This window comes from Kribbella sp. NPDC051587 (genome assembly GCF_044453945.1).
Taxonomy (GTDB): domain Bacteria; phylum Actinomycetota; class Actinomycetes; order Propionibacteriales; family Kribbellaceae; genus Kribbella.
In genome coordinates this window covers 392,954-441,188 of record NZ_JBITDE010000006.1, presented here as the reverse complement: position 1 = coordinate 441,188, position 48,235 = coordinate 392,954, and the positions used below count along the sequence as shown (strand labels likewise).

The 48,235-nt window shown below is 68.8% G+C and carries 43 protein-coding genes; 26 read left to right on the top strand and 17 right to left on the bottom strand.

The window, feature by feature from the left end; genetic code table 11:
* The 8 genes from ACIA49_RS23985 to tkt all read right to left on the bottom strand — a co-directional run.
* A partial coding sequence (locus tag ACIA49_RS23985; protein WP_396379538.1) for a hypothetical protein occupies positions 1-390 on the bottom strand: 390 nt, incomplete at its 3' end.
* Between the two features lie 84 nt (positions 391-474).
* On the bottom strand, positions 475-1,302 hold the full coding sequence (locus tag ACIA49_RS23980) for an isocitrate lyase/phosphoenolpyruvate mutase family protein (protein WP_396379537.1): 828 nt from the start codon (positions 1,300-1,302) through the stop codon (positions 475-477).
* A gap of 585 nt (positions 1,303-1,887) precedes the next feature.
* Positions 1,888-2,655: a 6-phosphogluconolactonase gene (gene pgl / locus ACIA49_RS23975; RefSeq protein WP_396379536.1), complete on the bottom strand. Its 768-nt coding sequence runs from the start codon at positions 2,653-2,655 to the stop codon at positions 1,888-1,890.
* Positions 2,652-3,950 carry a glucose-6-phosphate dehydrogenase assembly protein OpcA gene (locus tag ACIA49_RS23970; RefSeq protein WP_396379535.1) on the bottom strand — a complete coding sequence of 433 codons (1,299 nt, stop codon included), beginning with the start codon at positions 3,948-3,950 and terminating at the stop codon, positions 2,652-2,654. The genes pgl and ACIA49_RS23970 overlap by 4 nt, the downstream gene beginning before the upstream one ends.
* Positions 3,947-5,497, bottom strand: a complete 1,551-nt coding sequence (zwf, locus tag ACIA49_RS23965) for a glucose-6-phosphate dehydrogenase (RefSeq protein WP_396379534.1) — start codon at positions 5,495-5,497, stop codon at positions 3,947-3,949. The genes ACIA49_RS23970 and zwf overlap by 4 nt, the downstream gene beginning before the upstream one ends.
* Before the next feature lie 22 nt (positions 5,498-5,519).
* On the bottom strand, positions 5,520-7,097 hold the full coding sequence (locus ACIA49_RS23960; protein ID WP_396379533.1) for a glucose-6-phosphate isomerase: 1,578 nt from the start codon (positions 7,095-7,097) through the stop codon (positions 5,520-5,522).
* Positions 7,094-8,203, bottom strand: a complete 1,110-nt coding sequence (gene tal / locus ACIA49_RS23955; RefSeq protein WP_396379532.1) for a transaldolase — start codon at positions 8,201-8,203, stop codon at positions 7,094-7,096. The genes ACIA49_RS23960 and tal overlap by 4 nt, the downstream gene beginning before the upstream one ends.
* A gap of 38 nt (positions 8,204-8,241) precedes the next feature.
* On the bottom strand, positions 8,242-10,335 hold the full coding sequence (gene tkt / locus ACIA49_RS23950; RefSeq protein ID WP_396379592.1) for a transketolase: 2,094 nt from the start codon (positions 10,333-10,335) through the stop codon (positions 8,242-8,244).
* A 331-nt stretch (positions 10,336-10,666) separates the two neighbouring features.
* Here tkt and ACIA49_RS23945 point away from each other — a divergent pair, with 331 nt between their 5' ends.
* Both ACIA49_RS23945 and ACIA49_RS23940 read left to right on the top strand, forming a co-directional pair.
* Positions 10,667-11,638: a heme o synthase gene (locus ACIA49_RS23945; RefSeq protein ID WP_396379531.1), complete on the top strand. Its 972-nt coding sequence runs from the start codon at positions 10,667-10,669 to the stop codon at positions 11,636-11,638.
* 514 nt (positions 11,639-12,152) lie between these two features.
* Positions 12,153-13,187, top strand: a complete 1,035-nt coding sequence (locus tag ACIA49_RS23940; RefSeq protein ID WP_396379530.1) for a ScyD/ScyE family protein — start codon at positions 12,153-12,155, stop codon at positions 13,185-13,187.
* A 170-nt stretch (positions 13,188-13,357) separates the two neighbouring features.
* Here ACIA49_RS23940 and ACIA49_RS23935 read toward each other — a convergent pair whose 3' ends face one another.
* From ACIA49_RS23935 to ACIA49_RS23925, 3 genes are read right to left on the bottom strand one after another with little or no spacing between them, the layout of a single operon-like run.
* Positions 13,358-14,284 carry a heme A synthase gene (locus tag ACIA49_RS23935; RefSeq protein ID WP_396379529.1) on the bottom strand — a complete coding sequence of 309 codons (927 nt, stop codon included), beginning with the start codon at positions 14,282-14,284 and terminating at the stop codon, positions 13,358-13,360.
* Positions 14,285-14,303: 19 nt separating this feature from the next.
* Positions 14,304-15,089: an ABC transporter permease gene (locus ACIA49_RS23930; protein ID WP_396379528.1), complete on the bottom strand. Its 786-nt coding sequence runs from the start codon at positions 15,087-15,089 to the stop codon at positions 14,304-14,306.
* A complete protein-coding gene (locus ACIA49_RS23925; RefSeq protein ID WP_396379527.1) occupies positions 15,086-15,808 on the bottom strand; it encodes an ABC transporter ATP-binding protein in 723 nt (240 codons plus the stop codon). Before ACIA49_RS23925 ends, ACIA49_RS23930 begins: the two co-directional genes overlap by 4 nt.
* A 128-nt stretch (positions 15,809-15,936) precedes the next feature.
* Between ACIA49_RS23925 and ACIA49_RS23920 the strand changes: the two genes are divergently transcribed.
* Genes ACIA49_RS23920 through ACIA49_RS23880 form a run of 9 tightly spaced genes read left to right on the top strand, consistent with a single transcriptional unit; the run spans position 15,937 to position 23,153 of the window.
* On the top strand, positions 15,937-16,671 hold the full coding sequence (locus ACIA49_RS23920) for a helix-turn-helix transcriptional regulator (RefSeq protein ID WP_396379526.1): 735 nt from the start codon (positions 15,937-15,939) through the stop codon (positions 16,669-16,671).
* Complete coding sequence (sufB, locus tag ACIA49_RS23915; RefSeq protein ID WP_355467393.1) at positions 16,668-18,080, top strand: Fe-S cluster assembly protein SufB; 1,413 nt, start codon at positions 16,668-16,670, stop codon at positions 18,078-18,080. Before ACIA49_RS23920 ends, sufB begins: the two co-directional genes overlap by 4 nt.
* Entirely contained in the window at positions 18,077-19,279 is a 1,203-nt protein-coding gene (sufD, locus tag ACIA49_RS23910; RefSeq protein ID WP_396379591.1) for a Fe-S cluster assembly protein SufD, read from the top strand. Before sufB ends, sufD begins: the two co-directional genes overlap by 4 nt.
* Positions 19,276-19,614, top strand: a complete 339-nt coding sequence (locus tag ACIA49_RS23905) for a non-heme iron oxygenase ferredoxin subunit (protein ID WP_396379525.1) — start codon at positions 19,276-19,278, stop codon at positions 19,612-19,614. Before sufD ends, ACIA49_RS23905 begins: the two co-directional genes overlap by 4 nt.
* A gap of 25 nt (positions 19,615-19,639) precedes the next feature.
* On the top strand, positions 19,640-20,401 hold the full coding sequence (gene sufC, locus ACIA49_RS23900) for a Fe-S cluster assembly ATPase SufC (protein WP_391541570.1): 762 nt from the start codon (positions 19,640-19,642) through the stop codon (positions 20,399-20,401).
* On the top strand, positions 20,398-21,654 hold the full coding sequence (locus ACIA49_RS23895; RefSeq protein ID WP_396379524.1) for a cysteine desulfurase: 1,257 nt from the start codon (positions 20,398-20,400) through the stop codon (positions 21,652-21,654). Before sufC ends, ACIA49_RS23895 begins: the two co-directional genes overlap by 4 nt.
* 2 nt (positions 21,655-21,656) lie before the next feature.
* Entirely contained in the window at positions 21,657-22,130 is a 474-nt protein-coding gene (sufU, locus tag ACIA49_RS23890) for a Fe-S cluster assembly sulfur transfer protein SufU (RefSeq protein ID WP_396379523.1), read from the top strand.
* Entirely contained in the window at positions 22,123-22,518 is a 396-nt protein-coding gene (locus tag ACIA49_RS23885) for a metal-sulfur cluster assembly factor (RefSeq protein WP_396379522.1), read from the top strand. Before sufU ends, ACIA49_RS23885 begins: the two co-directional genes overlap by 8 nt.
* Entirely contained in the window at positions 22,452-23,153 is a 702-nt protein-coding gene (locus ACIA49_RS23880) for an acVLRF1 family peptidyl-tRNA hydrolase (protein ID WP_396379521.1), read from the top strand. The genes ACIA49_RS23885 and ACIA49_RS23880 overlap by 67 nt, the downstream gene beginning before the upstream one ends.
* Here the strand turns inward: ACIA49_RS23880 and ACIA49_RS23875 are convergent.
* Both ACIA49_RS23875 and ACIA49_RS23870 read right to left on the bottom strand, forming a co-directional pair.
* Positions 23,141-23,695, bottom strand: coding sequence for a hypothetical protein (locus tag ACIA49_RS23875; RefSeq protein WP_396379520.1), 555 nt, complete (start codon positions 23,693-23,695; stop codon positions 23,141-23,143). The genes ACIA49_RS23880 and ACIA49_RS23875 overlap by 13 nt on opposite strands.
* Entirely contained in the window at positions 23,695-30,525 is a 6,831-nt protein-coding gene (locus ACIA49_RS23870; RefSeq protein ID WP_396379519.1) for a hypothetical protein, read from the bottom strand. The genes ACIA49_RS23875 and ACIA49_RS23870 overlap by 1 nt, the downstream gene beginning before the upstream one ends.
* 120 nt (positions 30,526-30,645) lie before the next feature.
* Between ACIA49_RS23870 and ACIA49_RS23865 the strand changes: the two genes are divergently transcribed.
* The 13 genes from ACIA49_RS23865 (at position 30,646) to ACIA49_RS23805 (ending at position 42,546) form a co-directional block, all read left to right on the top strand.
* On the top strand, positions 30,646-31,089 hold the full coding sequence (locus ACIA49_RS23865; RefSeq protein ID WP_396379518.1) for a hypothetical protein: 444 nt from the start codon (positions 30,646-30,648) through the stop codon (positions 31,087-31,089).
* A 52-nt stretch (positions 31,090-31,141) separates the two neighbouring features.
* Positions 31,142-31,876 carry a hypothetical protein gene (locus tag ACIA49_RS23860; protein WP_396379517.1) on the top strand — a complete coding sequence of 245 codons (735 nt, stop codon included), beginning with the start codon at positions 31,142-31,144 and terminating at the stop codon, positions 31,874-31,876.
* Complete coding sequence (locus ACIA49_RS23855) at positions 31,876-32,676, top strand: hypothetical protein (protein WP_396379516.1); 801 nt, start codon at positions 31,876-31,878, stop codon at positions 32,674-32,676. Before ACIA49_RS23860 ends, ACIA49_RS23855 begins: the two co-directional genes overlap by 1 nt.
* Positions 32,666-33,976 carry a CpaF family protein gene (locus tag ACIA49_RS23850; protein WP_396379515.1) on the top strand — a complete coding sequence of 437 codons (1,311 nt, stop codon included), beginning with the start codon at positions 32,666-32,668 and terminating at the stop codon, positions 33,974-33,976. The genes ACIA49_RS23855 and ACIA49_RS23850 overlap by 11 nt, the downstream gene beginning before the upstream one ends.
* 4 nt (positions 33,977-33,980) lie before the next feature.
* Complete coding sequence (locus tag ACIA49_RS23845) at positions 33,981-34,874, top strand: type II secretion system F family protein (RefSeq protein WP_396379514.1); 894 nt, start codon at positions 33,981-33,983, stop codon at positions 34,872-34,874.
* Positions 34,871-35,785, top strand: coding sequence for a type II secretion system F family protein (locus ACIA49_RS23840; RefSeq protein ID WP_396379513.1), 915 nt, complete (start codon positions 34,871-34,873; stop codon positions 35,783-35,785). Before ACIA49_RS23845 ends, ACIA49_RS23840 begins: the two co-directional genes overlap by 4 nt.
* Positions 35,786-35,883: 98 nt before the next feature.
* On the top strand, positions 35,884-36,108 hold the full coding sequence (locus ACIA49_RS23835) for a hypothetical protein (RefSeq protein ID WP_391541557.1): 225 nt from the start codon (positions 35,884-35,886) through the stop codon (positions 36,106-36,108).
* Between the two features lie 6 nt (positions 36,109-36,114).
* The gene (locus ACIA49_RS23830) at positions 36,115-36,582 is read left to right on the top strand and encodes a TadE family protein (protein ID WP_391541556.1); all 468 of its coding nucleotides are present in this window, start codon (positions 36,115-36,117) and stop codon (positions 36,580-36,582) included.
* Positions 36,579-37,022, top strand: coding sequence for a TadE/TadG family type IV pilus assembly protein (locus ACIA49_RS23825; RefSeq protein ID WP_396379512.1), 444 nt, complete (start codon positions 36,579-36,581; stop codon positions 37,020-37,022). The genes ACIA49_RS23830 and ACIA49_RS23825 overlap by 4 nt, the downstream gene beginning before the upstream one ends.
* Positions 37,012-37,824 (top strand): TadE/TadG family type IV pilus assembly protein, encoded by an 813-nt coding sequence (locus tag ACIA49_RS23820; protein WP_396379511.1) that lies wholly within the window; start codon positions 37,012-37,014, stop codon positions 37,822-37,824. Before ACIA49_RS23825 ends, ACIA49_RS23820 begins: the two co-directional genes overlap by 11 nt.
* 11 nt (positions 37,825-37,835) lie before the next feature.
* A complete protein-coding gene (locus ACIA49_RS23815) occupies positions 37,836-38,480 on the top strand; it encodes a hypothetical protein (RefSeq protein ID WP_396379510.1) in 645 nt (214 codons plus the stop codon).
* Between the two features lie 103 nt (positions 38,481-38,583).
* Complete coding sequence (locus ACIA49_RS23810) at positions 38,584-39,528, top strand: hypothetical protein (protein WP_396379509.1); 945 nt, start codon at positions 38,584-38,586, stop codon at positions 39,526-39,528.
* Positions 39,529-39,558: 30 nt separating this feature from the next.
* Positions 39,559-42,546: a BTAD domain-containing putative transcriptional regulator gene (locus tag ACIA49_RS23805; protein WP_396379508.1), complete on the top strand. Its 2,988-nt coding sequence runs from the start codon at positions 39,559-39,561 to the stop codon at positions 42,544-42,546.
* Between the two features lie 1,013 nt (positions 42,547-43,559).
* Here the strand turns inward: ACIA49_RS23805 and ACIA49_RS23800 are convergent.
* Positions 43,560-44,459 carry a neutral zinc metallopeptidase gene (locus tag ACIA49_RS23800; RefSeq protein WP_396379507.1) on the bottom strand — a complete coding sequence of 300 codons (900 nt, stop codon included), beginning with the start codon at positions 44,457-44,459 and terminating at the stop codon, positions 43,560-43,562.
* A 107-nt stretch (positions 44,460-44,566) separates the two neighbouring features.
* On the opposite strand from ACIA49_RS23800, the gene ACIA49_RS23795 reads away from it, so the two are divergent.
* Positions 44,567-46,165 carry an ABC-F family ATP-binding cassette domain-containing protein gene (locus ACIA49_RS23795; RefSeq protein ID WP_396379506.1) on the top strand — a complete coding sequence of 533 codons (1,599 nt, stop codon included), beginning with the start codon at positions 44,567-44,569 and terminating at the stop codon, positions 46,163-46,165.
* Between the two features lie 52 nt (positions 46,166-46,217).
* Positions 46,218-46,988, top strand: a complete 771-nt coding sequence (locus ACIA49_RS23790) for an enoyl-CoA hydratase/isomerase family protein (RefSeq protein WP_396379505.1) — start codon at positions 46,218-46,220, stop codon at positions 46,986-46,988.
* Here the strand turns inward: ACIA49_RS23790 and ACIA49_RS23785 are convergent, their stop codons facing one another.
* Genes ACIA49_RS23785 through ACIA49_RS23775 form a run of 3 tightly spaced genes read right to left on the bottom strand, consistent with a single transcriptional unit; the run spans position 46,989 to position 48,192 of the window.
* Positions 46,989-47,423: an SRPBCC domain-containing protein gene (locus tag ACIA49_RS23785; protein ID WP_396379504.1), complete on the bottom strand. Its 435-nt coding sequence runs from the start codon at positions 47,421-47,423 to the stop codon at positions 46,989-46,991.
* A gap of 5 nt (positions 47,424-47,428) precedes the next feature.
* A complete protein-coding gene (locus ACIA49_RS23780; RefSeq protein WP_396379503.1) occupies positions 47,429-47,761 on the bottom strand; it encodes an ArsR/SmtB family transcription factor in 333 nt (110 codons plus the stop codon).
* The gene (locus ACIA49_RS23775) at positions 47,758-48,192 is read right to left on the bottom strand and encodes an SRPBCC domain-containing protein (RefSeq protein ID WP_396379502.1); all 435 of its coding nucleotides are present in this window, start codon (positions 48,190-48,192) and stop codon (positions 47,758-47,760) included. The genes ACIA49_RS23780 and ACIA49_RS23775 overlap by 4 nt, the downstream gene beginning before the upstream one ends.
* Positions 48,193-48,235 lie beyond the last annotated feature (43 nt).

The following is a 48,235-nucleotide window of genomic DNA, read 5'->3' as shown; positions in this document are numbered from 1 at the left end:
TCCGACGGTCGAGGTGCCGTGTCCGACGGTCGAGGTGCCGTGTCCGACGGTCGAGGTGCCGTGTCCGACGGTCGAGGTGCCGTGTCCGACGGTCGAGGTGCCGTGTCCGACGGTCGACGTCCCGTGTATGACGGTCGACGTTGCGTGCGCGCTGATCGACGTTCCATGCGCGGCGACCGACGTACCGTCTCCGGCTACCGACGTTCCGTGCGCGGTGATCGACGTTCCGCGGACGGCGGCTGCCTGCGCCCCGTGCTCAGCGTCGAACGCGCCGTACGAACCTCGGAACGCACCGGTCGGAGCCGGCGCACCGGTGACCACGATCGGAGCAGCGCTGGTGGTCACGGCGGTGGCGACCAGCGCCAGCGCGACTAAGAACTTTCCTGGCATCGTTGAACCTCCTGTGGGGCGGAAATTTCCCGCCACCGTAGGAAGTACCGTCGTCCCGCGGCGAGACCTGTTCAATCGCGCGTTTCAGTTACCCCGCAATTCTGTTGAACGGGCGAAGAGTTCGTTCAGCTCGCTCTGGGGGATCTGGTCCTGGGCGAAGGTGATGGTCCCGTGGGCGGCGAGTTCTTCGGCGCTGCGGCGGATGAAGCCCAGCGCCGCCCGCGCGATGCTGCCGCCGAGGCTGATCCGCTGGACGCCCGCTTTGAGGAGGTCTGGGACGTTCAGCGTCGAGGAGCCGAGGCCGATCACCACGTTCACCGGGCCGTCGACCTCACGGACGATCGTGGTGATGGTGTCGAGGTCGTTGACGCCAGGAATGTAGAGGCAATCGGCGCCGGCCGCGCGGAACCGGTTGGCCCGGTCGATGGAGTCGGCAAGAGACGTGGGTGTCTTGATGAGTTGGCCGTCCGTGCGGGCGGTGAGGACGAAGTCAGGCCCGGCTGCCTCCCGCGCGGCGACGATGCGGTCGACGGCGAGAGCGACGTCGTACAGGTTGCGGCCGTCATAGTCCTCGATGTTGCCGCCGACCAGACCCGCCTCACGCGCCAGCACGATGGTCTCGGCCACCCGCTCAGGCGAAGCGCCGTACCCATCCTCAAGATCACCACTCACCGGTACGGCGACCGCCGCCGCTATCTGCTGCATGCGCTCGAACATGTCCTCCCGCGACACGCTCGGTGCCCCGTCGGGCAGCGTGTGATCGCCCTTGGCAAGCGAGAACGCGATCCCGGCACTCGTCGTCGCGATCGCCGGAAACCCCGCCGCCGCAAGGAGAACGGCGCTCCCCGCATCCCACGCGTTCGGCATCACGAACCCGGTCGGCGCCTCATGCAGTTCCCGAAATCCAGTCATACCGGCATCCTGTCACCGCCCCCGGACAGTTCTCGAGACGTCCCCGAACGCCCGGCCGTAACGATCGTTCCGCCACGCGCCGGTCACCCGTTGACCCGACCTTGAGCACGGTTAAACCGCCTTCGCGGCGCACGGATGGTCGAGGGGTGCTCAAGGTGCGCGTCGCCTCCCACCTTGAGCACAGTTCAACCGATCCGAACGACGGGAAGTGGTTGAGGGGGCTCAAAGTGCGGGGCCTTGCGCCTGCTACCCACCGGTGGCGATTTGAGCGGATCTCCCTTCACCTTGACGGTTCTCCCCTCAAAATACGGGCAGAGAAGCGTCAACTTGAGGGGATCTCCGGTGAAATGGTCGGGGGCCGGGCGACGGCGGGCGGGCAGGGTCCGCCTCGGCAGCGACTTCCACCAGACGAAGCGATGCCCGTCGGGTGGGGTGCCCGCGCCACCAGTGGGGCCCGGAGACAGGAATGGGGTGCCCGGGCCACCAGTGGGGCCCGGAGACAGGAAGTGGTGGCCGGAGACCTGTGGCACCAGGTCTCCGGCCATAGCCAGGTGTCTCACGCCGCTCGTGGCGGCGTGAGCGGCGTTACTGGATTTGGGAGGCGGCTTCTTCGTCTAGGAGCCAGAGGGTGCGGTTGCGGCCCTTGGGGGCGGAGGCCGGGAGGGTGCTGGTCTCCTTGAGGGCCTCGGCGACCGCCTCGGCCTTGTCCGCGCCGGAGACGACGAACCAGACCTCGCGGGACCGGTTGAGCGCCGGGACCGTGAGGGAGATGCGGGTCGGCGGCGGCTTGGGGGAGTCGTGGACGGCGACTGCCGAGACGTCCACGACGTCGAGCTGCGGGTAGCCCGGGAAGAGCGAGGCCACGTGGCCGTCGGGCCCGACGCCGAGCATCAGTACATCGAATGCCGGTACGGCGCGGCCCTTGACGTCACTGAGCGCGGAGATCGTGGCGGCCAGTTCGGTCGCGTAGGCCTCGGCGGCGTCCTCGGGGGACTGGCCGGTGTCCGCGGGCATCGGGTGCACGCGGGCCGGGTCGAAGTCCACGTGGTTCAGCAGTGCGTCGCGTGCCTGGGTCTCGTTGCGCTCGGGGTCGCCGGGCGGCAGGAACCGCTCGTCGCCCCACCAGAACTCGACCCGCTGCCAGTCGATCGTGGCGCTGGCGGGGGACTCGGCCACGGCCTTGTAGACCGCCGCCGCGACCCGGCCGCCGGTCAGCACGACCTCCGCGACCCGGCCGTTGCTCTGGGCATCGACCAACGCGGTGACGAAGCGTGCCGCCACCGCGTTGGCCAGCGCCGACGCGTCGCGGTGGATCAACAGCTCGGACTCGACCTCGCGCTCCGGGCCGCTCATGACCGGCCCGCCACGCGCTTGGACGCGGTCTTCTTCGCGGCCGTCTTCTTCACCGCGGTCTTCTTGGCGGCCGTCTTCTTCGCCGTCGACCGGGTCGCGGTCGAGCCAGTGGCCGAGCGCGCCACCGTCGACCGGGCCCCGGTCGAACGGGACGAGGTCGAGCGGGAAGCCTTCGACGCTGTGGGCTTCTTGGCCGTACTCTTCTTCGCCGCGGCGTTCCTCGACACCGCCGCCTTCTTGGTCGCGCTCGCCTTCTTCCCACCCGCGTGCGCCTCGAGCTCGGCCGACGCCGCCTTCCCGGCGACTCCGGCCGTCTTCGCGGCAGCCCGGCTCACCGCGGCCTGGGTCGAACGGCGGTCGGCGTCGCTGACCGTCTTGGCCGAGGCGGGCATCTTCTCCCGCTCAACCATGCAGGCCAGCGTCTTCGCGTACACGTCGTCCGGGTCGAGGCGCCGCAACTCCTCGCTCAACAGCTCAGACGGCGTGCGACGCTTGAGCGCGACCGGTCGATCCGGAGCACCGGGGATGGTGAACGTCGCCACCGATCCATCCGGACGGGTCAATGCGATCGGACCGGACGCAGTGAACATCCGTACGGCGGTGATGCCCGGGCCGCGCGAGTTCTTGTGCTCGACCGGAACCCCCAACCGGCACTGCAGCCACGCCGCCATCAGGTCCGCCGACGGGTTGCCCTTCGCCGAGACGACCTCAGCCGCCAGCACCTTGGTCGGGTACTGGTCGAGAGCTGCCGCCATCAGCGCACGCCACGGCGTGAGCCGCGTCCACGCGAAGTCGGTGTCGCCCGGCGCATAGCCCTCGGCACGCGCGGTGAAGTCCACCGTCGCGCGACGGCCGGACGCCGCGTCGGTCACCCGGCGACGGGCGAGACGACCCAGCGGGTCCTCAGCCGGAACCTTCGGTCCGCCACCCGGCCACCAGACGATGACGGGGGAGTCCGGCAGCAGCAACGGTGTGATGACGGACTCGGGAACCCGAGCGAGCTCACCGTGCAGCCGCAGCAGCACAGCCTCACCCGGAATGCCCTCGCCCACGCGGACCTCGGCATCGAGGCCCGCGGCTCCACGCCCCGGCCGCAGAATCGCGACCAGCACACGGGACGGGTGCTCACGGCCGGCCTCGTTGGCCGCCTTCATCGCGTCGTGGTGCGACGCCTCGTCGACGACGACCACGATCGTGCCGACCATGCCCATGGCCGGCGAACCCGCGCTCCGGCGGGCCTTCAGCAGCGCCGACGCGATCTCGCTCGACGTCGTGTTGGTGAGGTCGATGATCATGGCCGCCTCCAGCTGCGTCCGTCGCGGGCGAGCATCTCGTGCGCCGAGTCCGGGCCCCAGTCACCGGAGGCGTACTGCTCCGGCTTGCCGTGCTCGGCCCAGTAGTTGATGACCGGGTCGAGGATCTTCCAGCCCAGCTCGACCTCGGTGTGCTGCGGGAACAGCGGCGGGTCGCCGAGCAGGACGTCCAGGATCAGCCGCTCATAGGCTTCCGGCGACGATTCGGTGAAGGAACCGCCGTACTGGAAGTCCATGTTCACGTCGCGGATCTCCATCGACGTACCGGGCACCTTGGCGCCGAAGCGCATCGTGATGCCTTCGTCCGGCTGGATGCGCAGGACCAGGGCGTTCTGCCCCAGCTCCTCGGTCTCGGTCTTGGTGAACGGCAGGTGCGGTGCGCGCTTGAACATCACCGCGACCTCGGTCACGCGGCGCCCGAGCCGCTTGCCGGTGCGCAGGTAGAACGGGACGCCGGCCCAGCGCCGGGTGTCCACGTCGACCCGCATCGCGGCGAAGGTCTCGGTCGCGGAATGCGCCGGGATGCCGTCCTCCTGCAGGTAGCCCTTGACCTTGCTGCCACCGGCCCAGCCGGCGGCGTACTGACCGCGGGCGGTGTGCAGGTCGAGGCGCTCGGGCAGCTTGACCGCCGCGAGCACCTTCTTCTTCTCCTGCCGCAACGACCACGCGTCGAAGCTGACCGGCTCCTCCATCGCGACCAGTGCGAGCAGTTGGAGGAGGTGGTTCTGGATCACGTCGCGGGCTGCACCGATGCCGTCGTAGTACCCGGCCCGGCCGCCGATGCCGATGTCCTCGGCCATCGTGATCTGGACGTGGTCGACGTAGTGGCTGTTCCAGACCGGCTCGAACATCGCGTTGGCGAACCGCAGCGCCAGCATGTTCTGGACGGTTTCCTTGCCCAGGTAGTGGTCGATCCGGAAGACCGCCTCGGGCGGGAAGACCGACTCGACCACGCGGTTCAGCTCACGAGCACTCTGCAGGTCGTGGCCGAACGGCTTCTCGATGACGACGCGCCGCCACGAGCCTGGCTTCTCCTCGGTGAGGCCGTGCTCGGACAACTGCTGCACGACCTGCGGGAACAGGCCTGGCGGGATGGACAGGTAGAACGCGTGGTTGCCACCCGTCCCACGGCTGACGTCCAGCTCGTCCACGGTCTCGCGCAGCCGTTTGAACGCCTCGTCGTCGGTGAGATCACCGGGCACGAACCGGAAGCCCTCGGCAAGCTGCTGCCAGACCTCCTCGCGGAACGGCGTCCGCGCGTGCTCCTTCACCGAGTCGTGCACGATCTGCGCGAAGTCCTGGTTCGTGAAGTCGCGGCGGGCGAACCCGACCAGCGCGAAACCCGGGGGCAGCAGCCCCCGGTTCGCCAGGTCGTAGACCGCCGGCATCAGCTTCTTGCGGGCCAGGTCACCCGTGACACCGAAGATCACCAGGCTGCACGGCCCGGCGATCCGCGGGAGCCGCCGGTCCTGGGGATCCCGCAGCGGGTTCACCGGGCCGACCGGCCCTTCGTCGAGCTCAGCGGTCATCAGCCGCAATCCTCCTGGTTACTTACTTCGCGAACAGAGAAAGCAGTTGCTGTACGCCGCTCGCCGGGTCGGTGAGGTGGAGCCGCAGCACCGGCCGGCCACGATCGGCCAGCACGGTCGCGTCACCGGCAGCCTGCGCCGTGATCAACGTACCGAAAGTGAACGGGCGATCCGGGATCTCCACATCGGCCGGGTGTGCCGCGGTGATCTGGAGGAAGACGCCCTCCGGGTGACCACCCTTGTGGTACTGACCGGTCGAGTGCAGGAACCGCGGTCCCCACCCGAAGGTGACCGGGCGACCGGTCTGCGCGGCGATCGCCGGGCGGACCCCGATCAGGTCGGCGTCGCGCTCGGAGTCCAGGTAGGCCATCACTGCGACGTACCCGACCTCGTCGAGCTTGCCCAGCAGCGCGTCAACCGCGCCCTGGAGCGAGTCGACACCGTCCAGCAGACCCTCGGAACCACGCACCTCGACGACGCCGTCGGTGAAGGCGGCCTCCTCGGGCTCCGGCTGCGCGTCGAGCAGACCGCGGGCGGCCTTCTTCGCGCTCTCCACGTCCGGCTGGTCGAACGGGTCGATGCCCAGCAGGTAGCCGGCCACCGCCGTCGCGACCTCCCAGAGCAGGAACTGCCCGCCGAGCGAACCCGACGTGAGTGCCGTCGGTACGCCGCTGGTCGGCTTGCCGGCCAGCAACGCGTTCGTCAGGTCGGTCGCCTCGCTGGTCAGCTCCGGCGCACCGAGCTCGACGGCGACCGGCAGTACGCCGGTGCCCTGCTTTCCGGTGCTCTCGGCAATCAACTGCTCGGCCCAGTCCGGGAAGCCGACGATGTCGGATCCGTCGGCCGTGATGATCGCCTTGTCGCGGCCCTCGGAAGCAGCCAGTACGGCGCCCAGCCACAGTGCCGGGTTGTCCGTCGAGTCGGCCTGCAACGCAGGAGCCGCCTCGGCAGCCTGGTCGAGCAGGTCGGCGATGTCCGCACCGGCGAGGCCGGACGGCACCAGACCGAACGCGGTCAGCGCGCTGTAGCGGCCGCCCACGTTCGGGTCGGCGAGGAACGTCTTGCGGTAGCCCTCGTCGGCCGACAGCTTCTCGAACGGCGAACCCGGGTCGGTGACGACCACGATCCGCGACGCCGCGTCGATCCCGGCGTCGGTGAACGCCTTCGCGAACGTCCGGCGGTGGCTGTCGGTCTCGACCGTGCCACCGGACTTGCTGGAGACGACGAGAACCGTCTTGGAAAGGTCACCGGCCAGCGCCCGGCCGACCACGCTCGGGTCGGTCGAGTCCAGGACGACGAGGTCGACCCCTGCCGTACGGGTGATGACCTCAGGTGCCAGCGACGAACCGCCCATGCCGGACAGGACGACGCGGTCGATGCCCTCGGCCCGCAAGTCGGCCTGCAGGGCCTCGATCTCGACCAGCAGCGGTCGCGAGGTCTCGTGCAGGTCCACCCAGCCGAGCCGGATGGAGGCCTCGGACTCGGCGTCCGGCCCCCAGATCGTCGCATCCTTCGCGGCGATCCGGGAGGCGATCTTCTCCTCGACGAGCTTGTCGACGACGGCCGACCAGTCGCCGTTGTGGGTCGTTACTCCAGTCACTTGGCCGCACCCTTCAGGGCCGACGCGACGGTCTCCTGCAGCTCGGCCCAGGAGGCGTCGAACTTCGCGAGGCCCTCGTCCTCGAGGATCTGCACGACCTCGTCGTACGAGATGCCCAGCTTCTCGAGGTCCGCGATCACCTTGCGGTCGGCGTCGTAGTTACCGCGCACGGTGTCCCCGGAGAACTCGCTGTGCTCCTCGGTCGCCTTGATGGTTGCCTCGGGCATCGTGTTGACCACGCCCTTGGTGACCAGGCTGTCGACGTACAGGGTGGGGGAGTAGGCCGGGTCCTTGACGCCGGTCGAGGCCCACAGCGGACGCTGCGGCTTGGCGCCGACGGTCTCGATCTCGCGCCAGCGGTCGGTGTCGAAGATCTCCTCGTACGCCTCGAAGGCGAGCCGCGCGTTCGCGACGGCGGCCTTGCCCTTGAGCGCCTTCGCCTCGTCCGTGCCGATGGCGTCCAGGCGCTTGTCGACCTCGGTGTCCACCCGGCTGACGAAGAACGACGCCACGCTGGCCAGCTTGGTCACGTCGTGACCGTTCTCGATCGCCTGCTCCAGGCCGGACAGGAACGCGTCCGCGACGGCCTTGTAGCGCTCGAGGGAGAAGATCAGCGTCACGTTCACGCTGATGCCGGCGGCCAGCGTCGCGGTGATCGCGGCCAGGCCCTCCTTGGTGGCGGGGATCTTCACGAAGACGTTCTCGCGGCCGACGATGTCCCACAGCTGCTTGGCCTGCTCGATCGTCTTGGCGGTGTCGTGCGCCAGCGTCGGCTCGACCTCGATCGAGACCCGGCCGTCCTGGCCGTCGGTGTCGTCGTAGATCGGCTTGAACAGGTCGGCGGCGTCACGGACGTCGCTGGTCGTGATGAACCGGATCGCCTCGTCGACCGAGATGCCCTGCGCGGCCAGCTTGCCGACGGTCTCGGCGTACGCGTCGGCGTCCGAGATGGCCTTGGCGAAGATGGTCGGGTTCGTCGTCACCCCGACGACGTGCTTGTCCTCGATCAGGGCCTGCAGGCTGCCGTTGGTCAGCCGCAGCCTGGACAGGTCGTCGAGCCAGATGGAGACACCCGCGTCGGCGAGTGCTTTCAAGCGATCAGTCATGTCCGATGCCTTCTTCCGGAATCTTCTGTTGTGAGGTGTCAGTTGGAGACGTCGGCCGGTCCGACCGGACCGCTGGCGGCACGCTTGGGCGCGATCCCCGGGCCGGAGATCTGCGCGGCGGTGGCGATGCTGTCCTTCGCGGCCTGGACGACGGCGGCGGTGGTGATGCCGAACTCGTCGTACAAGGTCTCGTAGGCAGCGGACGCGCCGTAGTGCTCGATGCTCACGCTGCGGCCGGCGTCGCCGACGACGGCGTGCCAGCTCTGCGCGATGCCGGCCTCGACCGAGACCCGGGCCCGGACATCGGCCGGGATGACGGTCTCGCGGTAGGCGTCGTCCTGCTCGTCGAACCACTCGCGCGACGGCATCGACACGACCCGGGCCTTGATGCCCTCGTCGGCCAGCTTGGCGCGGGCCTCGACGGCGATCTGCAGCTCGGATCCGGTGCCGATCAGTACGACGTCCGGCGTGCCGTCGGTGTCGAGGAGCGTGTAGGCGCCCTTCTTCACGTTCTCCGTGGTGGCGTAGCCGTCGGTGCCGCGCGGGAAGGTCGGCACGTTCTGCCGGGTCAGCGCGAGCGCCGCCGGGCGGTCGGTGTGCTCGAGGATGGTCTCCCAGGCAGCGGCCGTCTCGTTGGCATCACCCGGACGGACGACGTCCAGACCCGGGATCGCGCGCAGCGCCGACAGGTGCTCGATCGGCTGGTGGGTCGGGCCGTCCTCGCCGAGGCCGATCGAGTCGTGCGTCCAGACGTAGGTGACCGGCAGCTTCATGAGTGCCGCCAGCCGCACGGACGGGCGCATGTAGTCGGAGAAGACCAGGAACGTGCCGCCGTACGGACGGGTGCCGCCGTGCAGCGCGATGCCGTTCAGGACCGAGCCCATGCCGTGCTCACGGATACCGAAGTGCAGGACGCGGCCGTACTCGTCGCCCTGGAACTCCTTGGTGGCGTGCTCGGCCGGGATGAAGGACGGCTGGCCCTTCGGGGTGGTGTTGTTCGAGCCGGCCAGGTCAGCCGAACCGCCCCACAGCTCCGGCAGCTCCGGAGCGAGCTTCGTCAGTACGTCGCCCGAGGCGGCGCGGGTGGCGACACCCTTCTCGCTGGCCTCCCAGCTCGGGAGCGCATCCTTCCAGCCGGCCGGCAGCTCACGCTTGGCCAGGCGGGCGAACAACTCTGCGCGCTCCGGGGCAGCGGCCTTCCAGGTCTCGAAGCCGGCGTTCCACTCGTCCTCGAGCGCCTGACCGCGCTCGACGGCCTCGCGGGTGTGGGCGATCACGTCGGCGGCGACGTCGAAGGTCTTGGCCGGGTCCCAGCCCATGACCTCCTTGGTCGCGGCGACCTCATCGGCGCCGAGCGCCGAACCGTGGATCTTGCCGGTGTTCTGCTTGTTCGGGGCCGGCCAGCCGATGATCGTGTGCAGCCGGATGAAGCTCGGCTGGTCCGTGACCGCCTTGGCCGCCTGGATCGCGTCGTACAGGGCCTGGACGTTCTCCTCGTAGCCCGCGCCGCCGTTGGTCCAGTCGACGTCCTGGACGTGCCACCCGTACGCCGCGTAGCGCGCGTTGACGTCCTCGGAGAAGGCGATGTTGGTGTCGTCCTCGATGGAGATCTTGTTCGCGTCGTAGATCACCGTCAGGTTGCCGAGCTTCTGGTGACCGGCCAGCGACGACGCCTCGGCCGAGACGCCCTCCTCGAGGTCACCGTCGGAGGCGATCACGTAGACGTCGTGGTCGAACAGGCTCTCGCCCTTGGCGGTCTCCGGGTCGAACAGACCGCGCTCGCGGCGGGCGGCCATCGCCATCCCGACCGCGTTGCCGACACCCTGGCCGAGCGGACCGGTCGTCGTCTCGACACCGGGGGTGTGCTCGTACTCGGGGTGGCCCGGGGTCTTGGAGCCCCAGGTGCGCAGCGACTTCAGGTCGTCGAGCTCCAGGCCGAAGCCGGCCAGGTAGAGCTGGATGTAGAGCGTCAGGCTCGAGTGTCCCGCCGACAGGACGAAGCGGTCGCGACCGGCCCAGTGCGGGTCGGCCGGGTTGTGCCGCATCACCTTCTGGAACAGCAGGTACGCCGCCGGCGCCAGGCTCATCGCCGTACCGGGGTGGCCGTTGCCGACCTTCTCCACGGCGTCCATCGCCAGGACCCGCACGGTGTCGACCGCACGCTGGTCGAGGTCGGTCCATTCAAGCTTGGGGCTGGTCTTCTCCGTCACGCCGGCGGCGCTCCTCTCGATGGCTGTCAACACCCGTGCTGGTGTTCGGTCAGGAGCCTACTCGCCAGCACGTTTCAGGCGTCTCACAGATGAGCAACTCGGACGTGAACACCGTTGTTCCCGGTCCGGGCCAGGGTCTGTCAGATCACATTCGCCGACTCACCCCCGGGGGGTGGTCGAGCCCTCCTACGAGGCGTCGTAGACTGTCGAACCGTCAGCGCCGGTACCCCGGCGTCAACCTTCTGAGTTCGAGGTGTTCGTGACGGCCGTCGACCCGCGTCCAGCCGCGACGACGTCGTACCCGACGCCGCTGCCGGATCCTTCCAGCCTGGTGGGCCCGTCAGTGCGCGACGTGGTGAAGGCGTACGTCGGTCTGACCAAGCCACGCATCATCGAGCTGCTGCTCATCACCACCGTTCCGGTGATGTTCCTGGCCGCCGGGGGAGTCCCCGGGCTCGCGGTCGTCGCGTGGACCCTGATCGGCGGCATCCTCGCCTCCGGCAGCGCCAACACGATCAACTGCGTGCTGGACCGCGACATCGACGAGCAGATGCGCCGCACCCGCCGCCGACCGCTCCCGCGGCACGCGGTCAGCCCGCGCTCGGCGACCTTCTTCGGTGTCGTCCTGGGCGTGCTCGCCACGCTCGAGCTCGGCTTCCTGGTGAACTGGCTGTCGTCCGGCCTCGCGCTGGCCGCGAACCTGTTCTACGTCTTCGGCTACACGATGATCCTGAAGCGCCGGACGGTGCAGAACATCGTCTGGGGCGGGATCGCCGGCTGCTTCCCGACCCTGATCGGCTGGACCGCGGTCACCAACGAGCTGGCCTGGACCCCGATCGTCCTGTTCGGCGTCGTCTTCTTCTGGACGCCCCCGCACACCTGGTCGCTCGCCATGCGCTACCGCGAGGACTACGCCTCGGTCGACGTCCCCATGCTCCCCGTCGTCGCGACCCCGGTCGCCACCGCGCGGCAGATCATGGCCTACTCGGTCATCATGGTCCTCACCTCGATCGCCCTCTGGCCCGTCGCTGACACCGGCTTCGTCTACCCGGTCGCCGCGATCGTCCTCGGCATCGTCTTCCTCCGCGAAGCCCGAGCCCTCCTCCTCCGCGCCCACACCGGCGCCGACGGAGCAGCCCTGCGCCCCATGCGGCTCTTCCACTTCTCCAACATCTACCTCGCCCTCCTCTTCATCGCCGCAGCCATCGACCCCCTCCTCCGCTAAAAGACACCGCCTCCGGCGGGAGCGGTGATGGTGGAAGGTCGTCCCTCGGCCGGGATGTGGTTCGGGGGATGAGCGCTTGAAGGACACCGCCTTCGGCGCGATGTGGTGATGGCGGAGGGGTAGTCCCTCGAACTACACGTGGTCCGAGGGATGAGTGGTTCGGGCAAGCAAGAGCCTCCTCCGAGTAGGCGGCACGCTGGTGTGTCGCCGCCGCACCCCACTACCCATCCGGGTGAGCACCGGCCCCGGTCGCGGTCAGGCACACGGTCGGCCGGGGGATCACCTTCGACCATCACCACGTGCGCCGAAGGCGCCTGGAAGAACGAGTCGCCGCCGGAGGCGGTGTCCTGTGAACATGGGTGTGGCGGGGTGGGTACGGAGAGTTCTGCCCTTGGGGACCTTGACCACAAGGGGTTGTGGTGTTGCGATGTTGAGGTCTGTGGAGGGGCTCCGCGTCTGGGGAGGCACAGATCCAGGGGGTAGGCACGTGGGCGCACGAATACGCATTGCTGCGATGGCAGCACTGGCACTGACAGGGTCGATGCTGGTCGCCGGGCAAGCCGAGGCGACCGGCGTACTGAGGCCTGTGGCAACCAATCTGGACGGTCCACGGGGTGTGGCGACGTATGGGCACAAGGTGATCTACGCCGTCACGGATGGCTCGGTCTACGCCACCGATGGTCACAAGCGCTGGAAGCTCGGGCAGGTACCGGGTGGGTTCCCGCCGGCGATCGACACGAACGCCTGGGGTACGACGTACGCCCTGACCGGCGCGGGTGGTGAGCCCGGGGCCCCGCCGACTCCGGGTAGCTCAACCCTGTACCGGCTACGGCCCGGCAAGTCGCCGGTCGTGGTTGCCGACATCGCCAAGTACCAGGCGCATGACCCGGACCCGTACAACCAGGCCGACTCACCGACTGAGACGAACCCGTTCGGTGTGGCGGCGCTGCGCGACGGGACGGTCCTGGTGTCCGATGCCGCGAACAACGATCTGCTCCGCGTCTGGCCGAACGGCAAGATCAAGACCGTTGCCCGGCTGAAGCCGCGGCTGGTCAAAACCCCAGCGGGCCTGGGATCCGAAGCACCGCCGGCCGGTACGCCGTTCCTCGCCGAAGCCGTCGCGACCTCGGTCACGGTCGGATCGGACGGCTACTGGTACGTCGGTGAGCTCCGCGGCTTCCCGGCCACGCCAGGCACGTCCGAGATCTGGCGGATCAAACCCGGCTCGGTGAACGCGGTCTGCGATCCCGCCAAGCCGCACAAGGGCAACTGCAAGCGGTACGCCGACGGCTACACCTCGATCGTCGACCTCGCCGGCGGCCCGCACGGCAAGCTCGCCGTGGCCCAGCTGGCGCGGGACAGCTGGCTGAAGTTCGAGATGGGCGGTTCACCGATCGGCTCGCTGATCGTGCAGGACAAGTGGGGTCACCGCAAGGAGCTTGCCCGAGGCAAGCTCAACCTGCCCGGTGGCGTCGCCTACAACCGCTGGGGCGACCTCTACGTCTCGTCCCCGGTCTTCGGCCCCGGCGCCGTCTACAAGGTGAGGTAGTCAACCTCTCGCTCTGTGCCTGAGGCCCGTGACGTGCGTTGCCCGGTAACGTCCGAAGATCCGGAGACGGGCACTTCGGTTTTTCGGACGTTGAGGGGGTGGCGGAGTTAACGTCCGAAGGATCGGAGGCGGGCTCTTCGGTTTTTCGGACGTTGGCAATGTGCGTGGGGTTAGGTGGCGGGGGTGCCGCGTTCGCCGTAGACGGCGGTTACCAGGGCGATGAGGAGGGCGGCGAAGGCCATGTGGATCAGGACGAGGACCCAGGGGAGGTGGGTGAAGTACTGGGTGAACCCGACCGCACCCTGCAGGAGCTCAGCGGCGAATAGCCAGGCGGCCAGCTTCCGGAGGGTGCGGGACGTGGCGGTTACGCGAGTCGCGATGACCAGGGCGATCGTGATGCCGACCAGGCCGAACACCACGTCGGCGTGCAGCTGGCTGATGAGTTCTTCGTCGAACCCGTTCCGCCCGGTGTCCGGGTCACCCGAGTGGGGACCCGCACCGGTCACCAAGGTGCCGAGGGCAACCGTCAGCCAGACCGCCACCACGGACGCCGTCGCGAGTGCACGGACGACCGGGGGAGTGTGCGGGTAAGGGCTCGTCCGCGACCGGCGCATCATCGACACGGTGAGCGTGATGATGATCGGCGACACCAAGAAGTGCGCCGACACGATCCACGGGTTGAGCCCGGTGAGCACGCTGATCCCACCGATGACCGCCTGCAGCGGGACACCGAGAGCGGCCGCGGTCGCCAGCCGACGCAGGTCCCGGCGGATCGGCCGGTACCGCATCACGGCCAGCCAGGTACCGATCGCCACCAGCGCGACCACGAACCCGAGCATCCGGTTGCCGAACTCGATCGCGCCGTGGATGCCGAGCGCGGCATGCGGCACGTACGACGAGTCCGTGCAGGACGGCCAGGTCGGGCAGCCGAGCCCGGAGCCGGTCAGCCGGACGAGTCCACCGGTGATGACGATGCCGATGTTGACGATCACCGAAGCCCAGCCCCAGCGCCGGACCGCGTCCAGGCTCGGCTCGGGCACCAGGCGCCAGAACCGGCCGACTGGTTCAGTCTCTTGGGGCGGGGTCTCGGTCGTCATCACCGGCACACTCTAAAGGTCAGTCCCATCGGAAGGTTCGGGAGACCAGGTAGCCCAGGACTCCGGCCCACAGAGCGAGTGATAGTGCTGCGGCCCAGGGCACGATGCCGTGGACGGTGGAGTTCGACAGTCCGTTGGCCAGGGCCGCGCTGGGCAGCAGCCGGACGACGCTCTGCATTCCCTCGGGGTACTCGTCCACTGGCGTCATCACCGCACCACCCACGAGTAGCAGCAGATAGAGCAGGTTCGCCGCCGCGAGTGTCGCCTCGGCCCGCAGTACGCCGGCCATCAACAGACCGAGTGACGCGAAGGCCGCCGTACCGCAGAGAACAGTCAGTACGACGCCGACCACCGCGTTCGCGCCGCCGGCCGGCTTCCAGCCGAGTGCGAACCCAGCGCCGATCAGTACGGCGAACTGGATCACCTGCACGATCAGAACCGCGCCGATCTTCCCCGCCAGCAGCCCACCACGTGACAGGGGAGAGGCGCCGAGCCGCTTGATCACGCCGTACCGGCGTTCGAAGCCGGTGGCGATCGCCAGCGAGGTGAACGACGACGACAACACAGCCAACGCCAACACCCGCGGTACGGCGTCGTCGATCGGCCGGGCGTCACCTAGCGGCAGCCGGTTGCCCAGGCCGGTGGCGCCGAGCAGCAGGAGCAGTCCGAGCGGGATGACCAGCGCCAGGAGCAGTTGCTCGCCGTTGCGGATCAGCAGCTTGAACTCCATCCGCGTATGCGCGAGCACCTTCCGCGACCAGGGAGCACTACCCGGCTGCGGAGCGTACGTCACGGGCACAGTCATGAGTTCTCTCGCTTCGGTGCCGTCAGTTCGAGGTAGACGTCCTCGAGCGACTTCGTGTGATGCTCGGTCAACGCGTCCGGCGTACCGGAGGCGATGAGCTTCCCGGCCGCCATCACGTGCACCTGGTCGGACAGCTGCTCGGCCTCGTCCATCGCGTGCGTCGTCAGTACGACGGTCACTCCGTCATCCCGCAGGTCCCGGATCAGCTGCCAGATCTCGCGCCGTCCATGCGGGTCGAGCCCGGTCGTCGGCTCGTCCAGGAACGCGATCTCCGGCCGCCCGACGATCGCCAGCGCGAGCGACAGCCGCTGCTTCTGGCCACCTGACAACCGCCGGTACGGCGTTTTGCCGCACGTACCGAGGTCGAGCCGTTCCACCAGCGCGTTGATGTCGAGCGGGTGCGAGTGCAGCGAGGCGACGTACCGGAGCATCTCCAGTGCGCGGACCCCGGACCAGGCGCCGCCGTCCTGCAGCATCACGCCGATCCGTGGCATCAGCTCGTCGTGGTCGGCGATCGGGTCCAGCCCGAGCACCCGGACGCTGCCGGAGTCCGGTCGCCGGAACCCCTCGCAGGTCTCCACGGTCGTCGTCTTGCCGGCCCCGTTGGGGCCGAGCACGGACGTGACGGCGCCGACGGTTACGGTGAGAGTGAGCCCGTCGACCGCAGCCTTCTCGCCGTACCGCACGACGAGGTTGTCGATCTCCACCGCGACTGGCACAAACCGCAGCATAGAGAACCCCCGGACGTGACCTCGCTCACGCCCACCTCTTTTCTTCCGTGGCGTGACGTGAATCGGTTAGGGGAGCCTTATTTGAAGGGCTCCGCTATTTACGCGACACTGATGTTGTGAAAACTTCCGCAGCCACCGGAAAGGGCGCCGCAGCGGCGCCTGCTACCGGCAGTGCGCGGGACGAGTCCACCCGTGACCGGGTGGCCCGGTCGATCCTGACCAACGGCCCGTCCAGCGCCGCGGTGCTCGCCGAGCGCCTCGAGCTGACGCCTGCCGCCGTCCGGCGGCACCTCGACCACCTGCTCGACGAGGGCCTGGTCGAGTCCCGCGAGGAGCGTGTCTACGGCCCCCGTGGCCGCGGCCGCCCCGCGAAGGTCTTCGTGCTGACCGACTCCGGCCGGCACGCGTTCCACCAGGCGTACGACGACCTGGCCGCCACCGCGCTGCAGTTCATCGCGGAGGCCGGCGGGGACGAGGCGGTCGCGGAGTTCGCGCGCCGTCGCGCCGTCGAGGTGGGACAGCGGTACCGGGAGCTGATCGACGCCGCTCCCGACAGTGACAAGGCGGACGCGCTGGCCCAGGCGCTCACCGGCGACGGCTATGCCGCCTCCACCGCGGTCCAGGGTCAGGGCACACAGCTCTGCCAGCACCACTGCCCGGTCGCGCACGTGGCCGAGCAGTTCCCCCAGCTGTGTGAGGCCGAGACCGAGGTGTTCGCCACCTTGCTCGGCCGGCACGTCCAGCGGCTGGCCACCATCGCCCACGGCGACGGTGTCTGCACCACACATATCCCGGGGCCTGCCCCGGTTTCCTCTGTATCCGACGGCGAATCTGCGAGGACTGCACGATGACGCAAACAGCTCACCCCGAACTGGAAGGCCTCGGCAACTACCAGTACGGCTGGGCCGACTCCGACGCCGCCGGCGCGGTCGCCCAGCGCGGCATCAGCGCCGACGTCGTGCGCGGGATCTCCGCGCTCAAGAGCGAGCCGGAGTGGATGCTCGACCTGCGGCTGAAGGGCCTGAAGCTCTTCGACCGCAAGCCGATGCCGTCGTGGGGCGCCGACCTGTCCGGGATCGACTTCGACAACATCAAGTACTTCGTCCGGTCGACCGAGAAGCAGGCGACCAGCTGGGAAGAGCTGCCCGAGGACATCAAGAACACCTACGACAAGCTCGGGATCCCGGAGGCGGAGAAGCAGCGCCTGGTCGCCGGTGTCGCCGCGCAGTACGAGTCGGAGGTCGTCTACCACCAGATCCGTGAGGACCTGGAGGAGCAGGGTGTCATCTTCGTCGACACCGACACCGGCCTGAAGGAGTACCCGGAGCTGTTCCAGGAGTACTTCGGCTCCGTGATCCCGGTCGGCGACAACAAGTTCGCCGCGCTGAACACGGCCGTGTGGTCCGGCGGCTCGTTCATCTACGTGCCCAAGGGCGTCAAGGTGGACATCCCGCTGCAGGCCTACTTCCGGATCAACACCGAGAACATGGGCCAGTTCGAGCGGACGCTGATCATCGTCGACGAGGACGCCTACGTCCACTACGTCGAGGGCTGCACCGCGCCGATCTACAAGTCGGACTCGCTGCACTCCGCGGTCGTCGAGATCATCGTGAAGAAGGGCGCCCGCTGCCGCTACACGACGATCCAGAACTGGTCGAACAACGTCTACAACCTGGTCACCAAGCGCGCCACCTGTGAGGCCGGCGCGACGATGGAGTGGATCGACGGCAACATCGGTTCCAAGGTGACGATGAAGTACCCGGCCGTCTACCTGATGGGTGAGCACGCCAAGGGCGAGACCCTGTCGGTCGCGTTCGCGGGCGAGGGTCAGCACCAGGACGCCGGCTCGAAGATGGTGCACAACGCGCCGTACACGTCGAGCTCGATCGTGTCGAAGTCCGTGGCCCGCGGTGGCGGCCGGACGTCGTACCGCGGTCTGGTCGAGGTCGCGCCGGGTTCGCACCACAGCAAGTCCACGGTGCGCTGTGACGCGCTGCTGGTCGACACGATCAGCCGCTCCGACACCTACCCGTACGTCGACGTCCGCGAGGACGACGTGGCGATGGGGCACGAGGCGACCGTCTCCAAGGTCAGCGACGACCAGCTCTTCTACCTGATGAGCCGGGGGATGGCCGAGGACGAGGCGATGGCGATGATCGTCCGCGGCTTCATCGAGCCGATCGCCCGCGAGCTCCCGATGGAGTACGCGCTGGAACTCAACCGGCTCATCGAGCTGCAGATGGAAGGGGCCGTCGGCTGATGTCGACCGAAACTCTGGTTGCCACCGGCAACAAGGCGCACTCGCACGGGCCGGGCTCCCCGGTCCCGTTGCAGGCCCGGAGCGAGCGGCCGACGTCGTACGACGTCGATGTCTTCCCCGTGCCCAACGGTCGCGAGGAGGAGTGGCGCTTCACCCCGGTGAAGGCCCTGAAGGCGCTGTTCGAGGACTCCGAGCCGACCGAGACGCCGAAGATCGACGCCTCCGGCCCGGAGCAGGTCACCATCGAGACCGTCGTCGCCGACGCGCTCAAGGTGCTGACCCCGCAGGACCGCCCGGCCGCGATCGCGTGGAAGCACTCCCCGTCGGCCCTGGCCGTGCGGATCCCGAACGAGGCCGAGCTGACCGAGCCGGTGCACGTGAACGTGGCCAGCCTCGGCGGCCGCGGCTACACGCACCTGATCGTCGAGGCCGGCCGGCACAGCCGCGGTCTCGTGATCATCGATCACACCGGTGCGGGCGAGCTGGCCGGCAATGTCGAGATCAAGGTCGGCGACGGCGCCGAGCTGCGGGTCGTGAGCATCCAGCAGGGTGACCACGAGTCGCTGCACCTGGCCCAGCACGACTCGCTGGTCGGTCGCGACGCCAAGCTCAAGCACGTCGTCGTCACCCTCGGCGGCAAGGTCGTCCGGATCAACGCCAATGTCCGGTACGCCGGTCCTGGCGGCGACGCCGAGTTCCTCGGGGTGTACTTCGCCGAGGGCGGCCAGCACCACGAGCACCGGCTGTTCGTCGACCACGAGGCCACCAACTGCAAGAGCAACGTGCTCTACAAGGGTGCGCTGGCCGGTGACAACGCCCGCTCGGTCTGGATCGGCGACGTGCTGATCCGCGCCGCGGCCGAGGGCACCGACACCTTCGAGCTGAACCGCAACCTGGTCCTGACCGAGGGCGCCCGCGCCGACTCGGTGCCGAACCTGGAGATCGAGACCGGCGAGATCGAGGGCGCGGGACACGCGTCCGCGACCGGCCGGTTCGACGACGAGCAGCTGTTCTACCTGCAGGCCCGGGGCATCCCCGAGGACGCCGCCCGCCGGCTGGTCGTGTCCGGCTTCTTCAACGACATCATCGGCAAGATCGGTGTCCCCGAGGTCGTCGACCACCTGCACGAGGTGATCGAAACCAAGCTGGCCCGCACCGCTGAGCTGAGCGCCACGGCCAAGGCGGCTCTCGGCCAGTGAGCGACAGTTTTGAGCGCGCCTGCGCCGCCACCGACGTACCGGACGAGGGAGTCGTCTCGGTGGAGATCGGTGGCGTCGAGGTCGCGGTCGTGAAGAGCGAAGGACAGTTCTTCGCGGTGCGGGACGAGTGTTCGCACGCGCAGATCCAGCTGTCCGAGGGTGACGTCGGCCAGTGCGAGATCGAGTGCTGGCTGCACGGGTCGCGCTTCGACCTGCGCACCGGCGAGCCGACCAGCCTGCCGGCCTACGACCCGGTCCCGGTCTACCCGGTCCGCCTCGACGGCACCGACGTACTCGTTGACGTCAAGAACCCCTTGAACCAGAAATCCTTGTAGAGCAGACGGAGATAGAAGAAACCTCATGGCGACACTCGAGATCCGCGACCTGCACGTGTCGGTCGACACCGAGAACGGCCCGAAGGAGATCCTGCGCGGGGTCGACCTGACCATCGCCGGTGGTCAGACGCACGCGATCATGGGCCCGAACGGTTCCGGCAAGTCCACGCTGGCGTACTCGATCGCCGGCCACCCGAAGTACAACGTCACCAGCGGCACCGTGACGCTGGACGGCGAGGACGTGCTGGACATGGCCGTCGACGAGCGCGCCCGGGCCGGCCTGTTCCTGGCCATGCAGTACCCGGTCGAGGTCCCCGGCGTGTCGGTGTCGAACTTCCTGCGGACCGCCAAGACCGCCATCGACGGCGAGGCCCCGAAGCTGCGCACCTGGGTCAAGGACGTCAACAAGGCGCTGGCCGACCTGGACATGGACGCCGACTTCGGCAACCGCAACGTCAACGAGGGCTTCTCCGGTGGTGAGAAGAAGCGCCACGAGATCGTCCAGCTGGAGCTGCTCGACCCGAAGATCGCGATCCTCGACGAGACCGACTCCGGCCTCGACATCGACGCGCTGAAGATCGTCTCCACCGGGGTCAACCGGTTCGCCGAGAAGGGCGACAAGGGCGTTCTGCTGATCACCCACTACACCCGGATCCTGCGCTACATCAAGCCGGACTTCGTGCACGTGTTCGTCGACGGCAAGGTCGCCGAAGAGGGCGGCGCCGAGCTGGCCGACGAGCTCGAGGCGAACGGCTACGAGCGCTTCCTGAAGGTGACCACCAAGTGACCGACGCCCGGACCTTCAGCAGCCCGTTGGACCTGCAATCGGTCCGGGCTGACTTCCCGATCCTGTCGCGCGAGTTGGCGGGCGGGTTCCCGCTGGTCTACCTGGACTCGGCGAACTCTTCGCAGAAGCCGGTCCAGGTCGTCCAGGCGATCTCCGATCACTACCTCAAGCACAACGCCAATGTCGCGCGCGCCATGCACCAGCTCGGTGCGGAGGCGACGGCGGCGTACGAGGGTGGTCGCGACAAGGTGGCGGCCTTCCTCGGCGCCACCAACCGCGACGAGATCGTCTTCACCAAGAACGCCTCCGAGGCGCTCAACCTGGCCGCGCACACGCTCGGCGCGTCGCTGAAGCCGGGCGATGTCGTGGTGATCTCCGAGATGGAGCACCACAGCAACATCGTCCCGTGGCAGCTGCTGTGTGAGCGCACCGGCGCGACGCTGAAGTGGTTCGGGGTGACCGACGACGGCCGGCTCGACCTGTCGAACATCGACGAGCTCCTGACCGAGCAGACCAAGATCGTCTCGCTCACCTGGGTCTCGAACGCGCTCGGCACGATCAACCCGATCGCCGACCTCGCGGTCAAGGCGAAGGCGGTCGGCGCGACCGTCGTCGTCGACGCCTCGCAGGCCGTGCCGCAGTTTCCGGTCGACGTGTCCACGCTCGGGGTGGACATGCTCGTTTTCACCGGGCACAAGGCGGTCGGCCCGACCGGTATCGGCGTGCTCTGGGGCCGGTACGACCTGCTCGCCGAGCTGCCGCCGTTCCTCGGTGGTGGCGAGATGATCGAGATCGTCCGGATGACGGGGTCGACGTTCGCGCCGCCGCCGGCCCGGTTCGAGGCCGGTACGCCGCCGATCGCGCAGGCCGTTGGTCTGGGTGCCGCCCTGGATTACTTGTCCGGGATCGGCATGGACAAGATCGCGGCGCATGAGCACGCGCTGGTCGAGTACGCACTCGAAGGGCTGAAGACCGTGAAGGGTCTGAAGCTGCTCGGCCCGACCGACGCCAAGGATCACGGCGGCGCGATCAGCTTCGAGCTGGACGGTGTGCACCCGCACGACGTCTCGACGGTGCTGGACACGCGCGGCATCGCCGTACGGGCCGGTCACCACTGTGCGCGTCCGGTCCACGAGCGGTTCGGAATGCAATCGTCGACCAGAGCGTCTTTCTACCTGTACACGACTCCCGAGGAGATCGACGCGCTCGTCGACGGCCTGGAGTTCGTCCGTAGCTTCTTCAAGGTGGACTGATAATGCAGCTCGACAGTCTCTACCAGGAGATCATCCTGGATCACTACCGCACCCCGCACCATGCGGGTCTCGCGGACCCGTACGACGTGGAGGTGCACCACGTGAACCCGTCCTGCGGGGACGAGGTCACGCTCCGGGTCGAGCTCGACGGTGACACCGTGAAGGCGGTCACCCACCACAGCGTCGGCTGCTCGATCAGCCAGGCGGCGACGTCGGTGATGTCGGACCTGGTGATCGGCAAGCCGGTCACCGAGGGGATGGCGACGTACGAGAAGTTCCTCGAGCTGATGCAGAGCCGCGGGAACATCGAGCCGGACGAAGAGGTTCTGGAGGACGGTGTCGCCTTCGCCGGCGTCGCGCAGTTCCCGGCCCGCGTGAAGTGTGCACTGCTGGGCTGGTCGGCCTGGCGGGACGCGACCGCCCAAGCACTGGCTGCTCACAACCTGGCCGCCAACGAAGGAGTGAAGAATGCCTGACCAGACCGACGAGAAGATCGAGCTGCCCGAGGTCGACCTCGAGGCGGCCGCCGCGGCCCAGTCCGGTGTCGGCACGACTCCGCCCCCGGTCGAGGACGTGACCGAAGCCCTGAAGGACGTCGTCGACCCCGAGCTCGGGATCAACGTCGTCGACCTCGGCCTGATCTACGGCGTCACCGTCGACGACAGCTCGACCGCGATCATCGACATGACGCTGACGTCCGCGGCCTGCCCGCTGACCGACGTGATCGAGGACCAGACCCGGATGGCGCTCGAGGGCCTGGTCAACGACTTCCGGATCAACTGGGTCTGGATGCCGCCGTGGGGCCCGGAGAAGATCACCGACGACGGCCGCGACCAGCTGCGCGCCCTCGGGTTCAATGTGTGACACAGCAACGTGTGAGTCGAGTCGTCACAGTTTCACCGGAGCGCTTGGACAGGTGGCTGAGCAACTTCGGTGAGCGCCACGGTGACGTCTCGTTCGCTGTAGCACCGCATCAGGTGACGGTGTCTGCGGTGGACGGGACGATCGCCGTGGTGGAGGTCCCCTTTCAGCCTCTCGCGGATCTGACCCGCGAGGGGCTGATCGCGCATGTCCTGGCTGATCACCGCTTGGGTGTTCTCCTGGTACGGCGGGGTGGGTACGGCGCGGGTGTGTTCGTCGGCGCCGAGCTGGTGGACTCGAAGGTCGGCTCACGCCATGTGCAGGGCACGACCAAGGCCGGTGGCTGGTCGCAGCAGCGGTTCGCCCGGCGGCGCGACAACCAGGCGCGCGAGGCGTTCGCGGCGGCCACCGAGGTCGCCGTACGGATTCTGGCGCCGGCGCGGTTGCAGGCGCTGGTGTGTGGGGGAGACCGGCGGGCGATCGAGACCGTGCTCGAGGATCCACGGTTGAAGGAGCTGCCCGGTCTCATCCGGCCGCCGTTCCTCGGCGTACCGGATCCGAAGCAGAAGGTGCTGGAGCAGGCCGGTGTGGACGCGCGAGCGATCCGGATCGAGCTGACCGACCCTCAGGAGTTGTAGAGCGCGCGGAAGTCGTCGAGCGTGCCCTCGTAGTACTGCAGGTCGTCGACGAGCTTGGCGCGGTGCACCAGCTGCGGGCTCTCGACCAGGGCTTGCCGGCCGAAGTCGGACCAGATCGCCGAGTCCGGTACCTGGTCCGCGTCCTCAGGCAGGAACTTGAGCGCCTCGCGGACGGCGTACGCGGCGTACTCCCAGTTGAGCTCGACGATCGAGCGGTCCTGGTCGGGCTGCCCGGTGTAGGACATGTCCGCGGTGAGTGCGCGGCGGCCGAACGTCGACGCGAGGATCGCCCACTGCGCGGCGTCGAGCAGCGTCGACACCCCGAGGCCGAACGGCAGCCCGAGCTTGCGGGCCGCGCTCTCGCTCTCGTACGCGACCTCGATCGCCCCGGCGGTCGAGTGGTAGGTCCACGACGTCTCGCCCTCGACCAGGTTGACCCCGGGCTGCAGATCCGGGGCGGGCACGGCCGGCGCGGATTCGTCCGCGGCGGTGAGCACGCTCTCGTAGACCTGTGCTTCGGTCAACGTCCTGGCGGTCAGCATCAGTGGTGTCGCTCCTGTTCCCGGGCCGGCTTCGACCCTACCGTGACCGGCTTGGCGGTCGCCTGCCCCGTGCCGGGACGCAGTTGCTGGGCCGTCGTGCGGAAGTCGAGCCCCTTCAGCATGCTGGCCGGTACGCCGTTCTCTACCAGCTTCTCGGCGACTTTCGCGTTGAAGTCCTCCTCGGGGCCCAGCGAGTTGTAGACGTCGCGGAGGTCGACCCGGTCCTGGGCCATCAGCGCGACCTGCTTGTCCAGCCCCGCGAACGCCGACCCGAAGCCGCGGTCACCGCCGATCATCCCGCCGCCCGGCAACGCGACGTACGTCTCCTCCCGCCCGCTGCGCTCGTGGATCGCGACCACGACCGGCTCCGAGGTTTCCTGGGCCCGGTCCAGCGCTTCGACCAGCGGGCGGTACGGCTCGTAGGTTTCGTTGCCTGCAGCATCTTTCTGGACCTCGTCGGCGCGGATGTCCGGGCGACCGAACTCCTCCGGCGCGATCCGCAGCTGCGCCGCGGCCAGCGCCGCGTCGGCGGCGGCGCCGGTCTCCATCGCCCGCAGGGCATCGAGGTACTCGTGCTTCAGCATCTTGACGTAGAACTGGCCCTTCGCGGCGTTCGGAAGGTGCTTGCTGCGTTTGTCCGCCGGCGTCCCGCGACCGTTGTCGCTCGCCTTGGTCAGCGTGACGTCGTAGCTGACCGGGATCCGGACCGTGACGAGCTCGCCCTCCTCGAACTTGCTGGTCTCGAGCCGGTTCCCGTACGCGACGTTGTTCTGCTCCTTCACCTGTTCGCCGACCGAACCGCCGACCGAGACCGGTCCGCCGTTGGCTCCGGCGCTCACCGTGCCGGGGCCGACGTGACTGACGCTGTTCGCGGTCTTCGTCGAGGTCTCGCGCCGGCTGACCGCGCCGGTCTGGGCGGCGCCGATCGGATCCTCGGCGAGTTCGAAGCCGGTCATCCGGGCCTTGACCAGTACGTCGATCGTGGTCCGGCCGTTCCCGCGAGCAGCCATCGGCGGCAGCCGCAGTCCGGCGGTGCTGGTCAGCTCGGCGAAGTTGCCCTTCATCGCGGTGGCCTGGAGATAGCCGTCGAGAGTGCCCGAGTGCTCCGCGAGTCCGGCGGCACCGAGCGCCCCGGGATCCCCGAGTTCGGCGGCGACGACGTCGTACAGCTGGTTGGTGCGGGTCTCGCCGCGGGCGTACGGGTAGGTGCTCTCGACGACCGCGCTCTCGGTGACCTGGATCGGCCGATGCTCGACCTGTTCGGCGGTCTGCGTCCGGGTGCCGGGCTGGCGGATGAGTTCACGCGGCGCGTGCAGTGTCACCTCGGCCGACAGTTGGCGCGGGGTGGCGGCAGTCGTCCGCTCGTCGGGAGTCGTGCGGCCGAGCTTCCAGCTGGTGCTGGTCATCGCGGCGGCTCCGGCGTTCTGGATCCGGATGACCTCGGACGTGAAGACGACGGTTCGCTGCACCTCGGCCTGATCGAAATGGCCTGTTCTGGCGACCGTCGCGTTCTGCAGGGCAGCGTTCGCAGAGTCAGTCCGGTTGCGCTCACCAGAGGCCCCGACGTTGCCGTCGCCCGCACTACCACCGACAGTCGCCCCGTACGTCGTACTGTGGCTGACCGAGCGTTCCTCGCCCTTGTGCGTGTAGGCCTGGTCGAGCCCGATCGCCTCCACCGACGGGATCTCCGGAGTGCCGTCGACGGTGTAGGAGCCGACGTACTGGGCGGTGATCCGGACCTGGTAGAGGTCGGGCAGCCGACCTTCGACCGGGACCTCCACGGTAGCGACGAAACCGCGCGGGCCGAGCATGTTCTCGAAGCTGCCCTGGTACGCATCCGGGTTCAGGTTCACCCGCAGCGCCGGTTCGAGCAGTTTGCTGTCGGCAAGCACTCCGGGAGCGAGCTCCTCGAACTGCGGCCGGACCAGCTCGTACAGATCGACCTGCTCATCCGGCCGCCCGGTCGGCGCGATCGACTCGAGCTGCGCCGAGGCAAGACTCTCTTCGTACGCCGGTCCGAGGTCGACCGGGGTGCGCTGGGCGGCCAGGTTCTCGGTCGCTTGCAGGCGCTCCTCGACCTTGCCCACCTGGCTCGGCGGCTGGCCGCTCGCCTCGAACACCTTGGCGACGAGCTTCTCGGTGTCGTGCTCAGCCGCGAGCCCGGTCGTGGCACCGGCGCGTTCGAGGTTGTAGCGGCGGACGAAACCGGCCGCGACCTGCGGATCCATCGTCACGCGGTCGTTCAGGTACCGCTCGGCGACATCGGCCACGACCGGCAGCGGCAGGTCCAGCTTGCCGCCGGCGTACAGAGCAAGAGCCCGACGCTCGGCCATCGCCTTCTGGGCAAGGGCATCGTCCAGGCGAATCGTCTGTACGACGGTCCCGTGGCTGTCGACGATGTCGGCCTCGAGCTCGTAGCGCTCCAGGAGTTCGTAATGCGTGCCGGTGTTGACGAGCAGCCACTCCTGGCCGGTGGCGCGGCTGGTGCTGGTCGACTGCGACGTACCGCCCGTCCGGCCGAGCGACCCCGTTCCCCATTGCGCCGAGCTGTCGGCGTCGACCTGACCGCCGCCGCCTTCGACGCCGACCCCGCCCGAGGCCGACGTACCGGAGGTGAAGCCGGCGTCGGTCAGGGTGAGGTTGATGTTGGCGGTGTTCTGCTGGCTGACGGTCAGGAAGGTCTGGTCGACGGCGCGGCCGCGAACGACGACTTTGTACTCCTGGGCACGGATGGTCCGGTCGTGGAGCGCCTCGGCGGGATTGGCCGGTGGCGGCGTGACGATCATCGGCACTTCGAAGCTGCCGTTCATCCAGTCCGGATGCGCGACCAGGCTCTCCGACGACAACGCGGCGTGGAGCTGCAGTACGGCGCTGGAGTCGGCCCGGAAGACGTCGGCCTCGGTGAAGATCCGGTCGGCCGGATTCCCGGCGTCGACCGCGACGATGATCGCTTGCCGAACGGCGACATCGTTCGGTGCCTTCGGCTGCTTGGTGAGATCAGGCGCCTCGGCCCGGGTCATCGAGCTCTCGTAGGCGAGATCGACCTTGCCGGCGACATCGGCGATCGGCTCCGCGAGGCCCTGGTCGGTCAGCTCGCGGAAGGTGAGCTGGACGCCCTGGCGGAACACGTCGAGCGGCTCGGTGCTCTCCGTCAGCGTCACCCGGTTGACCCGGCGACCACTCGACCACGAGAAGCTGCGGCCGACGGCGTTCCGGTTGAACTTCAGCCCGAACTTGCCCGCCAGCCCACGCAGGCCCTTGTCCGGACCGTCGGCCGCGTTCACGCCGCCGGACAGCGGGACGGATCGCGAGCGGCTCGACGAACGGCTGGTCGCCCCGGAGGCGATTCCGAGGCGAACGACGTTGCGCCTAGGCGTCGTACCGCGTGGGGTGACGTCGTTGAAGTCCTGCTCGACGCCCAGCCGGAAATGCCGGTACTGCGAAGTGCGTCCGGTGTGCTGGTCGACCAGCGTGACCGGGATGCCGCCCTGACAGGCCTGATTGATACCGGCCTGGATCCGGTGCGCGGTGATGTTCTGGACGATCCGGTCGTAGTTCGCGCGCTGGCCGGCGTACTGCACGTCGTCGGCGAAGCGCGGCTTGGGCAGCGGTTGGTGATCGTCGTCGAGCGGCGGCACCAGACCCATCTGGCTCAGGTTGGTGAGGGCCTGCAGCTGTGCTTCGTCAGCGCCTTGAAGGTTGGAGGCGAGGGCCTTGCCCGGCCCGCGCATCTGATGCGCGCCGTCGCCGAGCCACGGCGGCAGCGTCTGGACGCCGGTCGGCGGCTCGGGGTCGCCACGCAGCAGCGCCCGGCCGTCCTGGTCCAACAGCACCGCGCCCGCATCATCCCGCCGTACGGCGTCCTTGCCGGCCGGGCTACCGGCGCGGAGCAGGTCGCTCTCGGTGACCCGGAGCCGGGCCTCGCAGACGTCGTCGACGACGATCGGCTCGGCCTTGCGGTCGGTGATCTTGCGCAGTGTCGCCTTGACCTTGAAGTCGACCAGCACGCCCTGCGTCGGTCCCTGATCGCGATGGACGGCCGGGGTGATCGCCGTCGTACTGACGTTCTGGCCGCCGGAGTGGCTGATGTTGCGGCCGGCGCTGACGCCCGGTGTCACATCCAAGCTTGTCGAGCCGACGTTCTGCATCGGGCTCGTGCCGACCCCGGCTGTCGCCGTCACCGAGGTGCTGTAGGTCTCGCTCGCGTTGATCCCGGCGAAGTCGACCTCGACGGCTTCCTTCCAGACCTCGTCGGACGACTCGCCGCTGAGCTCGGCCGTGCTCCAGACCGGTTCGAGCTCGAGTCTCAGCTCGTACGCCGGGCGGCCGTCGACCGAGATCTCCCGGCTCAGCCCGCCCGGTTTGGTGAACTCGTGCAGCAACCGGGTCGTGTCGCCGGTGACCATCCCGTTGATCTGGTCGTAGCCCGCTCGGTCGAGGCCGTCGACCTGGCTGACCAGGCGGTCGCTGACGTCCTGCAGCCCGTTGATCCGGGTCACCGTGTGGGGCGGGAAGTCGGCCTCGACCTCGTTACCTCGGCCGATACCCTCCAGCGTCAAGGTCTCGGCCGGTGCCTTGACCGTGTAGGCGCTCGGCACCCAGGTGAGTTGCTGCCCGGCATCGACGGTCTCGACCGGCGACCAGGGCTCGGTAGGGGAGTTGCGAACCTCGATCTCCCACTCGCCGGTCCATTGGTAGAGCAGCGATTCGCCCCGGTCGTCGTCGACATGGCCGAACTGCGCCTGCGTCGTCAGACCCGAGGCCTGGGTGATCGACTTCCCGTGCGTCACGTCACCGCGCGGCGCGATCATTTGGCCGACGGCGTGGATCGCGCTGCCAGGCGGTGCGGCGGCCAGGAACGGCTGCAGGTTCACGCCGTACGACGTACTGGACGAATGGGTGCCGGAGATTCCGATGCCCTGGCCGCCGGCGCCGATCGTGCCGTTCATCTGCTCGGCGAGGTCGTAGTCGCGGTCGACGATCTCGGTGAAGTCGCGCCGCTTCATCCGCAGCCGGACCTGTGCGAGTTCGCCGCCGGCCGGGACGACCATGCCGTCCTTGGACATCAACCGGCGGTACTCCGCGGTCGGGATCGGGCGGGGTGCCTTGCCGTCGAGCTGGTGCCGGATGCCTTGGTCGGCGAGGACGCGGTTGATGTCGTCGGTCGGCACGAGCAGCGGCGGACCGGTCGGTACGCCGGTCTCCAGCACGTCGTCGACCGGCATCGCCTGCGCGGTGCTCGCCTCGTAGACCTCGGTCCGGTCGGCCGCTTCGGCGGCCAACGCGGTGAGCTCGGCGTCCGTCGTACCGGGGGTGTCGATCGCGGCCTGCAGATCGCGGTAGCCGGTCAGCGCATGGTGCGCGTCATCGGCGGCCTGCCGGTAGGCACCGGCGAGCTCTTTGTGCCGGCGCTCCTTGTTGCTTTCGGCAACGGCTTGGACGCGGATGACGCGAGCTCGCTCGGGGGCGCCGAGATCGCGCATCTGCTCTTCGGTCTTGGCGTCGCTCTCGAGGTCGTCCGCCTTCTTCTTGGCGGCGGCCGCGGTGTCCAGCTTGGCGTCGGCCTTGCTGTTCAGGTCGGCGACCGACGACTCGAGTTCACCGATCTGGTGCGTGACCTGCTGTCGGAGCTTGCTGGGCTCGGCGTTGAGCCGGTCCACCGCACGTCCGATCGCGGTCGCCTCGGGAGCGATCCGGGCATCCGGGGCCCAGGGGAGTTCGGGCAGCGCGCCACCGCGACGCTGGATCGTGCGGGCGAGACCTTCGACATCACGCTGGATGTCGGCGACCGTGCGGCTGCCGCTCGGAGCACCGTTGGCGAGCGTCTCTGCCTGCGCCTGCCGCCACTCCTTCGAGAGCAGCTGGTACGTCGCGAAGTCCGCGCGCAGGCGGATGTCGCGGCGCTCAGGGCCGAAGGCGTACCGCAGCCGGCCGAGCATGCTCTGCGGTTTCGTGCGCTCCGCCGCGAGCTCTTGGGTCATCAGGCTGACCTGGTGGGTCCAGATCTGTCCGAGCTGCGCGTCGGCTACGTCAGGCGAGATTCGCAGTACGTGCGGGTCTTCCGCCGTACCGGCGTTGAGGCGGCCTTGGGCGAGCAGACTGCCGACGGTCGGCTGGATCTCGACCCGGATGTGTTGCGGGGGCTCTCCTGGGAGAACAGCGAGGTCGGAATCGATGGTGGGGCGCTTGGAGAGGCCGAGGTCGTCCTCAGAGAGCTGGGCAAGGTGCTGGAGAGCGGTGTCCTTGGTTAGCTCGGCGGTGCGGGTCGTGGGGACCAGACTGGTGGCGTCGACTGCGCGGGTGAGCGTGCGGCGCCGGGACAGCCGACGCTGCGGCGCGACCGATGGGGGAGTCGTTATCGCGCGGCTGATGTCCTTCGACGCAGCGACGACAGCGGTGACCGAGACCGGCCGTGCGTCGCCGGGGAAGGCGGCGAGCCGTGCCGCGGCTTCAGGAGACTCTTCGGCCGCACTACGGAGGGCGACGCGCAACATCGCCCGGGCCTCGTCCTGGTGCGATTGGTCCAGTCCGGGCGCAGCGATCAGGCGGTCCAGCGCGGCTGCCGCACCAAGACCGGGTTGCTCGTCACGCGACCTGGCGGACTCCGCGCCTACCAGGGCGACCGCCTCGGCCAGGATGCGCTCGTCGCGGACCTGGTCGGTCGCCCGGCGCGTGAGGTACGTCTGCAACGCCTCCGCGAGATGCGCGGGCAGAACGTCGTACCGGCTGGACAGCCAGACGCGGCCGTCGCGCAGTGGGACCGAATCCGGCCAGGCGATCCCCAGCGCGGTCGCGATCGCCGTCCGGGCACGGGTCTGCGGGTCGGGCACCACACCTCCAGGGACATCGGGCAGGGGGACGTCTTGGCGGGGACGCTAGCAAACTTTCGGTTACTCGCCAGCTACTCGAAGCACCCGTTCTGTTAACGATTTACGCTTTAGCATCGACGCATGACGGGCCGGTTGGGATCCTCGCAGTGGACAGTCGCCGAAGCGCGGGGCGTGATCGCGCAACTGCGGCACGTCGCCACCGAAGGCCCCGAGTACGACGGCGTGGAGCTGTTCCTCGCCCTGTGCGAGTACCTGGACCAGCTGCACGGCGGCCACGGCTTCGACTCCCTGCAGCCCGATCCGGCCCTGGCCCAGGCAGTTCGTGAGCAGCGCAAGCGACGCGCCGGAGCCGGTGAGCGACTGGAACAACCAGTGAACTCTGCTGTCACGTTGGAAGAGGGCCGCGCGCTCGCAGCCGCGCTAGTGAGCGTGGAGGACTGGCAACACGAGCTAGGACTCGCGCTGCAGGGGCTCTACACCTACCTAGACCAGTTGTACGGCGCACCGGGTGCGTTCACCGAGCTTTTGAGCTCAGATGAGCGCCTCCGGGTCGCGAGCCGGTAACAGCCCGCACCGGGTGGCGAGGATGGCACCTCACTGCCATTACGGTAGCCCCGTGAGTCTCTCGTCCTCCACTCGTCCTCCTGCCCCCAACGCCCGCAACCAGGGCCGACCGGCGGGCGGTGGTACGAACCGCCTCCCGAGCGGCCGAGAGCGCCGCCCGGCGCTGGCCGCGCTCGCGGTCATCCTGATCCTGCTCGGCGCCGCCGGCTCCGCCCTGATCGCTCTCAACAGCGGCAACCGCGTGGACTACGTCGCGGTGGGGGATGACCCGCTTCCGCCGGGCCACCTGATCCAGGAGAAGGAACTGGCCCGGGGCTCGCTGGCCGGGACCACTGGCCCGCTGATCAAGTGGGCCGACCGGGGCAAGGTCGTGAACCACTACACGACGGGCTGGGTGTACCCGGCCCAGTACTTCACCGGCGGCAACGTGACCGACGTTTCGCCGATCCCGAGCAGCGGCGCACAGATCGGCGTGGTGCTCGAAGCCGGCCGCGCGCCCTCCAGCGGCCTCACCGGGGGCGACGTCGTACAGGTCGTCCGCGTGCCCACCGGGAGTCAGGACAGCGTCGGCCCGGCCACACTGGTCGCGGCCGCCACTGTGATGGCAGCCGAGGGTGGGGTTGTGGCCGACAAGGGGTCGACGGTCAACACGCTCAACGTCACCATCCTCGTTCCGGTCGGCAAGGCGCCTGCCGTGGCTGCGGCGGCAGCCTCGAAGACGCTGGTGCTCGTGAAACTCAACCCTGGCACGAAGACCGACGTACCGCGCACCAACGGGGGTGGCTGATGGCACTCGTGGCACTTGCGAGCGCCAAGGGGTCTCCTGGCGTGACGACTGCCGGTCTGGTGCTGGGTGCGTTGTGGCCGCGACAGGTGCTGCTGGCCGAGTGTGACCCGTCCGGTAGTGACGTGGCGATCCGGATGACTGCACCTGGCGGTACGCCGCTCAACTCGGACCGCGGTCTGGTCAGTCTGGCGGCTGCGAGCCGTAAGGGGCTGGGGGACGAGGTCATCCTCGCTCACAGCCAGCAGCTCGACGGTGGACTCGACGTACTGCTCGGTGTGCGTTCGCCGGAACAGGTCGGCGGTATGGGCGGTCTGTGGCATCCCCTGGGCATAACGTTCAACCAGATGCAGCATGGCGACGTACTGGCTGATTGTGGTCGCATCAGCGCTACGTCTCCGCAGCTGCCGGTCATCCAGTCCGCCCGGCTCATCGTGATGGTGTGCTCGGCGACTGGTTCGTCGGTGGCGCATCTGCGTGAGCGGATGGCGTCTCTGGTGCACCACGTGGACGCACAGCTCGGTGTGATCGTGGTGGCCGATCCGAAGCAGCGTGACGCCGTCAAGCAGGTGTGGACCGTGCTGGACGCCATGGAGGCGCCGGTGCGGCACCGCTGGCATCTGGCGTTCGACCCGGTCGGTGCGGCGTTCTTCGAGGGACGTGGACACGGCCGGCTCGAGAAGACCCAGCTGATCCGGTCCGCGACCGACATCACTGCAGAGATGGCTTCGCTGGTCGCAGCGCAGCATGACCTCGACATGGCTCAGGCTGCCTTCCCGCAGGGGGAATGGAATGAGCGCTGACCAGGAGCTGGTCCGCCGGCTGCGTTCGCAGGTGGCCGATCGGCTGAACGAGCAGCGCCGTCGCGACCAGGTGAACGGCGTACCGCCGATGAGCGCCGAGGACGAGCGTGAGTACGCCCGGTCGCTGATCGTGCAGGTGCTGGAGGACCACGCCCGCTACGAGCTGGCCGAGGGCCGCACCCCGCCGACCCCGGACGACGACGCGCAGATCGCCGGCGCGATTCACTCGGCCCTGTTCGGTGTCGGCCGGCTGCAGCCGCTGATCGACGACCCTGAGGTCGAGAACATCGACATCAACGGGTGCGACCAGGTCTTCGTCCAGTACGGCGACGGTCGCGAGGAACGCCCGGGTCCGGTCGCCGAGAGCGATGAAGAGCTCGTCGAGCTGATCCAGGTGCTGGCTGCGCACGCGGGTCTGACCAGTCGTCCGTTCGACTCGGCCAACCCGCAGCTGGACCTGCGCCTGCCGGACGGCTCGCGTCTGTCCGCGGTGATGGGCGTGACGTCGCGGCCCGCGGTCTCGATCCGGCGCGCGCGACTCGGCCGGGTCTACATCCGCGATCTGGTTGCCAATGGCACCTTTACCGACGATGTCGGTCAGTTTCTCAAGGCGGCCGTCGCGGCGCGCAAGAACATCATGATCGCCGGCGCGACCAACTCCGGGAAGACCACCCTGCTGCGTGCGCTGGCCAACGAGATCCCGCCGCACGAGCGCCTGATCACCGTAGAGCGCTCTCTGGAGCTCGGCCTCGGTGAGTTCAAGGACCTGCACCCGAACGTCGTCGCGTTCGAGGAGCGGCTGCCGAACTCCGAAGGCGTCGGCGCGGTCGAGATGGCCGACCTGGTCCGGCGGTCGCTGCGGATGAACCCGTCGCGCGTCATCGTCGGTGAGGTGCTGGGCGACGAGATCGTCACCATGCTGAACGCGATGAGCCAGGGTAACGACGGCTCGCTGTCGACGATCCACTCGAACAGCTCGATGGAGGTGTTCAACCGGATCAGCACCTACGCCATCCAGGCGACGGAGCGGCTGCCGATGGAAGCCACCCAGATGCTGATCGCGGGCGCGCTCGACTTCGTGGTCTTCGTCCGCAAGCAGAACGACTACCAGCACGGCGGCGGTCTGAGCCGGTACGTCGAGAGCATCCGCGAGGTCACCGGATGGGACGGCCGGGTGCTGTCCGGCGAGGTGTTCGCACCCGGACCGGATGGTCGCGCCGCGGCCCATGCGCCGATCGCCTGCATGGACGAACTCGAGTACTACGGGTACCAACCCGTCGTACACGGAACGTGGGCGTGACGAGATGAGTGCTGAGACTCTGCTCGCGCTGCTCTGCGGAGCGGTTGTCGGCGGCGCGATCCTGCTGTTGATCGTGGCGATCCGCGGTACCGAGCCACGTGACGAGACGCCGTCGATGTTCCGGCGGGGCGGAAACGCGGACAACCGCAAGAACCTGATTCGGCTCGGAGTCGGTGTCGGCGTCGGCCTCGTCGTACTGGTCGTGACGCAGTGGCTTGTTCTGGCTGCGGCACTTGGTCTGCTGGCTGCACTGGCCGACCGCTTCTTCGGTGGTACCGGTGAGGAGCGGCGAGCCATCGAGCGGCTGGAGGCCTTGGCCACCTGGACCGAGGCGTTGCGCGACACGATCGCCGGTGCGGTCGGTCTGGAACAGGCGATCCCCGCGACCGCGGTGAACGCGGCTCCGGCGATCAAGCCAGGCCTCAACCTGCTGGTCGACCGGCTGCGGATCCGCGAACCGTTGCCTTCGGCACTCATGCGGTTCGCCGACGACCTGAACGACCCCTCCGCCGACCTGATCGTGGCCGCCCTGGTTCTGAACGCTCGGCTGCGTGGACCCGGTCTGCGTGAGGTCCTGAGTGCGCTGGCCGACTCGGCCCGCGAGGAGCTCGACGTACGGCGGAAGGTCGCTGCCGAACGGCGGTCGACCCGGCGATCGGTGCAGGTAGTCGTTGCGATCACGCTGCTCGTCGCGGCCGCGCTGGTGCTGTTCAACCCGGCGTACGTCGCGCCGTACACGAGTTTCATCGGGCAGTTCGTGCTCTTCATCGTGATCGCGCTCTACGCGGTCGGCCTGGTCTGGCTGCGCCGGTTGGCGAAGATCGAAGTACCCGAACGATTCCTGATCGGTGGCAGTCAGAAGCCGACCGACCAGCGGATGGAGGTGGTGGGCGGATGATGTGGGCCTTCGTGACCGGTGCCCTGGTAGGGCTCGGTGCGTACCTGCTGGTGCGGATGCTGATCCGGCCGCGGGCCAACGTGCTCTCGACCATCGCCCGGATCGACGCCGGTCGCGGCGGTGGCGGTGCCACCACGAGCGCCGCGGGAGAGCGCGTTCTCGGCGGGATCGACAAGGCCCGTGAGACGCTCGGCCACCGGCTCGAGGCCGAGGCGAACGCGCGCGGCTGGGCCTTCGGCAAGCTGCGTCGCGACCTCGCGGTGATGAACCAGCCGTTCGCGGCGATGCTGGCGACCAAGGTGTTCTTCGCGCTCGGCGCGATGATCTTCATCCCGGTCGTGCTGTTCCTGTTCAGCGCGATCGGCTTCACCGCGCCAGGCGCGACACCGGCTATCGTCACGCTGGCCGCGATGGCCTTCGCGTTCTTCCTGCCGGACCTGGCCTTGCGCCAGGAGGCCGAGGCGCGGCGGCGGGACTTCCGGCACGTGGTCGGTAGCTTCCTCGACCTCGTCGCGATGAACCTGGCCGGCGGCCGTGGTCTGCCCGAGGCGCTGATGACGGCGTCGACGATCGGTGATCACTGGGCGATGGCACGGATCCGGCAGGCGCTCGCGAACGCGCGCCTGATCGGCATCACGCCGTGGGACGCGATGGCCCGGCTCGGCGACGACCTCGGCGTGGAGGAACTGCGTGACCTGGCGTCGGCGCTCGCCTTGGCCGGTGACGAGGGCGCGAAGATCCGCGCCTCGCTGCTGGCCCGGGCCGCGTCGCTGCGCCGAAAAGAGCTTGCCGATGTGGAAGGTAAGGCGGGTGAGCGGTCGCAGTCGATGCTGGTCGCCCAGTTGGTGATGTGCGCGGCGTTCATGCTGTTCCTCGGATTCCCGGCCGGAATCGCGATCCTCGGCAGCTGACAGTGGGTACGGATCCATAGCACGGTTCTGTCCGTCGTACAGGGCATACTGAGGCCAGCCCCGGCCTCACACGGCGTTGGATACAAAGAGTGGAAGGCATGCGAATGAACACCGAACTGCAGTTCTGGCGCGCGATGGCCGGCTACGCGGTCACCCGGGCCCACGCGCAGCGTGCGCGGGCCAAGCAGGGCCGCACCGAGCTCGGCGCCTCGGCGCTGGAGTGGGCCATCATCTCGGCGATCCTGGTCGCGGCCGCGCTGGCCATCGGCCTCGTGGTGCGGCGCGTCATCGACAAGCGCACCGGCGAGATCGAGAACGGCTGATCCATCGTGCCGGTCCGCCCCCCGACCGTCTCGCGCGCCCGCCGGCGCCGGATCCTGCGCAGCCTCACGCGCCGGTCCGAGCGTGGTGCGAGCGCGCTCGAGCTGGCGATCCTCGCGCCCACGATCATGGCGCTGATCTTCGTCTCGATCCAGACGGCACTCTTCCTGTACGGCCGTTCGGTCGCGCTGAACGCCGCCCAGGAAGGCGTTTCCCGGCTGCGGCTGGTGCAACCGCCGGTGTACAGCCCGGCGGTGGGGGAGAAGGTGCGGACCGACATCGAGTCGTACGCCAACCAGTTGGGCGGCACGACCTTGCAGCACGCGGTGGTGGCGCCGCCGTCGTACAACAGTCCTGAGGGCATGGTCTCGTTCACCGTCAGCGGTGACACGGTCTCGCTCGTGCCAGGGCTCAAGCTGCACGTGGAGCGGACGGCGACCGGGCCGATCGAGCAGTTCGATGCGGACAACAAATGAGACGCGTTCAGTTGTTGCTGCGGGCCCGCGGTGAACGGGGCACGATGGCGCTGGAGATGGCGGTGCTGGCGCCGATCCTGCTGATCCTGTTCATGTTCCTGCTCGCCTGCGGCCGCTTCTTCCAGACCTCGTCGCTGCTGGAGAGCGCGGCCCGCGACGGCGCGCGCGCCGCCAGCATGTCCCGCTCGCAGACCGACGCGCAGAGCCGCGTCAACGACGCCGTCACCCGCACCATGGGCCAGGCGGTCAAGTCCTGCAAGGACACCGCCTCCGGCGTCATCACCACCACCCTCGCCGCCGGCGCCCCGATGACCGTCGAGGTCACCTGCACCATCGACTACCGCGACCTGAGCTTCCTCGGCCTCAGCGGTGACACCACCATCACCAAGCGCTTCACCTCGTCGGTGGACCCGTACCGGGGAGTCCGCGATGGCTCCTGAGACCCACCGCTCCCGGATCGTCGACTTCTTCCGCATCGATGCCCCCGGCAACCACCGCGGCCGCCTCCCGCACGGCGCCCTGAGCCCCGCCGTCGCCATCCTGGCCGTGATGATCTTCGCCCTGGCCGGCCTCGTCATCGACGGCGGTCGCCAGTTGGGCGCCCGCTCCCGAGCCGTCGGCTACGCCCAGGAAGCGGCCCGCGTAGGCGCCGCCACCATCCAGCTCAACACCGCCGAAGCCAAGATCGACACGGTCAAGGCGGCCACCGCCATCGCCGACTTCTGCGCCCAGGTCTCCTCCAACGACCCCTCGGTCACCTCCTGCGCCCCCACCAAACTCACCACCGACCAGGTGGACATGTCGGTAGGAATCGCCAACAAAACAACCTTCCTGGGCCTCATCGGCAAAACCACCCTCAAATCCACCGGCACCGGCACAGCCCACGCCGAACAGGGTGTCGAGAAGAACAACGACAGCCCGACGATCCCGCCGATCTTCGTGAGCACCGGTCCGCAGGGGCCAGGGGCAACCATCTCGAGTACGGCGGTTCCGCCGACCCTCGACGTACCGTGCCCGGAGTGGACGATCGGATCGCCGACACCGCGGTGGACGCTGGAACCGATCCCGTTCCCGGCTTCCTGTACGCCGAGCATTACGCCGTCCCCGACCCCGACCCCGACCGACGGTGAGGAAAGCTCGAAGCCACCGAGTGGCCCGGTCACCAGCAAGCCCCCTGGTGGCGGGGCGCCCGCCGGCATCGCGCCGCCGCAGAACTCCCTCCCACCGAGTCTCGGACGTTAAGGACAATGACCGTGCGTAGTGTTTCTTTGGCAGCCGCCGCGCTGGCCGGCGTGGTGCTGCTGGCCGGTTGCGGCGGCAACTCCGATGATGGCGGCCGTCCGGTCCCAGTAGGCGGCGACTCGGACACTTCGAGTACGCCGACGCCGTCGGCGAGCAGCACGCCACCGCCGAGCACCAAGCCGAGCGAGGTGGCCGACCCGACCACGACGCCGCCGAAGAAGGCCCAGGTCATCGTGGTTCCGGGGAACTACTCGAGCAATCCCGCCGTCCAAGGCCTCGTGGCGACCTACCCGATGTACTTCGACGCGCTCATCGCGCGCAACGAGAAGCTCATCAGCAAGACGTTCCCGGCGTACTTCTACGCGGACGTCTCGCAGGTCATGGTCGACGCGCGGAACAACGGCTGGGTGATGAAGCCGCCGGGCAGTGTCGTGGTGCGCGGAATCTCCAACCAGGCGCTGGGTGTCGTCCGGGTGAAGACCTGCCGGTCGCAGCACACGCAGTACTGGAACCCGAAGACCAAGGGATGGACGCTGGTCGCACCGGGTGGCCAGCCCCAGGCGATCGACATGATCAAGACCGGTCTGGGCTGGCGTCCCTACCGCCTCGGTCCGTCGGCCGGGATCAGCTGTGCCGGAGTGAAGTATCCGGCCTAGACCTGAATGGCGTTATTCCGAAAAGGTGACGGGACAACGGATAACGGGCACCATGCCCTCGGACGACGATAATCTGCCGCTAGGACTACTCTCTGGAGTGAGGATGCGCAATCGCGTGGGACGCGGGCTGATCGCCCTGGGTACCGTGCTCACGCTGCTGATTTTTCCTGGTGCCCATGCGGTCGCGGACGGCGACACGACGGTGCAAAAGGGGACTCGCAGCTGCAGCATGTACGTCAACGCTCTTGGTTTCGGTGCCTGGTGCAGCAACGGTCAGGTGACCTACGGCAGTGGGCAGCCCATTCCGACCTGGAAAGAGCGGCTGGGCAACAACGTGTTCATTCCGTGCCGCGACATGGAGGTCCCGAAGGGGATTGCGCTGCCGCCGTCGCCCAAGGGCAAGGACTGGGTGCTGCGGCTGACGATCGTCGACTACAACCTGGACTCCACCGACGGTGGCGGCAAGGTACACATCGAGCGCGCGATCGTGCCGGTCGGTCCGGAGGAGAAGGACCAGTGCCCGGCCACCGGATACATGTCGGCGTTCTGGGACGAGTTGCACAACTCGTATCCGGACCCCGTGCTGCAGATCAAGCCGACGTACACGCCGCGGGTCAACGTGCCGGCCTACTTCTCGCTCACGCCGGACAGTTCGTACATCTTGCACAACCAGGCAGGCACCGATCCGGCCCAGGACATGTACTGGGGCGGCGATCACGACCTCGCCATGCGCGGTCTGGTCGGGAAGATGGTCGTCGACCCCGGCGACGGGACGCCGCCGTTCACCTGCCCGATGGGCGTGGTGCCGGTGGGCGACACCGACGGGTACGACGAGACCAGCGACCCGTTCACCCAGATGAGCACCTGCCGGCACATCTATCAGAAGTCGAGTGCGAGTCAGCCGGACGGGATGTACACCGTCAAGCTGACGATCACCTGGGACGTGTCCTACTGGACCGGCCAGCCGGACTGGAACCCACTCGGGTCGGCAGAGGTTCACGCTGTGCAGCGGTTGCCTGTGCAGGAAGTGCAGGCTATCGGTGGGTGACGTGGTGGGGACGGGGATGGAGGAGCGAACATGGTGAAAACCAGTGAGCCGGTGCGGACGGCGCGGTTGCCGCAGCAGCGGTCGGCCAGTCCGGGTGCGGATCGGCTGAAGGGGTTCGTGGCGCTGCTGGCGATCGTGGCGATCGTCGGTGGGGTGCCGTATGTGCTCCTGCGCTTCTTCGGTACGCCGTGGCCGGACCAGATGCCGAACTGGAATGTGCTGGTCGACGAGTTGGACGTTCGCGCGGTCCTCGGGATCTTCGCGTTCTTCATCTGGCTTGCCTGGCTGCACTTTGTGATCTGCCTGATCGCGGAGGCGGTCGCCGAGATCCGCGGACATGGTCTGTCACCACGAGTCCCACTCGGTGGCGGTTCGCAGCATCTGGCGCGCCGGTTGATCTCGGCCGTCGTACTGATCGCTGGTGCCGCAGGCGTCGGTATGCCGGTCGCGAGCGCGGTGACTGCCAGCCCTGGCACGGTTCCGACGTCGGTGTCGGTGGTGCAGGGTGGTGAGCACGAGTCCGGCGCCGCGTTCCGTCAGACCGAGCACCGGAGCACGGTGCTGTCCGGTGCGGTTCAGCACGGCGCGAAGACGACTACCGGCGTACGGACGAACAATGACCAGAAGGGCCAGGTCGTCAAGTACACGGAGGTCCGGCCGCCGCACGGGCGGAACTACGACTGCCTGTGGGACATCGCCGAGCGGTACCTGGGCGAGGGGCGCCGGTACAAGGAGATCTACGACCTCAACCACAACAAGCTTCAGCCTGACGGCCGCCGGCTTACCAACCCGGATCTGATCCTGCCGGGCTGGCAGGTGCGCCTGCCCGCCGACGCCAAGGGCGCGGGCGTGCACACGGTCCGGGTCAACATCGACTCGCCTGGCAAGAGCCACGAGGTCAACCCGGTCAAGCCGCGCGTCGTGGCCAAGACCGCGACGCCCAAGCCGGCCAAGGTCGCCGCTCACGAGCAGGGCGGCCGCTGGGCCGACCAGGGGCTGGAGTCCGGCTCGTCGGTCACCATCGGTAGCGCGGCCAGCGACCCGGGCGCCAAGAACATCAAGCCGGGGGACCCGACTGTCGGGACGCCCGCACACGACCCGAAGACTGGGGAGTCCCAGCCGGGCGATCCGGCCGCGGGCGGTACCACGGTGCCGGACGTCGTTCCGGTCGCCGCCGACCAAGGCATCGACCTGACCCAGGCCGGGATCTACGGCTTCGGCGGCACGCTCCTCGCTGCCGGCCTCGCGCTGGCGCTGAAGCGCCGCCGTGGCTGGGCGCAGGGCCCGGGCCCGAAGGCTGCCGGCCACCGCCAGACCGAGGTCGGTCTGCGGCTCGCGTCCGACATCCCGACCGCTCAGTTCGTCGACACCGCGCTGCGCCAGCTCGGTGCGGACATGGCCAAGTCCGGCCGTCCGATGCCGAAGGTCGTCGCAGCTCTGGTGACCGACCGCGCGCTCACGCTGGTCCTCGACCCGTACGAGGCGCAGTCCGCTCCTCCTGGCCCGTGGCAGGCCATTGCCGAGGGCACCCGATGGACGCTGCGCCGTGGGTACGCTCCGACCGCCGAGGTCACTGCACCGGCGCCGTACCCGACGCTGGTCACCATTGGTCAGAACGCCGACGGTGCGACCGTGCTGGTCGACCTCGACACCGCGAACGGCATCGTCAGCTTCGGTGGCGTCAACAACGCCTCCCGCGACGTGGTCGGTTCGCTGGCCGTGGAGCTCGCGACCAACCTGTGGTCCGAGGGCGCGCACGTGAGCATGGTCGGATTCGGTGACGACCTGTCGTTGCTGGCTCCCGGCCGCCTGAGCTACTGGGTCCGGCTCGACGCCGCGCTGGCCGAGGTCACCCGCCGTACCGACGCTCAGGTCCAGGCCTGCGACCGGCGGAACGTCGCCTCGGTCGCCGAGGCCCGGACGACGCACCCGGACCCGATGCTGTGGGGTGCGGAGATCATCTTCGTGTCCGCGCCGCCGTCGCCGGAGGAGCAGGACCAGCTCAACCGGCTCGCCGAGGACCAGAAGCGTGGCATCGCGGTCGTCGTGGTCGGCGACGTGATCAGCTCGCCGTGGCGGTTCGTCGTGGACGAGAAGAACCAGGCCGTCTGCCGCCTGCTCGGCCTCGAGGTCGAGGCGCACAGCGTCACGCCGGAGCAGGTCTCCGAACTGGTCGCCCTCTTCGACGCCGCCGATTCGGATGCGCTGGACAAACGCCGTACCGAGCAGAACATGCCGGCGTACGAGTTCGCGGCGACCGACCTGAGCGTCGCCGCCCCGGTCGAGGTCGACCTGCTCGGCCCGGTCGAGGTGGACGCCCGCGGCGCCATCGACGACGGCCGGATCGCGCTCTCGACCGAGATCATCGCCTTCCTCGCCGGTCAGGACTACGGCGTCCACCCGAACGTCCTCGCGGGCGCCATCTGGCCGCGCGGCATCAGCGACGAACTGCGTGACTCCGCCCTGGAGCACACCCGCCGCTGGGTCGGCAAGGACGCCATGTACGCCGATGAGTCCGGACGCTGGATGCTGAACCGCAGCATCGTCCGCGTCGACTGGGACGTCTTCCGCACCCTGGCCAAGCAGGCCACGATGCAAGAGGACCCGCGCGCCGCCCTCTCAACGGCCCTGGGCCTCGTCCACGGCCCCGCCTGGGCCGACATCCCAGCCGGCCGCTACTCCTGGCTGGCCGCCTCCGGCATCGAACGCCGCATGGCCGAGGCAGTAGTCGACGCAGCCCTCAAGCTCGCCGAAGCCTCCCTCACCCACAACGACGGCCAAACAGCCCGCACAGCCCTCCAGACCGGCCTGTCGTTCTCCCCGGCCTCCGAGGACCTCTGGCGAGCAACCCTCCGCCTGGCCGCCCACTTCGGCACCCCCCAAGACGTCACCAACGTAGCCACCCAGCTCTACGCAGCCCTAGCCAAACACGGCGCCCCCCGAGGCCCCGAACCCGAGACGGACGCCTTGGTAGACGAACTCCTCCCCGGCTACCACCGCCCCGCCCAGGTCGCCTGACCCCGTCAACCTCCAGAAGCCCCCTCTCCGACCAACCGGGGAGGGGGCTTCTGCGTGCTCAGGTGCGGAGAGGCTAGGGCGGGATGGGGCGCAGGTGTGCGGAAAGGCCAGGGCGGGATGGGGGCGTATCTGCGGGTGGCCGAGCGGGTCAGAACATCGCATAGAGCTGTTCGCGCGGGTGATTGGCGATCTGGAGCCGAGCCAGCCCGTGGAGGACAACCCAGACGGCAGTGGCGAGCTCGGGGCTGGAGCGACGCGCAGCTGACGCGGACCGCCCCCACTCACCAACCTCCGCGCCGCCGGCTCCGCCACGCTCAGCCACCCACCGACAACCGCCTCCCAAGGCACTTGCTGAGTGCCGCACGTCCGCCCAAACGAGCGCCCCACCCCGAGCGCGCGCCACCCACCCCGAGTGGGCGCCATGCACCCCCGAGGGACGCTCACCCGACCCGAACGGGCGCCCCACCCCGAGCGGGCGCCATGCACCCCCGAGGGACGCTCACCCGACCCGAGCGGGCGCCACGCATCCCCGAGGGGGGCTCACCTGACCCGAGCGGGCGCCACGCACCCCGAGCGAGCGCGGCCCACCCCGAGTGAGCGCCACGTACACGAGCGAGCGGGCCCCACGCATCCCGAGCGAGCGCCACCCACTCCGAGCGTGCCTCACCCGCCCCGAACACGAACTGCTCCCACCCTGAACACGACCGCCTCTCGACTCGAGGTCCGCGCCGCGACTCCCGACGTACCGGGGCAATTTCAGTGGATATCCCCTGAGCTTGCCGGTTCTCCGCTCGAAATTTGAATGGAGAACCGGCAACTTGAGGGGATATCCGGTCAAATGCTCGGCAGGCGGGCAGGCGGGCAGGCGGGCAGGCGGGCAGGCGGCGACGCGGGGCGGGCCGGGAGGCCAGGAAGCGGGTAGGCCGGGAGGCGGGGACGCGAGGAGGCGGGACGCGGGCGGGCCGGGCCGGGGCTCGGGGCCCGGGTAGGTGCAGGTGGGTGGGGAGGTGGGGCTAGAGGGGGTTGGCGGACCAGGTGTCGCAGGCGTTGAGGTCGCCGGAGTCTAGGCCGGTTTTGAACCACTTCATGCGTTGTTCGGAGGTGCCGTGGGAGAAGGACTCGGGGGTGACCTGGCCCTGGGTCTTGGACTGGATACGGTCGTCGCCGACGGAGGCGGCGGCGTCGAGGCCGCGGGCGATGTCGTCGTCGGTGAGGTCGAGGATGAACGGCTTGCCGTCCTTGGCGGGGACCGTGGTGGCGTGGTTGGTCCAGATGCCGGCGAAGCAGTCGGCCTGGAGCTCGGAGCGGACGGAGTCCGAGGTGGGGCCGGAGCGGGTCTTGATGCGGTCCAGGATGCCGTAGAGGTTCTGGATGTGGTGGCCGTACTCGTGGGCGATCACGTAGGCCTCGGCGAAGTCGCCGCCCTCGGCGCCGAGGTCGGTCTGGAGGGTCTCGAAGAAGCCGAGCTCCAGGTAGACGCGGCGGTCCGGTGGGCAGTAGAAGGGGCCGACGGCGGCGGTCGCCGGGCCGCAGCCGGTGCTGACCTGGCCCTCGAAGACCCGCATCGGGGCGGCGGTGTACTTCTTGCCGCGGCGGGGGAGCTCGGCGGACCAGAAGCCCTGGATCGAGTTCTGGTCGGCCACGAAGCGGCAGTCCTTGCTCGTGGTGACGTTCTTGCAGCTGTTGAGGCTGCCGGGGCCGGTGTTCTGCGCTGCGGGCTGGTCGGTACCGTCGCTGCCGAGGCCGGGGATGCCGCCGTTCAGCAGGACGATCACGACGAGCAGGATGATGCCGCCGATCCCGCCGCCGACCGGAATCATGCCGCCGGGCAGGCCGCCACTGCGTCCGCCACCGCTACCGCGAGTGTCCTCGATGCCGCTGGTGTCGAGATCCGCGTCGGGATTGAATTTCACACCGCATACACTAGTCCTCAGAGCGAGGGATGTAAGGCGTGTCGTGACACCGCACCGCCGGCCCGCCACCCGAACGCCCCCGAAGCCTTGAGGACACCTGCGCCGCGATGATCACTGTCTCCAACCTCGAGGTGCGCGTTGGTGCCCGGCAACTGCTGGCGCCCGCTTCGTTCCGGGTCGGTCCGGGTGACAAGGTCGGCCTGGTCGGCCGGAACGGGGCCGGCAAGACGACGTTGACCAAGATCCTGGCCGGTGAGGGGTTGCCGGCGAGTGGGTCGGTGACGAAGTCGGGGGAGATCGGGTATCTGCCGCAGGACCCGCGGACGGGTGACCTCGACGTACTGGCGAGGGACCGGATCCTGGCGGCTCGGGGTCTGGACGAGGTCGTGCACCGGATGCGCAGCGCGGAGAAGTCGATGGCCAGCGCCGACGAGAAGACGCGCGCCAAGGGCATGCGCCGCTACGAGCGGGCCGAGGCCGAGCTGCATGCCGCCGGCGGGTACGCCGCTGAGTCGGAGGCCGCTCGGATCGCGGCGAACCTGGGGCTGCCGGACCGGGTGCTCGGTCAGCCGCTGGGCACGTTGTCGGGTGGTCAGCGGCGGCGGGTGGAGCTGGCGCGGATCCTGTTCGCGCAGGCCGAGACGCTGCTGCTCGACGAGCCGACCAACCACTTGGACGCGGACTCGATCGTCTGGCTGCGCGACTTCCTCAAGACGTACCCCGGTGGCGTGATTATGATCAGCCACGACGTGAACCTGCTCGAGGAGACGGTCACCCGGGTGTTCCACCTGGATGCGAACCGGGCCGAGATCGACGTCTACAACGTCGGCTGGAAGGTGTACCTGACGCAGCGCGAGCAGGACGAGCGCCGCCGCAAGCGGGAGCGCTCGAACGCCGAGAAGAAGGCGACCCAGCTGGTCGACCAGGCGAACAAGATGCGCGCCAAGGCGACCAAGGCCACGGCGGCCCAGCAGATGCTGAAGCGCGCCGAGCAGCTGATGTCGGGGCTCGAGGACGAGCGTCGTTCCGACCGCGTCGCGAAGATCTCGTTCCCGTCGCCGGCTCCGTGCGGCAAGACGCCGTTGATGGCCAAGGAGCTGTCGAAGTCGTACGGCTCGCTGGAGATCTTCACCGATGTCGACCTGGCGATCGACCGCGGCTCGCGCGTCGTCGTACTGGGGCTGAACGGTGCCGGGAAGACCACGCTGCTGCGGGTGCTGTCGGGGATCGAGAAGTCCGACACCGGCGAGGTGATCGACGGTCACGGCCTCAAGCTCGGGTACTACGCCCAGGAGCACGAGACCCTGGACGTGAACCGGACCGTCCTGGAGAACATGAAGACCGCGGCTCCGGACCTGAACGAGACCCAGGCGCGCAGCGTGCTCGGTGCGTTCCTGTTCTCCGGGGATGACGCCGAGAAGCCGGCGAGTGTCCTGTCCGGTGGTGAGAAGACCCGGCTGGCCCTGGCGACGCTGGTCGTCTCGGCGGCCAACGTCCTGCTGCTCGACGAGCCGACCAACAACCTGGACCCGGCGTCGCGCGAAGAGGTGCTGAACGCGATCCGCTCGTACAAGGGCGCGATCGTGCTCGTCACCCACGACGAGGGCGCGGTCCAGGCCCTGGAGCCCGAGCGCGTCCTCCTGCTCCCCGATGGCGTCGAGGACCTCTGGACGAACGACTACGCCGACCTGGTCTCGCTCGCCTAGCCTGATACCTTCCCCACCGCCCCGGACGCTACTCCGGGGTAATGTACGGCGCATGACTGATCTCGGACTGCGGTTCTCGGTGGATGGCCCGGTGGCGCGCGTCGTACTGGACCGGCCGGAGGTGCGCAACGCGCAGACCCCGGCCATGTGGCGGGCGCTGGCCGAGTTCGGCCGGTCGCTGCCGGACGAGGTCCGGGTGGTCGTGCTGTCGGGGGAGGGGCAGTCCTTCTCGGCAGGCCTCGATCGGCGGCTCATCATGGGCGAGAACGACCAGGGTGAGGAGCCGCTGCTCTCCCTCGGATCGAAGCCGACCGAGGAGGTCTACGAGATCGTCGCCGAGTTCCAAGCCGGCTTCTCCTGGCTGCGGAACCCGAACATCGTCAGCATCGCCGCGGTCCAGGGCCACGCGGTCGGAGCCGGTTTCCAGCTCGCGCTGGCCTGTGACCTGCGGGTTCTCACGCCGGACGCCAAGTTCAGCATGCGTGAACCCGCGCTCGGCCTGGTGCCGGACCTCGGCGGTACGCAACCGCTGGTCCAGCTCGTGGGGTACTCGAGGGCCCTCGAGATTTGCGCGACGACCCGCTGGGTCGAGGCGGCCGAGGCCAAGGAGCTCGGCCTGGCGAACATCGTCGTACCGGCTGAGGAACTGGCCGCGACGGTGAGGGATCTGACCGACGCGATCCTCACCCCGCTCGCCGGCGCGATCCGCGAGACGAAGGCGCTGCTGCTCGGTGCGGCGGATCGCCCGTACGCCGACCAGCTGAAGGCCGAAGGTGCTGCCCAGGAGCGCCGCCTGAAGGAGCTCCTCAAAGCCTTCGGGTGATCAGTGCCAGTTGCTGACCTGTACGTCGTTCGGGGCGGGCTCACCGGATCCCGTCTCGACGAGCTTCTTCAGGCTCATCAGGAACGTCGCCCACTTCGTGCTGCAGTGATACATGAACGGCACCTGCTCCGCCCAGCCCTCGTGGCGGAACATGATGATCGCGTACTCCTCCTCCTGGCTGAGGTCGAAGCGGATGCGGGTGCCGATCCATTCCGGCGGCCCGTCGACGACCTCCCAGTGCACGAGCTTGCCCGGTGCGGTCTCGAGCACCTTCATGTCGAAGCCGCCGACGTCGCCGAAGCGGAACGCGATGACGTCGTCGCGCGCCTGGGTGTCCTCGGTCCACCAGCCGGCCAGGCCGTCGATGGTTGTGAGGGCCTTGGAGACGTCGTCGACCGAAGCCTGGACGCCGACCCGGTGCAGGATGTCCACCATGATGCTTACCTCTTTCTGGTTTTCTGGATGGCTTCCGCCATCCGCTTGATGCGTTGCAGGCGGCCGTCCCAGGCATCGCGGACGGTCGAGAGTTGCGCGACTGCGCGGGCGAGCTGTTCCTCGTCGACCGTGTAGACGCGTTCGCGTCCGGCGGTCGTGGCGTGCACGAGGCTGATCCGTTCCAGCACCGCGAGGTGCTTCGCGACGGCCTGCCGGGTGACCGGGAGACGCTCGCTCAGCGAGGTCGCCGTACCGCCGCCGGCTGCCAGCAGGAGGTCGAGCATCTCCCGCCGGGTCGGGTCGCCGATCGCCGACCAGAGCTCGTCGTCGATGCTCACGATCCCGAAGCGACCTTCTCCGCGTACGGCGCGAGCCGGGGGAGGAAGTAGTCCCAGCCGGTGCTGTGCGAGCTGAACAGCTCCTCCGGCGAGGCGGTCTCGTCGAACCCGGTCTCGCTGAACCGCAGCAGCGTGCCGTCGCCGTCCGGGACCAGCTCGAAGGTCGCCAGGACCGAGTTCGTGGTGGTCGGCACGTTGCCCACGCCGTACGACCAGCGGAACGAGAACCTCCGCGGCGGGTCGGCCTCGACCACGGTGAGCGGCTCGACGTTCTCGGGCCCGAAGTGCACCGCGCCCGTCCCACCCGGTACGGCGTCCAGCTCGGCCTCGTCGGGCCACCACTCGCGGAGGTGTTCCGGCGTACTGATGACCTCGTAGACGACCTCGGGGGAGGCGTCGATCGTGAGCTCTCGTGCAATGCTTCGACTCATCGGTCCCACTGTCCTTTCGCAACCTTTTGTTGCACATGACTGT

Bases quoted from the DNA above. Each gene is read 5' to 3' on its own strand.
- ACIA49_RS23850 (WP_396379515.1), top strand. From the start codon at position 32,666: ATGAGCGCTGACCAGGAGCTGGTCCGCCGGCTGCGTTCGCAGGTGGCC.
- ACIA49_RS23855 (WP_396379516.1), top strand. From the start codon at position 31,876: ATGGCACTCGTGGCACTTGCGAGCGCCAAGGGGTCTCCTGGCGTGACG.
- pgl (WP_396379536.1), bottom strand. From the start codon at position 2,655: ATGAGCGGCCCGGAGCGCGAGGTCGAGTCCGAGCTGTTGATCCACCGC.
- ACIA49_RS23825 (WP_396379512.1), top strand. From the start codon at position 36,579: ATGAGACGCGTTCAGTTGTTGCTGCGGGCCCGCGGTGAACGGGGCACG.
- ACIA49_RS23875 (WP_396379520.1), bottom strand. From the start codon at position 23,695: ATGCTGACCGCCAGGACGTTGACCGAAGCACAGGTCTACGAGAGCGTG.
- ACIA49_RS23795 (WP_396379506.1), top strand. From the start codon at position 44,567: ATGATCACTGTCTCCAACCTCGAGGTGCGCGTTGGTGCCCGGCAACTG.
- ACIA49_RS23935 (WP_396379529.1), bottom strand. From the start codon at position 14,284: ATGACGACCGAGACCCCGCCCCAAGAGACTGAACCAGTCGGCCGGTTC.
- ACIA49_RS23810 (WP_396379509.1), top strand. From the start codon at position 38,584: ATGCGCAATCGCGTGGGACGCGGGCTGATCGCCCTGGGTACCGTGCTC.
- ACIA49_RS23970 (WP_396379535.1), bottom strand. From the start codon at position 3,950: ATGATCATCGACCTCACCAACACGACGTCGAGCGAGATCGCGTCGGCG.
- zwf (WP_396379534.1), bottom strand. From the start codon at position 5,497: ATGACCGCTGAGCTCGACGAAGGGCCGGTCGGCCCGGTGAACCCGCTG.
- ACIA49_RS23940 (WP_396379530.1), top strand. From the start codon at position 12,153: ATGGCAGCACTGGCACTGACAGGGTCGATGCTGGTCGCCGGGCAAGCC.
- ACIA49_RS23775 (WP_396379502.1), bottom strand. From the start codon at position 48,192: ATGAGTCGAAGCATTGCACGAGAGCTCACGATCGACGCCTCCCCCGAG.
- ACIA49_RS23980 (WP_396379537.1), bottom strand. From the start codon at position 1,302: ATGACTGGATTTCGGGAACTGCATGAGGCGCCGACCGGGTTCGTGATG.
- ACIA49_RS23885 (WP_396379522.1), top strand. From the start codon at position 22,123: ATGCCTGACCAGACCGACGAGAAGATCGAGCTGCCCGAGGTCGACCTC.
- sufU (WP_396379523.1), top strand. From the start codon at position 21,657: ATGCAGCTCGACAGTCTCTACCAGGAGATCATCCTGGATCACTACCGC.
- tal (WP_396379532.1), bottom strand. From the start codon at position 8,203: ATGACTGATCGCTTGAAAGCACTCGCCGACGCGGGTGTCTCCATCTGG.
- tkt (WP_396379592.1), bottom strand. From the start codon at position 10,335: ATGGACGCCGTGGAGAAGGTCGGCAACGGCCACCCCGGTACGGCGATG.
- ACIA49_RS23865 (WP_396379518.1), top strand. From the start codon at position 30,646: ATGACGGGCCGGTTGGGATCCTCGCAGTGGACAGTCGCCGAAGCGCGG.
- ACIA49_RS23845 (WP_396379514.1), top strand. From the start codon at position 33,981: ATGAGTGCTGAGACTCTGCTCGCGCTGCTCTGCGGAGCGGTTGTCGGC.
- ACIA49_RS23805 (WP_396379508.1), top strand. From the start codon at position 39,559: ATGGTGAAAACCAGTGAGCCGGTGCGGACGGCGCGGTTGCCGCAGCAG.
- sufC (WP_391541570.1), top strand. From the start codon at position 19,640: ATGGCGACACTCGAGATCCGCGACCTGCACGTGTCGGTCGACACCGAG.
- ACIA49_RS23785 (WP_396379504.1), bottom strand. From the start codon at position 47,423: ATGGTGGACATCCTGCACCGGGTCGGCGTCCAGGCTTCGGTCGACGAC.
- ACIA49_RS23835 (WP_391541557.1), top strand. From the start codon at position 35,884: ATGCGAATGAACACCGAACTGCAGTTCTGGCGCGCGATGGCCGGCTAC.
- ACIA49_RS23840 (WP_396379513.1), top strand. From the start codon at position 34,871: ATGATGTGGGCCTTCGTGACCGGTGCCCTGGTAGGGCTCGGTGCGTAC.
- ACIA49_RS23820 (WP_396379511.1), top strand. From the start codon at position 37,012: ATGGCTCCTGAGACCCACCGCTCCCGGATCGTCGACTTCTTCCGCATC.
- sufB (WP_355467393.1), top strand. From the start codon at position 16,668: ATGACGCAAACAGCTCACCCCGAACTGGAAGGCCTCGGCAACTACCAG.
- ACIA49_RS23930 (WP_396379528.1), bottom strand. From the start codon at position 15,089: ATGACTGTGCCCGTGACGTACGCTCCGCAGCCGGGTAGTGCTCCCTGG.
- ACIA49_RS23790 (WP_396379505.1), top strand. From the start codon at position 46,218: ATGACTGATCTCGGACTGCGGTTCTCGGTGGATGGCCCGGTGGCGCGC.